Origin of the sequence: Serratia sp. NPDC078593, from assembly GCF_050268245.1 — a bacterium.
GTDB lineage: Bacteria > Pseudomonadota > Gammaproteobacteria > Enterobacterales > Enterobacteriaceae > JBNNGK01.
Window position 1 is genome coordinate 57,672 of the sequence record NZ_JBNNGK010000004.1, and the last position, 57,671, is coordinate 115,342.

The following is a 57,671-nucleotide window of genomic DNA, read 5'->3' on the forward strand; positions in this document are numbered from 1 at the left end:
TACGCTACAAAGCGTGGGTCAAAATAACACGTTTTTATTTGAGGGTGATTTTGGTCAAGATCAGGTGCTTAACTTCGGCAGCACCGATAAGCTGGTTTTCTTTACTCCTCAGGATCACGGCAGTGATTTCCATCAGTATGCGGTACAGCAGGATAATGACGTTGTTTTCACCTTCGGTGAGAATCAGGTCACGTTGGTGGGGGTATCACTGGATTATCTCAGCGATGCGCACATCGCTCTGGTGTAATAGCTGAAAATAAATAACGCGATACAGGCGTGATGGGTTTGGCTATCACGCCTTTTTACAGGCTTGTCCTACCGTTAACGCCCGGTTAACGGCCAGCCGCGCTGTTGCCACAGTGCGGGTAACTGCGCTAAATCGTCAAAGGCGGTGACTAAGGGGTGATCGATCGGCTTATTGTGCGGATCGGCACAAAAGTAAAATACCGGAATACCTGCGGCAATACCCGCCTGTGCGCCAGCGGCAGAATCATCGACTAAGATGCAGCGTTCGATAGGTACCTGCATTTTTTCGGCCGCGTGATAGAGAATAGCGGGATCGGGCTTCCAGCGCTGAATATCGTAACCGCTGAACAACCGATCATCAAAATAAGACAGCATCTCTGTCAGGCCCAGCGAATGCTGCATTTTGCTGACTGGCCCGTTGGAAACGGTACAGAAAGGGACGTTGATCTGCGCTAACAGCGCTTGCGCACCTGCAATGGGTTGCAATTGGCTGTCGAACAACCGCGCGACCTCTTGCCGATATTGCGGTTCTAACTGTTCTTTCGCCAAATTGACGCCATGCTCAGCATTAATCTGATCGATAATCTCGTACAGTTTTATGCCTTTATATTTTTTAAACACGTCATCCAGCGATAGCGTAATGCCGTGTTGTGCAAACATATGTACATACGCCATGCTACACAATACTTCGCTATCCACCAGCGTGCCGTCGCAATCAAATAAAATACATTCAATCTGGGTCATCAGAACCTTGTCCTCGGATTCGCTTAAGTGCATCCACTTTAACCTTCTGCGCCAGGAAAGCGAGAGTGCGATGTTTCGCTGCGGTTTATTCGCCATAAATCCAGCTGATTACCGATAAACACGCCGCTATAGGCGAAAAAAACCGATGTCCGGCGTCAAAAGCGGGAATTTTTGTTATAGGATAGCCAGCGGACTGTCCATTCCCCTTCTTCGGAATTCTGATAATGACCAAACAAGTCACTGGCCTTGACGCTGAGCAAGGCTTGCTTGGGCGCGTGTTTAAACTCAAGCAACATGGCACTACGGTGCGAACGGAAATGATTGCCGGTATCACCACCTTTTTGACCATGGTGTATATCGTCTTCGTTAACCCACAAATTCTGGGTGCAGCAGGTATGGATACCCAGGCTGTGTTTGTTACCACCTGCCTGATTGCCGCTTTTGGCAGTATTCTTATGGGGTTGTTGGCAAACTTGCCGGTGGCGCTGGCACCTGCGATGGGGCTGAATGCCTTCTTTGCTTTCGTCGTGGTTGGTGCGATGGGGATTTCATGGCAGGTAGGGATGGGCGCGATCTTCTGGGGCGCTGTCGGGTTACTCTTACTGACTATTTTCCGTATCCGTTACTGGATGATTGCCAATATTCCGCTGAGCCTGCGCGTTGGCATAACGAGTGGTATTGGCTTGTTTATTGCCATGATGGGGCTCAAAAATGCGGGCATTGTGGTGGCAAACCCGGATACCCTCGTCACCGTCGGCAATTTGACATCGCACAGCGTGCTATTAGGTGCATTGGGCTTCTTTATTATCGCCGTGCTGGCTTCACGCAATATTCATGCGGCCGTGTTGGTTTCGATCGTGGTCACTACCTTGATTGGCTGGCTGCTGGGGGATGTGGAATACGCTGGCGTATTCTCAATGCCGCCAAGTGTGAGCGCGGTGGTGGGGCAAGTGGATCTGGCGGGCGCGCTGAACGTTGGGCTAGCAGGGATTATTTTCTCGTTTATGTTGGTCAACCTGTTTGACTCTTCCGGCACGCTGATCGGCGTCACCGATAAGGCCGGGCTGAGCGACGATAAAGGCAAATTTCCACGCATGAAGCAGGCGCTATACGTGGACAGCATCAGTTCGGTCGCCGGTTCATTTATTGGTACTTCTTCCGTCACCGCTTACATCGAAAGCTCTTCCGGCGTTTCTGTCGGCGGCCGCACCGGTTTGACGGCGGTCATCACCGGTATTCTGTTCCTGCTGGTGATCTTCTTGTCACCTTTGGCAAGCATGGTGCCTGCTTATGCGGCTGCCGGCGCGCTGATTTACGTTGGCGTATTGATGACCTCCAGTCTGGCGCGCGTGAAATGGGACGATTTGACCGAAGCCGTACCGGCATTTGTTACCGCGGTCATGATGCCATTCAGTTTCTCGATCACCGAAGGCATTGCGCTTGGTTTTATCGCCTACTGCGTGATGAAATTAGGCACAGGTCGGTGGCGTGAGATCGGTCCTTGCGTCATGGTGGTTGCACTGCTGTTTATCTTGAAAATCGTGTTTGTCGACGGCCACTGATTTTGCCAATGCGATGATTAACGGGTCCATTTTATTGGACCCGTTTGGTTTTACTGGCCTGACTGCGGATCCGGTGCTTTGCCTAACACCCATTCCAGCGGGCGAGCAAAGCGATCCTGCCAACTTTCGGTTGCCCCCTCAGCCTGTTCAAAGTGCCGCACTTGCACCTGATTTTTCTCCCTGAATAGCGCGGAAAAATGCAGCGCCAAGACTTTATCGCTAAACTTCTGGCGGTCGTAATAGGCCAGCAATATCCGTTTGTTCTCGGCTAAGGTTTGCTTTGCGGTGCGGATATTGCCCTGCGGCGCAATAAGCATCGCGCCCGCGTAAAACTGCGGGTACTTCGCTAACAAGTTGGCCGCGTGTAAAGCCCCTTGCCCACGCGCTGACAGATACACCTGTTGCGGATTAATCGGTAACTGGGGCCTCAGCGTTGCCAGTGCATTTTGAATGGCGCTTTGGGTGCTTTCATCGCTGTAATTTGACCAACGGAAACTGTTTTCCGCCAGCATTTGTGTGCCATTCAGCTCAATATAAGCCACGCCAATCGTGCTAAATAGCAAGCGGTCTTCGGCACTGATGTCCGCTGCTTTACCGTAAGCATGCAGATAAACCACCGTTGGCCAACCGCCCGCGGGCGGTTCACCCTTAGGTTTTACATAGCTGGCTTTGCCTTCGAACTGGTGGGCGTGTTGCAGGTAGCGCGCTTTGGTTTGTGCGAGAATGGAACGGAAGGTATCACTGTGTTGAATGCTACTAAAGGAGTCGTCTTCCAGCAGATTGTAGTAATACCACAAACCGCGTTGGGCGCTCAGTTGCAGATAGCGTTCCGCTAACTCAGTTTGCCCCTTCTCGGCGGAAGACGCGGCTAATTGATACGGTGCCCAGACGTTGCGCTCATCCTCACGCATCAACGTCAAATACAGCGACATCGCTTCAATCTTTTTCTCTTCCTGATTTTGCGCTGCGCGTGGCAGTTTGGCGCTCAATAGGTTGTGTGCAGGCAAGGCCATTGGCTCTTCGCCAGCGGGATAGCGCATATTCTCTGCATATAATGGTCTGGTGGTTAAAGCCATTAATAAGGCTAAAATGAAAAAATACATAATTTAACGTCTTAATTTTTAATATATTGTAGGCGTGTCCATTCCAATATTGGCGTCTTCCTGTGTTTTTATGTAAAGACGCCATTAAGGAAGCCTTATTTAATGCGGCGGATGTAGTCGCTAAATGCAGACAACTGGCCGGCCAGGAAGTCGAGCGTACCTTGCTCTGTCAATTCTCCGGCTTGTTCGTCAACCTTATTTTGAATAACGCCTCCCATAAATTCAGGTTTGTTCAAGACCATTGCATCCAAAAATACCAGGATCTGACGCAGATGATATTGGCAGCGAGCGCCACCAATCGGCCCCATAGAACTGGTCTGAATCGCGACAGGTTTACCGGCCAACGGCTGATTGGGTAGCCTGGAAAGCCAATCGATGGCGTTCTTTAAGCCACCCGGTACCGAATAGTTATATTCGGGGGTAACGATGATCACACCATCGGCCTGACGGATTTTTTCGGCAATGGCTTCAACCGTGGCCGGGAAACCGTCTTCTTGCTGCCGATCTGCGTCGTAAATTGGGATATCGCGAATGGAAGGTAACGCTTCAATGGTAACGCCCTGTGGCGCCAATTTCGGTAAGGCGCGAGCAACCATGGCATTGTAAGAGCCTTTACGGAGACTGCCGAGCAGGGTAACGATTTTTAACGCGTGGTCTGACATGGTGATTCTCCCTTTCTAATGAACAGATCCAGCTTATACCCTAAATAATTTGAGTTGCAGGAAGGCGGCAAGGAAGTGAATCCCGATGAGCTTACATGGGTAAGTGATTCGGGTGAACGAGCGCAGCCAACACACATGCAACTTGAAGTATGACGGGTATAGAACCTCGTAAATAGTAGGGCAAATAGACGAGTGCGAATAGTTCGATTCTGAATATTTATCTGTATTTACAATCCGAACTAGAAAAAAATAGGTTAAAGAAAGCGTTATTTCGCTGAATTAACGGTAATTTATCGATTAACTCACTATTTTAACGATGATTTGCCAAACCTGAGAGTTTCATAAAATGCAGGGATGTTGCCGATGAATGGGGGGATATTTCACCGCTTCTCTCCAGTCCCCGTTGTGGTTCATAGTGCCAACAGATGAGCTGAGTCAGTGTTGACTCATGCGCGCAGGCCCAGCTTTGATATTCATCCGCATCACTCATCACCTGCACGTTAGGGCTGGCGCTGGAGCGCAATTGCGCAGAAAACGGCCGCAGACTTAGCGTTGACTGGCCGCTGTTACCCAAGCCGGAAACTTTCAACACGCTTTGGCGGATGCTCCACAGTTGGGTTTCGGCCTGAAGCCGATCGTCTTGCGCGCTAATCCAGGCAAGTTCCGCAGGGCTTTGGTACTGATATTGCAACGCTTGTTGATTATTACAGCGAGCGCGTACCACCTCGATGTCTAAGCCCACTTTACCTTTATGGCTAAGTAATACACCGACGGTATTTCCGGCGTAAGCCAGACTAAAATCAGGCAGGTGAGTATCGGCAAAGCAGGGGCGGCCACTGGGGGTAGTGGCGATAGGCGGTAACGTGACTAAGCCATAGAGATTAAACATCATTTCGGCAAGCAGGATGCGCCCTTGTAGAAAACGTCGGCGGCGTTTAGCGGAAAACGTCGCTGTGTTTGCTATCAGATCATTATGCAAACGTCGGGTATTTATTTGGGTCGGTGTCGCGTTCCATCGGGCAAAATGGCATGCCATTATTCACTCCATGACAGTGAGAACTTCATCGCTGGAGGAGTAGATTATGCATAACGTTAAGATTTTTCATTAAAAAACAGTATGCGGTTTATCCGATTTATTTGTTTTTTAGATGCTTATTGCCGATAGCGCGGATGTAATGTGGTGGGGGCGTATAAACGGAAGGGGGAGGATGTCTCAGCAGCACAGCTCCCTGAAGAGTAGGCTCATAGAATAAATAAAAACGGAATAGGATTTTATGTGTATCGAGAAGAAGAGATTCTCGCGACGAGTATTATTGTCTTTACGTGCATCGGTATAATCAACTCGAGCATCATCAAGATTATCTCGGGATAGTTAATACTCGTCATTGTGACCACCGTATTCTTCATTCCATCTCTGTATTTTTTACAGCGTGGTCATAGCATGTAAAAGAGGGTCGAAATAGTGGATCTGGGCAGCAGTATCCCGATGATTGTGATGGCCTTAATGGAGGAGGGCATAGTGCGCTAATCCAAAATCAGCGTATTGCCGGTGGCCGGTGCTGTTTCCCCCGGCAGCCACAGTCGCCCCCATGCACCAGTGCAATGGCAACCCATGATCTTTTCTGGTTGATGTTGTTGCAAAAACTGACGAACTCGACGGAGGGTAAATGGGGAAGCACAGCGCAGGTGAAAACCACCGATCAATGCATGGATCCGCTCGATTCCAGTTATTTTTTGGCAATGTCTCACAATATTGATAAGCCCACGATGGCCGCAGCCAGTCACGATTACCAAGCCGCGATCCGATTTGTAAATCAGTACTCCTTCATCGATGACGTAATCCGCTGCTGTGCTTTCCCCAGCAATCAGGCCATAAGCGCGCGGCGTGGGCACCGAGATCTCACCCGACCACATAAATCGCTCGCTGATAGACAGCGGTTCGCGGCTGTAGTGCATACGGTGGCGTGAGTAATCGATATCCAAAGAGAGCTTTTTTATTTTCTTGGCGTAACCGAGAAGCTTCACCGTCGCATAGCGCTCATCAGCGATCCGCGGATGGCAAATGATACGGCTGTTGTCGGGCAACCAAGTGACGCCACCGCAGTGGTCATAGTGGCCATGGGAGAGCACGGTAGCGGTAATGAGGGAAAGATTGACACCCATCAGTGCCGCGTTATGCAGGAAGCTACCATCGGGACCGGTATCGAACAATATGGTGGTCGTTTCGTCCTGAATCAACAGACTTAGCCCGGCCTTGGCTAGCAGTAATGGATTAGTGCCGACGGCGCGGCGGTTTTCTAGCAGCACCTTTAGGATTAATGCCATATTTGCTCTTTCCTGAGAGGAGTCCTTAACCTATCAGTATATCGTGTGCGGCTGTGGTGGTTTTGTGAGCTATGGCTCACAAACTGTGGTGGGGGCAAAGGGCCAGAGTAAAATTGGCCCTGGCCGTTAATACGGTCTGCCGAAGTAATGTGGTCGCTTATTTCCCAATACAGAAGCTGGAGAAAATCCGTCCCAGCAGATCGTCAGAGGTAAATTCGCCGGTAATTTCGCTCAGCGCCTGTTGTGCCAGGCGTAATTCTTCTGCGAGCAGCTCACCCGCGTAAGCGCTCACTAACTGTTCTTTGCCCTGAACTAGATGCTGAGCAGCCTGTTCCAGCGCCTGAAGGTGGCGGCGACGTGCCAAGAACCCGCCTTCCATATTGCTGGAGAAGCCCATGCTTTGCTTCAGATGGTCGCGCAGTACTTCAATGCCTTCACCGGTACGTGCCGATAGGCGAATAAGTGAGTGACCATTTACTTCTTTTATGCCCAGCGGTTCAGCGGTGATGTCGGCTTTGTTACGCACTACGGTGATCGGCAGCGTGGTCGGAAGACGGGCCATAAATTCGGGCCAAATCTCGGCCGGTTCGGTCGCACCGGTGGTGGTGCCATCGACCATGAACAAGACGCGATCGGCCTGTTCGATCTCATTCCACGCACGTTCGATACCGATGCGCTCAACTTCATCGCTGGCTTCACGCAGACCGGCGGTATCGATGATGTGCAGCGGCATACCATCGATATGAATATGTTCACGCAACACGTCGCGGGTGGTGCCTGCAATATCCGTCACAATCGCCGCTTCACGGCCGGCTAACGCATTCAGCAGGCTGGATTTACCGGCATTGGGGCGCCCGGCGATCACCACCTTCATGCCTTCACGCAGCAGGCTACCTTGGCGCGCTTCGGCACGGACACTGTCTAAATCGCTCATGACGCCGTTCAGTTGGGCTTCAATTTTACCGTCGGAAAGAAAGTCGATTTCTTCATCGGGAAAGTCAATCGCCGCTTCTACGTAGATTCGCAGGTGAGTGAGTGCTTCCACGAGCTGATGGATCCGGGTAGAAAATGCGCCTTGCAGCGAGTTCATTGCAGAGCGTGCAGCCTGTTCAGAGCTGGCATCGATCAGATCGGCAATGGCTTCGGCTTGTGCTAAATCGAGCTTATCGTTAAGAAACGCGCGTTCAGAGAACTCGCCAGGCCGCGCGATGCGAACATCGGGCAGTGCCAAAATACGTTTGAGTAGCAAATCGAGGATGACCGGCCCGCCGTGCCCCTGCAGCTCCAGCACATCTTCGCCGGTAAAGGAGTTTGGCCCCGGAAACCACAGGGCAATGCCCTGATCGAGGGTTGCGCCGTGGGCATCACGAAACGGCAGATAGTCGGCATAGCGTGGTTTTGGTAGCTTGCCAAGCAGCGCTTGCGCTACGTCTTTGGCACCACGGCCAGAAATGCGCAGAATGCCGACCCCGCCGCGCCCCGGTGGGGTGGCTTGGGCCACGATGGTATCGGTAGTGCTCATATACCCTGTATCCTTCACGTTGCAGCGTTACCCCACGCGGGTTCAATGACCGTCGACAGACAGGCTGCATGCCGAGGGGGAACGCGGTGTTCTCTGACGATTCAATATGCAAAAAGGCGGTCTAATGACCGCCTCTTGATGTTACTGCAAAGGGGCGGCATAGCGCCCCTCTACAATACGCTTAGGTTTTTTTCTTGTCGCGGCTGTGCAAGCCACGCTTTTCCAGGCCGCGATAAATCAGCTGCTGCTGGAGGATGGTGACCAAGTTACTGACGATGTAGTACAGCACCAGACCAGACGGGAACCACAGGAAGAACACTGTGAAGATCACCGGCATGAAGGTCATGATTTTCTGCTGCATCGGATCGGTAACGGTGGTTGGCGACATCTTCTGGATGAAGTACATCGTCACGCCCATCAGGATTGGCAGAATGTAGTACGGATCCTGCGCTGACAAATCGTGAATCCACAGGGCAAACGGCGCATGGCGCAATTCAACTGAGCCCATCAGCATGTAATAGAGCGCCAGGAAGATTGGCATCTGGATAATCAATGGCAGACAGCCACCCAGCGGGTTCACTTTTTCCGCTTTGTACAGCGCCATCATTTCCTGGCTCATACGCTGCTTGTCGTCACCAATCCGCTCACGCATCGCCTGCAGTTTAGGTTGCAGCATGCGCATTTTCGCCATCGAGGTGTACTGCGCTTTGGTCAGCGGGTACATGATGCCGCGCACGATGAAGGTAATGATGATGATCGAGAAGCCCCAGTTGCCGATAAAGCCGTGAATGAACTTCAGCAGTTTAAACAGCGGTTGGGAAATGAACCACAGCCAACCGTAATCCACGGTCAGATCCAAGTGTGGTGCCAGTTGCGCCATCTGATCTTGCAACTCTGGGCCAACCCACAACGTGGCGTTCAGCTGTTGTTGTGCACCCGGCTGAACCACAACCGGAGCGGCTTTAAAGCCGATGGTTGACAGATTATTGTCAGGTTTCGCGGTATAGAACGTGTTGGTGCCTGACGTGCCCGGTACCCACGCAGTAGCGAAGTACTGTTGCAGCATGGCAACCCAACCGCCTTGTGTCGAGACGTTCAGATTATCGTCTTTATCGAAGGCGTATTTTTCGTACTTGGTTTCGCTGGTGGAGTAGGCCGCACCACGGAACGTATGCAGAGCAAAGTTGCTGCTGCCGGTATCGCGGTGTTTAGGCAGTTCGGTACTCTGCTTCAACTGACCAAACAGCGTCAGCTCTAACGGCGTTGCCCCTTGGTTGTTAACGCTGTAATCAACGCCAACCGCGTAATGCTTGCGTTTAAGCACGAAAGTTTTGGTGTATTCGACGCCGTCACGGGTATAGGTCAGCGGAATGCGCAATTCGTCTTGGCCGTCAGCCAAGGTAAAGGTATCTTGCGCCGCTTGGAACAGTGGGCGTTCGCCGTTCGCTGGGTTATCCGGGCCATTTTTGCCGGTCAGGCCGCTTTGTGCCTGATAAACAAACGATGGTGTGGTTTCCAGCAGTTGGAAAGGTGTCGATGAACCCAGAGTATCCGGGTAGGCCAACAGTTTAGCCTGCTCGATGTCACCACCACGGGTGTTGATGGTCAGCGACAGCACGTCAGTGTTAACGGTAATCAGTTTACCCTGGCCACTGGCTGGCACCGCCTGGCTGGCAGCATCACCGGTTGCGGCGTTCGTGGTCTGTTGCGTGGTCTGTGCGGCTGGTTGCGGAGCGTTGTCCGTTTGCCAAGCCTGCCAGATCATGAAAGACACGAACAGCAGAGCGATGAGGAGAAGATTGCGTTGCGAATCCATCGTTAGTGTTCTCTGTTATCGTCGGTTTTCGGCGGCACGGGATCATCGCCACCTGGGTTCAAAGGGTGGCATTTTAATACGCGTTTCACTGTCAACCAACTGCCTTTTATCATGCCAAACCTGCTCAATGCCTCAATTGCGTAATGAGAGCATGTCGGCTGGAAGCGACAACGTGGCCCAAGCAGCGGGCTGATGGCGAGTTGATACACCCGCACCAGCCCGATCAGGATGCGGGAGCCTGGCGACAGTGGCGACGCCATAATTTTTCCAAAGCTTCCGTCAACGCGCGGTTATCCAAATCCGCTATCCCTTTTTTGGCTACCACCACAAAATCCATCGCCGGTAATTCGTGCTGATGCAAACGGAAGCTTTCGCGGGTAAGGCGTTTTATCCGGTTACGCTCATGCGCACGTTTGACGTGTTTTTTGGCGACGGTAAGACCGATGCGGGGATGCCCCAGCTGGTTCAGGCGGCCGAGGATGGTAATTTGCGGCGTGCCGGCCCGTTGTGGCTGCTGGAAGACGAAAGTGAAATGAGTGGGAGTTAACAAACGTAACTCCCTGGGAAAAGCGAGCTTAACCACTCAGCGGGTTAGCTTTTATTACTTAGAAACAGACAGACGAGCACGGCCTTTCGCACGACGGCGGGCCAGAACTTGACGACCATTTTTGGTTGCCATACGAGCACGGAAACCGTGGCTACGGTTGCGCTTCAATACGGACGGTTGGAAAGTGCGTTTCATGGCGATTTCTACCTAAACTTAAATTGATTACTGATCAGTAAACGCGTTTGGCTACTCGGCGTGAAGACGACCGACGCCTCAATCGCAATACATAAAGAGGCGGGATTGTAATAATTGTACAGTCCTGAGTCAATTCGCATCACACAAACCCGTCATCTTTCATCTCGCAACGAACTGACCCTTTTCGCGCCTCGCGATCATTTACCGCAGTAAATGCTTCAGGATTTGCTCAGTTTCAGCCTGCCTGCAACATGAAGTGTAGGGGGGTGTAGCCTACCTGGTTGCTTGCCAAAACAGCGTGAAATCCCGTTTTGGCCCGTGGTCACCGCAGAATCCTGTCTGGTCAATTAACGCACCATGAAGGAACCAGGTATCACACGTAGGGCGAAGATTATACGGACTCGGGGTTAAATCGCAAGGATCCCGGCGCGATCCTGCGCGATAAACGCAAAGATCTTGCGTGGATAACCGGGTATAACCTGTTCGTAGTGGCAAAATCGCCAATTGAAGAACCCGATCGCACGGGTTTTGTCAATCAAATGAGGAAAAAATCGCCCCCGATCGGCAGCTGTGGATAAAATGGATCTAATCTGTGATGAAGAGGAGGATCTCTTGCTCCGTTTGCGCTATGATCCGTCATTCCGATCGCGATCTCGCATGGCGGGATCGTGGAGGACATAAACCGTGAAAGGCGGTTCGCATGCCCCCAGGCGGTCAGCCGGTGCCGGGCGTGTGTCAAAAATCATGAGTTATAAAAAAGTAGCCTGATTCTTTTCTTTATTGATCTTGTTCGAGTGGAGTCCGCCGTGTCACTTTCGCTTTGGCAGCAGTGCCTTGCCCGATTGCAGGATGAGTTACCTGCCACAGAATTTAGTATGTGGATACGCCCCTTGCAGGCGGAACTGAGTGACAACACCTTGGCGCTCTATGCGCCCAATCGCTTTGTGCTGGACTGGGTCCGCGATAAATACTTAAACAATATCAATGGACTGCTGAACGATTTCTGCGGAACGGATGCGCCGTTGTTACGTTTTGAGGTCGGCAGTAAGCCGATCGCGCATACCATCAGTCAAACGGTCACGGAAAGCCGTAACGCCCCGGCTGCCCCGCAGCCGCGTGCGGTTGCGCCATCGCGGCCAAGCTGGGACAACGCGGCGCCACAGCCGGAGCTGTCTTACCGCTCTAACGTCAACCCCAAGCACACTTTCGATAACTTCGTTGAGGGTAAATCGAACCAACTGGCACGCGCTGCGGCACGTCAGGTGGCGGATAACCCCGGTGGCGCTTACAACCCGCTGTTCTTATATGGCGGTACTGGCTTGGGTAAAACGCACCTGTTGCACGCGGTGGGTAACGGTATCATGGCGCGCAAAGCCAACGCCAAAGTGGTCTATATGCACTCGGAGCGCTTTGTGCAGGACATGGTTAAGGCGTTGCAGAACAACGCGATTGAAGAATTTAAGCGCTATTATCGATCGGTTGACGCGTTGCTGATTGATGACATCCAATTCTTCGCCAACAAAGAGCGTTCGCAGGAAGAGTTTTTTCACACCTTCAATGCGTTGTTGGAAGGTAACCAACAGATCATCCTGACGTCGGATCGTTATCCGAAAGAGATTAACGGGGTGGAAGATCGCCTCAAGTCACGTTTTGGTTGGGGTCTGACGGTGGCGATTGAGCCGCCGGAGCTGGAAACCCGCGTGGCGATCCTGATGAAAAAGGCCGACGAGAACAATATCCGTCTGCCGGGCGAAGTGGCGTTCTTCATTGCCAAACGCCTGCGCTCCAACGTCCGCGAACTGGAAGGGGCGTTGAACCGGGTAATCGCTAACGCCAACTTTACCGGCCGTGCCATTACGATTGATTTCGTACGCGAAGCGCTGCGCGATCTGCTGGCATTGCAGGAGAAACTGGTCACCATCGACAATATTCAAAAGACGGTGGCGGAATACTATAAAATTAAAGTCGCGGATCTGCTGTCCAAACGGCGTTCGCGCTCTGTCGCCCGCCCGCGCCAAATGGCGATGGCATTGGCGAAAGAGCTCACCAACCACAGCCTGCCAGAAATCGGCGATGCGTTTGGTGGCCGCGACCATACCACGGTGTTGCACGCCTGCCGGAAGATCGAGCAGTTGCGTGAGGAAAGTCACGACATCAAAGAAGATTTCTCTAACTTAATCAGAACATTATCTTCATAGCGCTATGAAATTTATCGTTGAACGTGAGCATCTGCTAAAACCGCTGCAACAGGTGAGCAGCCCATTGGGTGGCCGCCCAACGCTGCCAATTCTGGGTAACCTGCTGCTGCAGGTGACGGAAGGCTCCCTGCTGTTGACCGGTACCGATCTGGAAATGGAGATGGTGGCGCGCGTTGCCCTGTCCCAACCTCATGAACCCGGCGCGACGACCGTCCCCGCGCGTAAATTCTTTGATATTTGCCGTGGTTTGCCGGAAGGCGCGGAGATCGCGGTAACGTTAGAGGGTGAACGCATGCTGGTTCGCTCTGGCCGCAGCCGCTTCTCGCTGTCTACGTTGCCCGCGGCGGACTTCCCGAATCTGGACGACTGGCAAAGCGAGGTTGAATTTACCTTGCCGCAGGCCACGTTGAAACGCCTGATTGAAGCCACTCAGTTTTCGATGGCCCATCAGGATGTGCGCTATTACTTAAACGGTATGCTGTTCGAAACCGAAGGGGAAGAACTGCGTACCGTCGCGACCGATGGGCACCGCCTGGCGGTATGCGCCATGCCGATTGGTCAGCAACTGCCATCACATTCGGTGATCGTACCGCGTAAAGGGGTGATGGAGCTGGTGCGCTTGTTGGACGGCGGGGAATCGCTGCTGCAATTGCAAATCGGCAGCAACAACATTCGTGCCCACGTCGGCGACTTCATCTTTACGTCCAAGCTGGTTGATGGCCGCTTCCCGGATTATCGCCGCGTATTGCCGAAAAACCCGGACAAAACCTTGGAAGCTGGTTGCGATCTGCTCAAGCAGGCGTTTGCCCGCGCCGCTATCCTGTCCAATGAAAAATTCCGTGGTGTGCGGCTGTATGTCAGCCATAACCAGCTGAAGATTACCGCCAACAACCCGGAGCAGGAAGAAGCGGAAGAGATTCTTGATGTTGCCTATGAAGGCACCGAGATGGAAATTGGCTTCAACGTCAGTTACGTACTCGACGTATTGAATGCGCTGAAGTGTGAAGAGGTGCGTCTGCTGCTGACCGATTCGGTGTCCAGCGTGCAGATCGAAGATGCTGCCAGCCAGGCGGCGGCCTATGTCGTCATGCCTATGCGGTTGTGATCGATGTCTGGGCTATCTTGCTTGCCATTTTTCGCTTGGGCGGTGCTCGCCATCCTCACGTACTTTGGGTACGCGCCGCTGGCTGTGCGCGGGCCGCAGGTAAACGGCCTGCGCCGCTAACGCCCCTATATTGAGCGTATCTTTCCCGGTAATGGAACTGGCATGGCATTAACGCGTTTACTGATTAAAGATTTTCGTAATATCGAATCGGCAGATTTGGCGTTGGCACCGGGGTTTAACTTTCTGGTTGGTGCCAATGGCAGCGGCAAGACCAGCGTACTTGAGGCGGTCTATACGCTGGGCCACGGTCGCGCTTTTCGCAGCCTGCAGGCGGGGCGCGTAATTCGCCACGACCAGCCGGAGTTTGTGCTGCATGGCCGGGTCGATGGCAGCACTGAACGTGAGCTATCGATAGGTTTAAGCAAGAGCCGTCAGGGCGACAGCAAGGTGCGTATTGATGGCAGCGATGGCCATAAAGTCGCGGAGCTTGCTCAATTATTGCCGATGCAATTGATAACCCCTGAAGGTTTCACTTTGCTAAATGGTGGGCCGAAGTTTCGGCGCGCTTTTCTGGACTGGGGATGTTTTCATAACGAACCCGGTTTTTTTACCGCCTGGAGCAACCTGAAACGGTTACTGAAGCAGCGTAATGCCGCGCTGCGCCAGGTAAGTCGCTATGCGCATATTCGTGCCTGGGATCAGGAACTGGTTCCATTAGCCGAGCGCATCAGCGAATGGCGGGCAGCCTACAGTGACGCCATTGCCGCAGATATTACCGCGACATGCGCACAGTTTTTGCCCGAATTTGCCCTGAGTTTCTCTTTCCAACGCGGTTGGGACAAAGAAAGCGATTATGGCGAGTTATTGGAACGCCAATTTGAACGCGACAGGGCACTGACCTATACCGCGGTGGGGCCGCATAAAGCGGATTTCCGCATTCGTGCCGATGGTACGCCGGTAGAGGATTTATTATCGCGCGGTCAGCTCAAGTTGCTGATGTGCGCGTTGCGCTTAGCGCAGGGTGAGTTTCTCACCCGGCAGAGCGGGCGGCGTTGCCTGTATCTGATTGATGATTTTGCCTCCGAGCTGGACACCGGCCGTCGCCGGTTGCTGGCCGATCGTCTGAAAGCCACCCAAGCCCAGGTTTTTGTCAGCGCCGTCAGCGCTGAACAAGTGACCGACATGGCGGGTGAAAAGGGCAAGATGTTCCGCGTGGAACAAGGTAAAATAGAGGTTCAACCACAGGACTAAAATGAGCGAGAAACGTTGATGTCGAATTCTTATGACTCCTCAAGTATCAAGGTATTAAAAGGGCTGGATGCGGTGCGTAAGCGCCCGGGCATGTATATCGGCGATACCGATGATGGCACCGGTCTGCACCACATGGTATTCGAGGTTGTGGACAACGCTATCGACGAAGCACTCGCTGGCCACTGTAGTGACATTCAAGTCACCATCCACGCAGATAACTCGGTGTCGGTGCAGGATGATGGCCGTGGTATTCCGACAGGGATCCACGAAGAGGAAGGCGTTTCAGCCGCGCAGGTCATTATGACCGTACTGCACGCCGGCGGTAAGTTCGACGATAACTCATATAAAGTTTCCGGCGGCCTGCACGGCGTGGGCGTCTCGGTGGTCAATGCCTTATCCGAGAAGCTGGAACTGGTGATCCGCCGTGACGGTAAAGTTCACCAGCAAACCTATCAACACGGTGAACCGCAATCCCCCTTGAATGTGGTGGGTGAAACCGAACAGACCGGTACCACGGTACGTTTCTGGCCGAGCTATCAAACCTTCACCAACCAAACTGAATTCCAGTATGACATTCTGGCGAAACGCCTGCGTGAACTGTCGTTCCTGAACTCTGGCGTGTCGATCCGTCTGAAAGACAAACGTGACGATAAAGAAGACCACTTCCACTACGAAGGCGGCATCAAAGCGTTTGTTGAATACTTGAACAAGAATAAAACGCCGATCCACCCGAACGTTTTCTATTTCTCTACCGTGAAAGATGACATCGGTGTGGAAGTGGCGCTGCAATGGAACGATGGTTTCCAAGAAAACATCTACTGCTTTACCAACAATATCCCGCAGCGCGATGGCGGTACTCACCTGGTCGGTTTCCGTACCGCGATGACGCGTACCCTGAACAGCTATATGGATAAAGAAGGGTACAGCAAGAAATCCAAAATCAGTGCGACCGGTGATGACGCGCGTGAAGGCTTGATTGCCGTGGTCTCGGTTAAAGTGCCGGATCCAAAGTTCTCTTCTCAGACCAAAGATAAACTGGTGTCTTCCGAGGTGAAAACCGCGGTTGAAACGCTGATGAATGAGAAGCTGGTCGATTATCTGATGGAAAACCCGGGCGATGCGAAAATCGTTGTGGGCAAAATTATCGATGCGGCGCGTGCCCGTGAAGCGGCACGTAAAGCGCGCGAAATGACCCGTCGTAAAGGCGCGCTGGATTTAGCCGGCCTGCCGGGCAAACTGGCGGATTGTCAGGAACGCGATCCGGCGTTGTCTGAACTGTACCTGGTGGAAGGGGACTCTGCGGGCGGCTCTGCCAAGCAGGGGCGTAACCGTAAGAATCAGGCGATTTTGCCGCTGAAAGGTAAAATCCTCAACGTCGAGAAAGCGCGCTTCGACAAAATGCTCTCTTCGCAGGAAGTCGCAACGCTGATCACCGCGTTGGGCTGTGGCATCGGGCGCGATGAATACAACCCGGATAAACTGCGTTATCACAGCATCATCATCATGACCGATGCCGACGTCGATGGTTCGCACATCCGTACGCTGTTGCTGACTTTCTTCTACCGTCAGATGCCGGAAGTGATCGAGCGTGGTCACGTGTTCATTGCGCAGCCACCGCTGTATAAAGTGAAGAAAGGTAAGCAAGAACAGTATATTAAAGATGACGAAGCGATGGATCAGTACCAAATAGCTATCGCGTTGGACGGTGCAACGCTGCATACCAATGCACATGCTCCGGCGCTGGCGGGCGCGGCACTCGAGAACCTGGTAGCCGAACACTACAGCGTACAGAAGATGATCGTGCGTATGGAGCGCCGCTATCCGCGTGCGTTGCTGAATAATTTGATCTATCAGCCAACGCTGGCGGAAGACGATCTCAGCGATCAGGCCAAGGTGGAAACGTGGATCGCATCGCTGGTCAACCTGCTGAACGAAAAAGAACAGCACGGTAGCAGCTACAGCTATGTCATCTTGGAAAACCGCGAACGTCAGATGTTTGAACCGGTGCTGCGTATTCGTACCCACGGCGTCGATACCGATTACCCGCTGGACTTCGATTTCATTCACGGTGGTGAGTACCGCAAAATTTGCCTGCTGGGTGAAAAACTGCGCGGCTTGATCGAGGAAGACGCATTCATCGAACGCGGTGAACGCCGTCAGCCGGTCGAAAGCTTCGAGCAGGCGCTGGAGTGGCTGGTGAAAGAATCCCGTCGTGGTTTGGCGGTACAGCGTTATAAAGGTCTGGGTGAAATGAACCCAGAGCAGCTGTGGGAAACCACCATGGATCCCGAAAGCCGCCGCATGCTGCGCGTAACGGTGAAAGATGCCATCGCTGCCGACCAACTGTTTACCACCCTGATGGGTGATGCGGTTGAGCCACGTCGCGCATTTATCGAAGAAAACGCCCTGAAAGCGGCGAACATCGATATCTAATCGCTGATGCCAATAAAAAACATCCGCGCCGGGCAACCCGCGCGGATTTTTTTTGCGCTGACAGCGTAGGCTGAAACGCGTTAGCATGGAAAAAAACACGGGAGACACACGCATGGCGATTGAACTGATTGCAATAGATATGGACGGCACGCTGCTGAACCCGCAGCATCAGATTACCCCAGCGGTGAAACAAGCAATTAGCGAGGCACGCCGCAAAGGGGTTCACGTGGTGCTGGCCACCGGGCGGCCTTACGTTGGCGTGCAAGATTATTTGCGCCAGTTAGATATTCAAGGCAGCAATGATTTTTGCATTACCTATAACGGCGCATTGGTATTGCAAGCCGCAACCGGTGCTTGCATTTTGCAGGAAACGTTAGGGTTTGAAGATTACCTGCACGTTGAAAAACTGGCGCGTGAGCTGGGCGTTCACTTCCAGGCATTTGATTTTGATACGCTGTACACGCCAAATAAAGACATTGGCAAATACACCATACACGAAGCGGAAATGACCGGCATTCCGCTAAAGTATCGCAGTGTGGAAGAGATGGACCGCAACCTACGCTTCCCTAAAGTCATGATGGTTGACGAGCCCGCCCTGCTGGACCGTGCGATTGCGCGCATCCCGGCGGCGACACAGGCGCGTTACACCATCCTGAAAAGTGCGCCTTATTACCTGGAAATATTGCACAAGAAGGTGGATAAGGGCGCGGGGGTGAAAATGCTGGCCGATCACCTTGGCATCCCACAAGAAAACATCATGACATTAGGCGATCAGGCGAATGACACGGCGATGATTGAGTATGCCGGTGTCGGCGTGGCGATGGGCAATGCGATCCCGGAATTGAAAAGCGTGGCGCAGTTTGTCACCCGCAGCAATACCGAAGACGGTGTGGCGCACGCTATCGAGAAATTTGTACTGAACGTTTAACCCATTGGCGGGCGCAGTCAAGCGCCCGTACCGCGTTATGCTATCCCGCCAGCCAAGCCCATTGTTACGTGTGCCAGGCATCCGTTGCCTACACCTAGCGTGATGTCACGGGAATATCACGCTAAGATGGCGGCTCAATGCCATTACGTGCCGGGAGCCGCCATGCGCCACCGTGAAACCCAGTTGACCTATGATCCACGCGGTCATCAATTAACCAATATCAACGTCTGGACGCCGTGCAGCCAGTGGCTGGCGTATGACGTTCGTCCAACTGGAGCCTCATTCACCGGCTTAACCATCGAACGGGTGAATGTTGTAAGCGGTGAGGTGCAGGTGGTGTACCGTGCCCAGCATGGGGCGCATGTGGGCGTGGTGAGCGTCAGTCCTGATGCCCCGGCACGCTATGTGTTCATTCATGGCCCGGAACATCCCGACAGCTATTGGCATTACGATTTTCACCACCGGCGCGGTGTGATCGTCAGTGAGCCCGATCGTGAATTGGCGATCACCCTCGATGCGCTGGACATCACCGCCCCTTATACGCCCGGCGCACTGCGTGGCGGTAGCCATGTGCACGTATTTAGCCCGGATGGCAGCCGTCTTAGCTTCACCTATAACGACCATGTTATGCATGAACGCGATCCCGCTTTGGATTTGCGCAACGTCGGCGTAGCGCTGCCGCTGCGTGGCGTGAATCCGCCGAAACAGCATCCGCGTGAATATGACGGTAGCCACTACTGCGTGTTGGTCAGCCACACCACGCCGCAGCCGCGGCCGGGCAGTGATGACATCAGCCGGGCGTATGAAGAAGGCTGGGTGGGGCATGAGGGGTATCTGAAGGCCGATGGTCATCGGCAACGATGGGCGCTGGCATTTATTGGCGATACGCGCGCTGAAAACGGCGACAAGCTGCCGGAAGTGTTTATTGTCGATCTGCCGGAAAATGAGAGCGATTATGCCAGAGCGGGCGCACAACCGCTGCAAGGGACGGAAACGACGCTGCCCGCGCCACCGCAGGGCGTACAACAGCGGCGGCTAACGCATACCGGCGACCGACGTTATCCGGGGGTGGCGACGACGCCACGGCATTGGCTACGCAGCTCGCCTGATGGCAGTGAGATTGCTTTTTTAATGAAAGACGATCGCGGTGTGGTGCAATTATGGTGTGTTTCACCGAACGGTGGCGCGTTGCGCCAGATTAGCCACGGCGAGCAGGCGATTCAATCCGCGTTCAGTTGGCACCCCGCCGGTGGCCAGATTGCGTTGGTGTGCGATAACAGCGTGATGCTGTGTGACGTCACCAGCGGCCAGATGCGACGTTTGACGCCACGAAGCGAACAACCGCCGAGTGGCGATGCGGTGGTGTTTTCACCCGATGGCACGCGCGTGGCGTTTATGCGGGAAGTCGCGGGCTACAACCAGATCTGTGTCGTTGAGGTAAACTGAAACGGGCCGTTCAGGCCCGCAGGGAACATCAATGCGCAACGCTGCTGGTCAAGCCTGGCGATCCGCTAGCGGCCAGCTTTTGTTGTTCTTCGTGCAGAATACGTTCTTTCGGTGAGTCGGCCGTTTTGTCACTGCCGGCACGGAGATAGTCATAAGGGAGTAACACGGTATCTACCACCGCTGAAAATGGTAAATCCAATGCAACTAACGGCTTCATTACCCAACCGGTTTGATCGTCTTTCAGCATCGTGATGCTGGTTCGCGTGCCGGGATAGTAGCCTTGATCGGGGCCGGTGTGGCTCATAATGCTGGAACAACCGCTGGTGGCTAACAGCAGGCAACTGGTTGTCATCAATTTTTTCATCATCATTATTCCATCCTGAAGGGTGCTGTTCCCCTGAATTTGCTGATTTATCACATCTCGCCGATGTATCAAAAGCGCAAAGCGCCGCTCTGTGGCGGTTATCTCACGCTTAATTGTATGTGATAAAAAAACTTTCACCGCCATCAATGGCAATTTTTTGATCTTGGTCGGTTGAAATCAGAAAAGCAAACCCCATTTTATCTACAAGGCCGAATTAAGAATTCGCCGTCAGGGAATTCTGGTCTTTGTGTCTGTCCATGATGGAAGACGTTATGTAAACCTCGCTAAAGTGCCTTAGGAGGCTCGTGTATGCGCAATTTCGATCTTTCTCCGTTATACCGTTCCGCTATTGGTTTCGACCGCCTGTTTAATGCGTTGGAAGCCAGCCAAAACCAAGGTAATGGTTACCCACCTTATAATGTCGAACTGGTCGACGAAAATCACTATCGTATTACTATCGCGGTAGCGGGCTTCGCCGAGCAAGAGTTGGAAATAACCTCCCATGATAATCTGTTAATTGTGCGCGGTGCACATCAGAACGGTCAGGAGAAAAAAACATTTTTGTATCAAGGCATTGCAGAGCGTAACTTCGAGCGCAAATTCCAGTTGGCCGAACACATTCAAATTAAAGGCGCTAAACTCGAGAATGGGCTGTTATATATCGATATGGAACGTATCGTGCCGGAAACATTAAAACCGCGCCGGATTGAAATTAAATAATTTTTATTAATTAGACATCAGCGGTAGTCCCGCGATGTTAATCGCCTGCCGACAGGGGGCGATATCAACATCATCTCGCTTCATTGAAGGAGTAAATATTATGCGTAACTACGATCTCTCGCCATTATTACGTCAGTGGATTGGCTTTGATAAATTAGCCAGTTCAATGGGTGGTCAAGAGCCTCAGGGCTTTCCACCGTACAATATTGAGAAAAGTGACGATAATCATTATCGCATTTCGTTGGCGCTGGCCGGGTTCCAGCAAAGTGAATTAGACATCGAAGTTGAAGGGCCGCGCCTGACCGTGCGAGGCAAGCCAACGCCAGCGGAAAAACCGGTGGAATATCTGCATCGGGGATGGGTGCGTGAAGCGTTCACCCTGAGCTTTACCCTGGCGGAACATCTGCACGTTACTGAAGCCCAATTTGAACATGGCCTGCTGCACATTGATTTGGTACGGCAGGTGCCAGAAGCGTTACAGCCGCAGCGCATCGCCATCGGCAGCACGCTGGGGTTAGACGAGAAATAACGCACTGAAACGGTGTCAATCTCACGGGGGAAGTCCAGATGGGCTTCCCCCGTTGCGTTCTGAGCGCTGTTACCGCACATTATTGCGCTTCGCGGTGTGCTCGTTCGATCTCTTCTGCCAGAATGGCTATCCCACGCTCAATCTGCTCTGGGTTCGGCACATAATTCATACGCATACATTGATGTGTATGCGGCCATTCATGCTCCAGCCCCGGGAAGAAATAGTGCCCTGGCACCATCAAAACGCCACGCTGTTTTAGACGTTGGTACAGCAGCTCGGTGCTGATCGGCAGATCTTTGAACCATAGCCAGAGGAAAATCGCCCCTTCCGGTTTGTGGATCAGACAGCGATCTTCCGGTAGGTAACGGCGAATAATGTTGATGGTTTGCTCAACGCGTTGCTTATAGAACGGACGAATAACGTCGTTCGACAAACGCAACAGGTCGCCACGCTCAATCATTTCGGTGGCGATGGCTGGGCCAATGCTGCCCGGCGACAGGCTGATGATGCCGTTCATATTGGTCAGGGCAGTAATAATCTTTTCATCAGCAATAACGATGCCGCAACGCGAACCGGGTAGGCCCAACTTTGACAGGCTCATACACAGAATGATGTTTGGGTTCCACAGCGGGGTGGCGTCGCTGAAGATGATGCCCGGGAATGGCACACCATAGGCGTTATCGATCACCAACGGAATGTCATGTTGCTGCGCCAGCACGTCCAGCTGCGCCAACTCATCGTCGGTAATCACATTGCCGGTTGGGTTGGTCGGGCGCGATACGCAGATCATGCCAATATCGTTGCCGATGGTTAAATGTTCAAAATCAACGTGATATTTAAACTGGCCTTCGGGCAATAGCTCAATATTGGGTTTGGCGGAGACAAACAGCCCTTCGTCTAACCCAGCGTCGGCATAGCCGATGTATTCCGGTGCCAGTGGGAACAGCACCCGGCGGCGGCTGCCGTCGGCATAGCGGCCAGCAAACAGGTTAAATAAGTAGAAAAACGCGCTTTGGCTGCCGTTGGTTAGTGCAATGTTCTGTGGTTCGACCTGCCAGCCAAGTTCATCACTCAGCATGCCAGAGAGTGCTTTCAGCAGGGCATCTTTACCTTGCGGCCCATCGTAGTTACACAGTGCTTCCGTCAGTTTGCCTTGATCGAGCATCTCCTGACATAACTGTTTAAAGTAGCTCTCCATTTCAGGAATTTGCGCCGGATTGCCGCCGCCAAGCATGATGGCACCGGGGGTGCGCAGACCGTCGTTCAGATCGTTCATTAAACGGGTAATGCCGGTATAACGGGTAAATTTGTCGCCGAAACGTGAAAAAGTCATAGGTGCACAGTCTTGTTTTTAGCAGGTGATCCCACCATACCGCCAGACAATTGCGGGTGCAATGTGGCTGATAAAACGCCCTCTGGGGTTAAACTTCAGCCAGAGGGCATTCTTTAGCATATTACGCTAAATTATGGTGAACGATCGCCTGCCCATACCACCATCACCCGGTCATCCTGATGGCGGCGGCTAAAGGCGTAATACGCCGCCGTTTGCTGGGATTGTTGCTGCCCGGCACCGATCGCCGGATGACGGGCACGAAACTCGCCCAGCCGTTGCCAGTGCGCCAATAGCGGCGCGTTTTCACCCTGTAGCGCCTGCCAGTTCATGGCCGAACGGGTGCCTTGTAACGGATCGGAACCGGTCGCGCCAAATGGACGGCCACTTTCATCGCCGTAGTAAATCTGCACCGCCCCCGGTGCCAGCAGGAGCAGATCTGCCGCGCGCTGCTGCCGCGTCAGGCTGCCTTTGGCGTCGCTGTGGAAGAACAAGCGGGTATCGTGGGAAGAGAGATAACTTAGCACGTTAAAGTTTTGCAGCTTATCGGCCATTTGCTGATAGGTTTCATCGATATCAGAGAAGCAATCCAACGCCTGTGCCGCCTGATCCTGGAAGTCGAAATTGATCATCGCGTCAAAGCCGTGCTGATAATAATCACTTTTTGTCACGCCATGCCCCCAGGCTTCACCGGTCATCCAGAAGGGCGCGTTATCCACGGCGTGTTGCGGATTTTCCGCTTTCCATTGCGCTAACGCTTCGGTGGCACGCTGTTTCAACAGCGCCAGCGTTGGTTTTTCAACGTGTTTGGCGGTGTCGACGCGGAAGCCGTCGATGCCATAATCCCGCACCCATTGACTGAGCCACAAGGTGAGGTAATCCCGCGTGCTGGCACCGGGGATTTCTTTGGCGGCGGTGTCCGGTTTATGGCGATAAAATAGCGGTAACCCACTGGCGTTGGGCGCTTCAGTTTTGATGTCCGGCAGAAATGCCAGCGACATCGTCAGATCGTTGTAACCCGGTGCGTCATAATCGCCAATGTCGGTGCGGATCCACGCCTTGCCCCACCAGTTTTCCCAGCCGCGTTTGTCGCTAAAATTGATGTAATCATTGAAGCTATGCCAGTTTTGCCCGGCGGCCGGTCGCCAGTCTCCCCAGCGTTGGCCAAGGGTTGACGCGATCTCACTGTCTTTCAGATACAGCGAGCCGAACTGGAAGGTTTGCATATCGGCTAAGGTGGCATAACCCACGTGATTCACCACCACGTCAAACAGTACACGAATACCGCGCTGGTGGGCTTGTTCAACCAAACGCCGCAAATCCTGCTCGCTCCCCATGTTGGCGTCGATCCGCGTCCAGTCCAGCGTGTAGTAGCCGTGATAGGCGTAATGCGGAAAATCCCCTTTGCTTCCGCCCCCGACCCAGCCGTGGATCTGTTCCAGCGGTGAGCTGATCCACAAGGCATTGACCCCCAACCGTTGCAGGTAATCCAGTTTTTGCGTTAGCCCGGCCAGATCGCCACCGTGAAAGGTGCCAATCTCCTGCATTCCATCGCTGCGTCGGCCATAGCTGTGATCGTTGCTGGGATCGCCATTGACGAAGCGATCGGTTAACACGAAGTAGACCGTGGCGTTGTGCCATGCAAACGGGGCGGCTTGGGCGGTGGCCGCCGCCTCGAGCAGCAATAGACCGCCGCTGTGCTCGGCGGGTTGCAGCGTAACCTTGCCCTGTCTGACGGTGGCCGTTTGGCCGGAGTAAAAATCGCGCACCGTTTCACCGTTGCTAAAGGTGCCGCTGACATCGACGCTCAGCGGTTTGCCATTCCAGCGCTGGCAGGTACGGTTTATTGTTGCGGCGGCGGCGGGCTGCTGCGGTTTGATGCTGATGTGCACGGTTGGCGTACCGCTGCGGGTATCAACACGTATCTGATACTCGCCATCGCGGTACCGATGCCAGTTGACGGCGGCTTGCTCGCTGCATGGCTGTAGCGATAAGGTTTGATTGAGTTTCACCGCACCGGCGGGTTGCCAGCACTGTTTATCCTGCATTAATTGCAAAGGTTGCTGGCCTTTAGGGAGTGAGGCCTGGCTGGTAAAGATGCCGCTGGTCAGCTCATTGAAAGCGGGGAAATGTGGTAGTGCCCAGTCGGCATAGGCAGACGGTGAAAGTAGCATTAACAGAGGCAGGGTCAGGCGTTTCATGGCTCTCCTTACGCGTGGCAGGAAGCGTCGTGTAGAGTAGGGATTATTCAGTGTGCCGCGGGGGTGAAAAATTGCCTCCTCCTGCGAGGGGGTTTTTAAGGGGGGAGGGCGCAGGGGGAGGGGGATACCGTTAGCAGGGCGGAATACCCACCCTGTACGACTTACTGGTTCAAAATTTGCGGATTCACGCAGTTTTCTTTGACCGTACCGGTCAGCGCGGCGATCAGATTGTCGACGGCGCAGGCCGCCATCGCCTCGCGGGTTTCATGGGTGGCGGAACCGATGTGCGGCACCGCCACCACGTTGGGCAGTGTTAACAGCGGCGACGTCACCGGCAGCGGTTCCGTTTCGAACACGTCTAATCCGGCGGCGTGAATCGTGCCGTTCTGCAAGGCGTCGATCAGCGCCTGCTCATCCACCACCGGTCCGCGCCCCGCGTTGATCAAAATGCCGCTTTTTTTCATCTTCGCCAACTGCTCGCGGCCAATCAGATGGAAGGTCTGATCGGTCAGCGGGAGCGTAATGCAGACAAAATCGGCCTCGCCCAGCAGCGTGTCCAGATCGCAATGGCGCGCAGCAAAGCGCGTTTCGGCCTCTTCATGCGGGCGGCGGGCGTGGTAAAGAATAGGCATACCGAAACCGCAATGGGCGCGTTGCGCCAGCGCCAGGCCGATGCGCCCCATGCCAATGATGCCCAGCGTTTTGTGATGCACATCGACGCCAAACCAGTCCGGTGGGATGCTGCCTTGCCATTCACCGGCTTTGACCTTTTCGGCCAGCTCGACCACCCGCCGCGCGCTGGTTAACACCAGCGTCATGATGGTGTCTGCGACGGTTTCGGTCAGCACGGTGGGGGTATGCATCAGCAGGACGTTATGCGCGTTCAGCGCTTCAACATCGAAGTTGTCGTAACCGACGGAAATGGTCGAGGCGGCGCGCAATTTGGGTGCCTGTTGCAACAAGGCTTCATCAACCTTGCCACCGGAACCGATAATCCCCTCGGCCTGCCGTAATGCCTGTCGCAACGGCTCGCCGTGCTCCGGCTTCAGGCCGTTAAAGGCGTGAACGGTGAAGTGCTGTTCCAGACGCGCGCGCAGCGTGTCCGAAAGGTTTTTGTACAACACGATAGAAGGCTTCATGACGCGCTCCAGCAATACCGCCCGTTGTTCAACCACGGGCGGGTAGATTCAACATAAAATAACGGGTAACGGCCTAGGCCAGTTGCGGTTGTGGCGCATTTTGCGCCGGTTTCACCACCAGCGTCAGTACCACCGCGACCACCAAGGCAATAGCCATAAACATATAGGAGGCGGCCGGGGTGCCGGTTGCACCGTTCAGGTAACCGACGAACCAAGAGCCGAAGAACGAACCCAGCGCCCCCATGCTGTTGATTAATGCCATCGCGCCGCCCGCCACGTTCTTCGGCAGCATTTCGGGGATAATGGCGAAGAAAGGGCCATAAGGTGCGTACATGGCAGCACCGGCTACCACCAGCAAGCCGTAAGAAACCCAGAAGTGGTCGGCACCCACCAGATAAGAACCGAGGAACGCCAGCGCGCCAACCAGCAGCAGCGGCCAGACGAACAGTTTGCGGTTTTGCATTTTGTCGGATGCCCAAGAAACCACGATCATCGCGATAGTGGCAGCCAGATAAGGCACCGCCGACAGCCAACCAGCTTCCACCATACCCATCTCCATGCCGCTGCGCAGAATCGAAGGCAGCCACAACACGAAGCCATACACGCCGATGCTCCAGGCAAAATACTGTACGCACAACAGGATCACATTGCGAGAACGAAAGGCTTCGCTGTAATTGCGTACGGCTTTAATGCCCTTTTGTTCTTCTTCCAACTGCGCTTGCAGCGCCTGTTTTTCTTCTTCACTCAACCAGCCGACCTGTGAAGGCTTGTCTTTCACCAGCACCCACCAGCAGAATGCCCAGATCACCGCCGGAATCCCTTCGATAATGAACATTTCGCGCCAGCCGTAGGCATGGATCAAATAGCCTGAGACCACCGACATCCACAGCACGGTGACCGGGTTGCCGAGGATCAGGAAGGTGTTGGCGCGTGAACGCTCGGACTTGGTGAACCAGTTACTGATGTAAATCAGCATGGCGGGCATTACGGCCGCTTCTACCACGCCGAGGATAAAACGAATCGCCGCCAGCATCGGGATGTTGCTCACCACGCCGGTCAGCGAGGCGCAACCGCCCCACAGGATCAGGCACCAAAAGATCAGTTTTTTGACGCTGCGGCGCTCAGCGTAAATCGCGCCGGGAATTTGGAAGAAGAAATACCCGAGGAAAAACAGCGCTCCGAGCAGTGAGGACATACCTTTGGTGATACCCAGATCGTCGTTGATGCCTGCGGCAGAGGCAAAACTGAAGTTGGCGCGGTCGAGATAGGCCAGGCTGTAGGTGATAAACACGATGGGCATGATGTACCACCAGCGTTTAGCTGCAACGGTTGCTTTATTCATGTTCAGATTCCTCAGTGGTGTCGCATACCCGCTGCTCTCAGACCATCGCCTGAAAGACAGGGGGCTCGGTCATCTCCCGCTGCGTAACCCTTATTCTGGGTTTACCTGGTTGTAGGGCCAGAAGTTGATGCAGCCTGAGACGGCATTAATGCTTAGCGATCCGCAACATTAGCGGCGCTTTATTCAACCAGCGCGGTACGGGTTGGTAGCCCTTCGCTGTCGCCGATGGCTTGGATCGCCAGCGAGCCGATTTTATTGCCGCGTTGTACCGCCTGTTTCAGCGTTTGGCCTTCCAGCAGGGCGCTCAGTGTGCCAACGGCAAAGCCATCACCGGCGCCGACGGTATCCACGACGTTATCGACTTTGATGGCGGGCACTGCCGCTTGGACACCCGCCGCGGTCTTAAACCAGGCTCCGTCTGGGCCGGTTTTGATGATCACCGCCTGTACGCCGTGCGCCAGATAGAAATCGGCGATGCCTTCCGGCGTGGTTTGTCCGGTCAAGATTTGCCCCTCTTTCAACCCCGGTAGCACCCAATCGGCGGCGAAAGCCAGTTGGTTCAGCTGTTCGATCATCACCTGCTGGCTGGGCCAGAGCACCGGGCGCAGGTTGGGATCGAACGAAATGGTTTTCCCCATGGCGCGCATTTCACGCGCGGCGAAATGACACAGCGCTAACGATTGTTCTGACAGCGCGGCGGCGACGCCGCTCAGGTGCAAATGACGCGCAGAGCCGAAGTAGTCGCGGTTGAAGTCAGTGGGGGAAAGGTGGCTGGCTGCCGAGCCTTGGCGAAAATACTCAACGATGGGATCGGTTCCATCGTTGGTTTTAGATTTGATCTGAAAACCGGTGCGGTAACGGCCATCCACCGTGACCTGTTGGAAGTTTACCCCTTCTTTTTTAAGCTGTTGCAGGGTAAAGCGGCCAAATGAATCATTGCCGACGCGGCTAACCCAGCCGACGTTCAACCCTAAGCGTGCCAGACCGATCGCCACGTTCAGCTCCGCCCCGGCAATGCGTTTGGTAAAGCTGTTGACCTCGGCCAGATCGCCGTTTTCAAGGGCGACAAACATCGCCATCGCTTCACCCAATGTGACCACGTCTAAGGCGGCGTGGCGTGCTGCTGTCTGTGTTGTCATCTCGGTGACTCCGCGCGTAAAAGGTTAACGTAGTGACGGGTGACGGCGACCAAATCTTCCCCTTGCAGCGGGAATTCAATACCGCACGGTGCCGCTTGCGGTAGGCGGGCTAACAGGGTGCGCCAGCTACCGTCGGTGTCATCCAGGGCAATCGCGCGCCAGCCACGTGCCCCGTGGGTAGCCGCTTTGACATGCACATAGCTGACGTGGCGCGCCAGCCGATCGGCGGCGGCGAACGCGTCTTGCTCAACCCAGTGCCAGTTGGCCATATCGAAGGTCATACTGACCGGCAGGCCGTTCTCCTCGGCGGCATGGAAGAACGCATTCAAGCGTGACAGGTTGCCGCCATCGGCGGTTTGATCGTTTTCCACCACCAGCTTGACCGGGTGGTGCTCCAGCGCCACCTTCAGTGCGGTAAAATCAAACCCCGGCGGATAATGGCCCAGGGAGAGCTTGAGCTGCCGCGCCTGAAGCTGCTGCGCTTCGGCCAACAGCGCCGGCAGGTTCGGGTTTAATTGCTGTGTGGGTGTGAAGAGCGCTTCGGGGGCAGAGTAAACGGCGAACAGCCGCTGTTGCGTGATGGCCTGCGCCAACTGCGGCAAACTGTCCAACTGTTGCCGGTTAAACAGTTCACGACGAATCTCCACGCCGTCAGCCCCTGCGGCGGCAACGATCGGCAGTAACGCGTCTTGGCCGCCAAGCCGTTGGATGGTCTCTGCCCCGTAGGCGCCGGTCACGATAATGATCTCTTTTTTCATCTTTACCCCTGAGGTGGTGTCATTTCCACCGCTGCTGTTAAAAACACGTTAAATGGAACCGGTTCCATGTGAAAGCGGCAGAATGTAAAAATATGATCGTAATCACGTCAGTCGGTAAAAACAGTCGGCAGGGGTAATTGGTCATGAGATGGGTTATCCAACTCATGCTATATCACTAATAGTGGTAACTATGGCCAAGATAATGAGTTTTATTGTGTTAACTAGATGTTGTAGTTTCTTGTTCAGGAAATCGCGTGAGCACTGTAGCTCACAACGTAAAGGTAGATGACTCTGGATGAAAACATATTTTAACAAGGCAGCACTGCTGTCACTTTCTTTGGCCTTTTCCACCCCTGTGCTTGCTACACCTTTGCAGTGTGCAAACAAAGATTTCACCCTACAGACACTGGGTTCCGGCGGCCCCATTACGGATGATCAGCGCGCGTCATCAGGAGAGATTATCTGGCTTAACGGCAAGTCTGCTTTGCTGATTGATGCTGGTGGCGGGGTTTTCCTGCGCTTTGGTCAGGCAGGCGCGCGGCTGGAAGATCTGAAGCTGATCGCCCTTTCTCATTTCCATACCGATCATGTTGCTGATTTGGCAGCGATTCTAAAAGGGGGATATTTCTTAAGAGAGAAGCAAGATATCGATATAGCCGGCCCAGAAAGCGGTGGTGCCTTCCCCTCGATGACTGAATATTTCTCCGATCTGTTCAAAAAGGAGCAGGGGGCTTATTCCTATCTGAACGGGCTGTATAACGCGACTGATGGCTTGAAAATTAACAGCAAGCTAAAAAATATCAGTTATACCTCGCCTGAGCCGCAATGGGTTTATCAAGATGACGAAATGAAAGTCACCGCTCTTGGTATTCCACATGGTGATGTACCTTGTCTGGCTTTTCGGATCGAAACGGCCAAAGGCACGATTGTTGTGTCTGCTGACCAGAATGGTAGCAACGAAGCTTTCGTTCCTTTTGCTAAAGGGGCAGATATTTTAGTGATGCCATTAGCGATTGATGAAAATGCCGATGCAACATCGAAGTTTATGCACGCAGCGCCAAGTGTGGTGGGTAAGATTGCGGCCGAAATTAATCCTAAGGTACTGGTGCTGAATCATTTCATGGGGAAAGGGCTGCGGATGAAGGAGCAATCGATCAAGACGGTGAAGCAGCACTACCACGGGCAGGTCTACAGTAGCCGCGATCTCTCCTGCTTCCCCATTTCATTAGCCAATGAGAAGAAATAACCCATGAAAAAAGACATTTTCCTTTCGATTATTGTGGGCTCAGCGATGGCCACAGCGATGATTGCACCGGCGAGTGCCGCCGATGTTGGCAGCAATGCGAGCAAGGTCGAGAATAAATCATCGACCAGCAGCGGCAAATGTGCGAGTGGCAAATGCGGCACCGAGAAGATCTATGGTCAGGCAGATTTGTCGCACGATCCGCAGGATCAGTTGGTTCGAGCCAGAGACGGTAAGTGTGGTCTGACGGGCCAAGGCATCAAGAATGATGAATCCCCTCAGCAGGTTAATGATGGGAAATGTGTTAGTGGCGTATGCGGACAATAGCGAAGGACGGTGCGGGGATCGGATTGCGCAGTGAACATATTACAACATTGTTGCAACAACCTAAGCGCCGGGATATCGATTTTCTTGAACTGGCCCCCGATAACTGGATGAATATTGGCGGTGCGAAAAAGGAATATTTAACGGACATTGCCAACCAATATCCCTTAATTGCGCACAGTCTGAGCCTGTCAATTGGCGATACGCTGCCATTGAATGAGGCCTATATTAACGATGTCCGCCGTTTTCTGGATGAGTATCACATCGATATTTATAGCGATCATTTGTGTTTTTCACGCGATCGGCAAGGCTATTTATATGACTTGTTACCGGTGCCTGGCTTTGCCGAAGCGTTACCTTACCTTGCTGAGCGTATCGATCGGGTACAGAACCTGCTAGGTCGGCAGCTCGTGCTAGAGAATGTCTCCTCCTATTATCGTTATCATGGTGAAATGCCGGAGGCTGAATTTTGGGGCGAATTGTTACATCTCAGCGGTTGCGGAATGCTATTGGATATCAACAACGTTTATGTGAATGCGTTTAATCATGGATTCGATGCGGTTGAATATATTCGCACTATTCCGACACGTTCTATCGTTTATTACCACATTGCCGGTCATTTGGAGTACGAGGAATTCATACTCGATACGCATGGTATGCCTGTGCTGGAGGATGTCGTGAAATTGGCAAAACAGACTTTCCAACTGCATGGCGCCAGGCCATTGCTGCTAGAGCGCGATAACAACGTTCCCCCGCTTGATGTGCTCTGCGCAGAATTAACGGAGATCAAAGCGTATATTAAATAACAAGGAGTTATTGTGGCCATATATCATTCCGTGCCTGCGTTACTGGCAACGGCGGAGGAGGCATTTTCTGCTCAGCTGCGGGCCAGAAATACGGTAGAGCGAGTATATTCACGTGGCATGGTGCTATACCGGAGAATAATTAGAGAAAATATTGTCGGTGTGCTGAGAAATGTGTTTCCTTTGTTCTGCCGTCGCCTGAATGATAAAGATATTGATGAACTGGTCGATGGATTTCTGGAACGCCATCAGGCGAGTCAACCAGAGTTTCATCAGATCGCGACGGAATTATTACTTTTTATACGTCAGAAGTCAGAGTTATCGCATCAGGCTTTATCCTTGGTCGAATATGAATGGCTGATATATGCCGTGGAAATTGATGAAAGCGAAGTTCCCCAGCCTCAGACATTGAGCCTGCAAGCGCAAAAAATTGACAATATTGATATAAAGAAAAACCCGACGTTGAAAATCATGGCTTTGCCTTTTGGTTTGAAGGAAGGTGAGCCCTATTTTGAAGACAGAGCCGGTTTACATTATTACGCGCTCTATCGAAAAAACAATAATGCACTCTATCAAAAGGAACTGGGACAGAGCGATTTACAACTTTTATTGGAAATGAACAATCATCGTGTGTCGGCAAGTTTGCTGAAAGAGAAGTACGCCCTATGTTTACTTACCATGCCATTTAACGTATGGCTGGAAAATAAGAGTAACGACGAGCTTTTTTCATTAATATTTAAGGAATAATGCTATGCTGGCAGGATTAATTTCCTGGTACAAATTAATTGTATCCAAAATCACGAAAGTGGATTTCATCGTACTGTTAGCTATCAGACTGTATCTACTTCCGGTTATTTACGAAGGGGCACACTCCAAAGTTTTGGGTTTCAACGGCTTGGTTACTTGGTTTTCGGCACCGGCGGCAGAGGGGGGGCTTGGGCTACCGTTTCCGCTATTATTAGCCTTTCTGGCCACGGCGACCGAAGTCTTAGGGCTGATCTGTATTGCACTGGGGTTATTTACCCGCCTTATTGCTATTCCGATGATGGTGGTGATGAGCGTGGCCAGTTTGCTTGTTCACTGGTCTCACGGTTGGCTCGCGATTGCCAGTAACGGTATGGAATCCAGCCAGAGAATGGCGGCGTTCTTGCAGTGGTTGATGCAGAATTTCCCCGGGCGTTACAATTACATTACGCAGTTGGGCGATCCGATTATTTTGAATAATGGTATTGAGTTTTCTGTCACTTATCTCATCATGCTGTTCGCTCTGTTGGTCTGGGGCGGTGGTAAATTTGTGAGTGCGGATTATTGGTTGAAAAAAATCACGCCGGCTTGGCGCAATCAATAAAGTTTTAGCGCTGCACGAGATTTGTTGGCTAACAGAAAATTGACAACGATGCTGTCTGGAAACAGGCAGCATACCGATACTTTAACGTAAACTGATTTTTCTCATTATTTTTCTCAAGCTTGCAGATAACCTTTCTCTAAAGGTAGCTCTACGGCTGCCTTGGTTATCGAAATACACTTTATTTCTCTTATCGAACGCTATTTACATCGCAAAATCTCGTTTTAGCGCTGCTCTCCCGTCTGCTCCAACCATTGAGTACAGAAAACGGAGGGGTTAACGGCGGGTGGAGCCACGGACGATTAGCTCGCCAGAAAACAGCTGTTCGCTGACAGGGGTATCAACCCCTTGAATTCGTTGCACCAATTGGTCAAGTGCGGCATGGCCGATCTGATAGGTCGGCTGTTTTAACGTGGTAATACCGACGCCGGCTAATTCTGCCCAGTCCAGTTCATCGAAACCAAGCAGGCCGATGTCGCTGCCCCAACGGATGCTAAGCCTGCGCATGGCGCGGGCGACTTGCAACGTCAGTGCGCCATTGGCTGACAACACCGCTTTACGCATACCGCGATGGCGTCTATTGAAGTTATCGATCACCTGTTCCAGTTGCTGCGCATCATTTAACGGTGTTTCGGCCTGTTCGGCGGTTAAATCAGCCTGTTGCGCCATAACCTGACGAAATGCGTGTAACCGTTCGAGGCGAGTATTGACCGAACCGAGCGGCTCGCTGAGGAATAAAATGGCTTCAAAGCCCTGCTGCAATAGGTGTTCGGTGGCGAGGATTGTGGCTTCGTGATTATTCAGTCCCACCACATCACAGGCAAAATCAGGGATCTTACGATCGATGAGCACCATCGGCAGCTGTGATTGTTGCAGCGTCGATAACGCGTCTTCACGCATCCCGACCGCGTTCACCACGATGCCTTCCACCCGATAGCTGCTCAGTAATTGCAGGTAATGCTGTTCTTGGTTGAGCTCATTGTTGGTGTTACACACCAGCAAGGTGAAGCCGTGTTGGCGGCAGGCCGCCTCAACGCCGCGCATCACGTCAACCGAGTAAGGATTGGTAATGTCGGCAATGATCAGGCCGATCAGCCGGGTTTGGCCGCCTTTCAAACTGCGCGCCATCTGGCTTGGGCGGTAATCGAGCTGCTGGATCGCGTGTTCGATGCGATGTTTGAGATCGTCAGAAAGCAGGTGTTGCTCGCCATTTAAGTAACGCGACACGCTGGTCTTGCCGGTTTTTGCCGCTTTGGCAACGTCACTGATGGTTGCGCGCCCAGAAGCGCGCGCGGCTTTCACACTGCTCACGGCCAATCTCCCTTGATATCAACTGCCAAGGAGACTAACACACTGGCGGTGCGGCGTGGCAAGTTTGGCAACCGGGGAGCAACAGGCTCCCCGGTTATCCCACGCTGCTGGCGCTGTTCTCTGGCGGCACGAGCGGGCTATTGGGTGCGCTGCCGAGAGAAAAAACGCTTGCCGCAACAGGGTATTACAACGGGCTAAGGGTGATCTCTACCCGGCGGTTCTGCGCTTTACCTGCGGCGGTGCTATTGGTGGCAATCGGATTATCCGGGCCTGCGCCAAGAGTACGGATGCGGTTAGCTGCGACGCCTTGGGTGATCAAGGCGCTGGCAACGCCGTCAGCACGGCGCTGGGAGAGCGTCATGTTGTAAGCACGTGCGCCGGTGTTGTCGGTGTAACCGACGACGTTTACCGCCGTTTTTTGATACTCTTTTAACACCATGGCCACGCCGGTCAGGGTGTTAGCACCGGCAGGTTTCAGCGTGCTGCTGTCGGTGTCGAAGGTCACGTTGTTGGGCATATTCAGTACGATGTTATCGCCCTGACGGGTGACGCTCACGCCGGTGCCGCGCATTTTGTCACGCAGTTTCGCTTCCTGCACATCCATATAATAGCCAGCACCGCCGCCGACGGCCGCGCCGGCTGCTGCGCCAATCAATGCGCCTTTGCCACGGTCTTTTTTAGAGGAAGAGAGCATACCGATACCGGCACCCAGCGCGGCGCCGACGCCAGCACCAATGCCGGATTTACCGGCTTCAGATTCCCCGGTGTAAGGGTTGGTGGTACAGGCCGACAGAGCCAAAGTCATGGCTACAGCGCCAGCAATAATCGTTACGCGTTTTTTCATGTTTTTTTCCTTTTTAACATCATAACTGTGCGCGTCATTCCATTACAGAAGCGCTAAAAATCGTCTTCGGGCTGACAAAAAGCGTCACAGCAGTTATTTCAAGCGCTCATTTGACGCCTTCTCTCGCCGGTAGTTCCGGAAAAGGGGGCAAAGCGCATGCTCCGCCTTCCCCTCGGCGCCAGTTATCCGGCAAACCGAAGGAGAAAGCTATGCAGCGGAGTCTGAAAACTGCCTCTTTTACCGAGTGCGCGTGCGATACCGCTCGAATAACTTAGTCATTCTGTGTGAGCTGTGGCGGGTGCGCTTCAACCGACCAGTTCATAATCTGCGTATAGGCGGCAGTTTCTGGGTTATACGTGCGTTCGACGCTATGAAAGCCGTGTTTCTGGTAGAAAGCGCAGGCGCGGAGGTTCTGCTGATACACCTCGAGGCTCAACCAGCGGTAACGCTGCTGAACGTGTGCCATCAGTGCATGGCCGACGCTGTTACCATAACAGCGCTGTTCGACAAACAGCGCACCAATATAGCGATCGTCCAGCACGCTGATAAAGCCGACGATACGGTTGGCCTGCTGATAAACCCAAGTTTGCGCCCGGGGTAAATAGTTATCTCGCACCAAGGGGAGACTTTGTTGCCAGTAATCTGCCGCGACAAAGGGATGCGCGAACGTGGTACTGGTCAGCCACAGCGACATCAGGCTTTCGAGATCGTCCGGCCGGCTGGGGCGGATGAAGCCTGTTGCGGCTTTGGGTAGCAACAACAACCGGTGAGATGATCGTTCACCAAGCCGCTGGCCTGCATAAAGGCATAGCAGATGGTGGAACCAATAAATTTAAAACCCCGTTTTTTTAATGCCTTGGACATCGCATCAGACTGTTCGGTCTTCGCGGGAACTTGGCTCAGTTGGTGCCATTGGTTGCGCTGCGGTTGGCCGTCAACAAAGCTCCAAATAAAGGTAACGAAGTCTTCACCCGCCTCCTGCATCGCTAAATAAGCCCGGGCATTGGTAATGATGGCTTCGATTTTGCCGCGATGGCGAATAATACCGGCATCTTGCAACAGCGTTGCGACATCGTGTTCGGTCATGGCCGCCACGCGCTGAGGATCAAACTGGTGAAAAGCGCGGCGGTAGTTTTCACGCTTTTTCAGCACGGTGATCCAGGAAAGCCCAGCCTGTTGCCCTTCCAGGCACAGCATTTCAAACAGCTCTTGGGCATCAGTGGTGGGCACTCCCCATTCGTCATCGTGATACGCCAAATACAGCGGATCGTTGGTTACCCAACCACAACGTTCGTTGGTCATCTTGCTTATCCTTATGCTGTGTATATTTACAGTAATCATTGCCGGAAACGTGACGTTTGGCAAGCCACTGATTATTTTATCTTCTCCTTACTTGACGTGGGGAAAATGCCGACAATATTTATTACATACTCATCCTATTTCCGCTGCCAATGCGTTGCCGCGCATTGGCGTCGGGTATCGCGCTGCTCAAACAGGGATTCATCATTATGGTGCGGCGGTGTTTATTGGTTGGCTCTTAGGTGTCGATTTATGCGTATAACAAAAAAGAGTGTTCGCCAACCGGTGGCGCTGGCGTTGGCAGTGGTTGGCGCCTTGGGGCTGGCTCTACCTGCCATGGCTAACGAGCGACTTTACGTATTTGGCGACAGCCTGAGTGATTCCGGTAATAACGGGCGTTTCACCTATGATGCTGACCAGCATCTGTTATACGACGAAGCGCTGGCGCAGCGTATCGGGCAGACATTGCAGGCATCGGATAACGGTGGGCATAACTTCGCTGCCGGTGGCGCGGTGGCGGTGCCAACGCTGAATCCGGCAGATAACACTCAAGACCAGGTGCAGCGCTATCTCGCTCAGGTCAATGGGCGGGCAGACAGCGACGGATTATATATTCATTGGATTGGCGGTAACGATTTGGCGGCAGCGGCGTTGAACCCGGCCACGGCGGCGGACATCAGCTATCACAGGGCAGCCGCGGCCGCGATGCAGGTGCAATCGTTACTCGACGCCGGAGCCGGTACGGTGATTGTGCCCACGGTGCCGAATATCGGCGCTACGCCACTATTGATGGAGTTAATCGTTCAGCAGGCGCTGGCACCGGTGCAGACGGCGGCGCTCCAGGCCGCCTACGCCACGCTTAACGCGCTCGCCACACCGGACAGTGCCGCGCGTAAACAGGCTATCCATCAGGCATTAACCGCCGCGGCGGCACAAGGCAGCGCCCAGCCACAGGTGCAGCAGGCGATTGCCGCTCAGTTGATTGCCGCCTATGACAGCCTGAGTGAACAGGCCAGCCAACTAACCGATTTTTATAACCGCAGTGAAGATCGGTTATTGGCGCAGAGTGGTGGCAACATTGTCCGCGTTGACGTCAATAAACTGTTTAGCGAAGCCATCGCTAACCCGCAGCAGTTTGGTTTTACCCAGACCGCTGGGATGGCGTGCCCGCCGGGCGTCTCGTCGGCGGTCTGCCATTCATCGATGCCGGGGTTCGATAGCACACAATCCTTCTTATTCGCCGATTATTTCCATCCCAGCCCGCAGGCACATTTGCTGATCGCCGATTATATTCAGGCGGTGTTAGATGGCCCGGCTCAGGTGGTGGCGCTGAACCAAGCGACGACCGCTATGGCGCGTGATAGCCGCGCAACGCTCGATAGCCGTTTGCAGCAATTGCGCAACGGTGGCAATCCGCAAGGCGCACTCGGCGTTTTCGGTGGCTATGCCGGGCAGCATTATGACTATGCCGCCAACAAAATGGCGGGCGACGGCCATGCCACGACGCATAATCTGACTGTGGGAGTGGATTATCAACTGACAGACGGTTGGCTGATGGGCGGGCTGATTTCCGCGTCGAGTGACGATCAGCAACCGTCCGGCCGTTATGAATATCAGGCGCGGGGTCTGCTGATTGCCGCGTTTACCGCGCTGGATGTGTTTGATCGGGGTTGGGTGAATGCCGATTTGCACTACGCGGCGTTGGATTACGATGCCATTCATCGCCGCGTGCAGTTGGGGGGGCTGACGCGCCGCGAAACCGGCTCAACCTCTGGCAAGCAGTGGGGAGCGCGCGTGACCGCAGGCTACGATTTTACGCTAACGCCTTACCTGACCACGGGGCCCATGGCGCAGTTCGCTTGGGATTACAGCAACGTGTCCGGTTATCAAGAAGATGGTGATGGCAGCACCGCGATGCGCTTTCACGATCAAACCTACCATTCCCAAATTGGTGCGCTGGGTTGGCGGTTAGACAGCCAGTTCGGCACCTTTAATCCGTATGCAGCAGTCAGTTATCAGCATCAGTTTGGTGATGATGTGTATCGTGCCAGCGGCGGCTTGAAGTCGACTCAAACCTCATTTAGCCGCGATACGGCCGGGCAAGATAAAAACTGGCTCGATGTTACCGTCGGTGCCAATCTGCCGCTGACCGATCGCGTGGCCGCCTTCGCCAGCGTTTCGCAAACCGGGGGGTTAAGCAGTGGCGAACAGGTGATGTACAACGTCGGTGTTAGCGCCCGTTTCTGATTTGCCATGCAGCTAAACCCGCGGCGATTCATGAAGATGAATAATGCGGTGGCTTGAAACATTCACAAAGGAGGGAAAAAAGGGCGGTCGGATGGGCAACTTCGCCAACGAGGTGGCGGAAAAGCCGCTTTTTGCACGTTGATTTACCCAGGATGCTGGATTCTGGCTGTATATCTTACACTCAACGGGTATACTGGCGCATTCCATTTAAATCCACTTGTATCGCGTGCGAATCTAACATGCAAAAGTTTGATACCAAGACCTTTCAGGGCCTGATCCTGACACTGCAGGACTATTGGGCGCGCCAAGGCTGCACCATTGTTCAACCATTGGACATGGAAGTCGGCGCGGGCACCTCACACCCGATGACCTGCCTGCGTGCGCTTGGCCCAGAGCCAATGGCGACCGCGTATGTGCAGCCGTCCCGTCGCCCAACCGACGGCCGTTACGGTGAAAACCCGAACCGCCTGCAACACTATTACCAATTCCAGGTGGTGATTAAGCCATCGCCAGAGAATATTCAGGAACTGTACCTGGGCTCGTTGAAAGAGCTGGGGCTGGATCCGACCATCCACGATATCCGTTTCGTTGAAGACAACTGGGAAAACCCGACGCTCGGCGCTTGGGGTCTCGGTTGGGAAGTGTGGTTGAACGGTATGGAAGTCACGCAGTTTACTTACTTCCAACAGGTGGGCGGCCTAGAGTGTAAACCGGTTACCGGTGAGATCACCTACGGTCTGGAACGTCTGGCGATGTACATTCAGGGCGTGGATAGCGTTTACGATCTGGTGTGGAGCAACGGGCCGCTGGGCGTGACCACGTATGGTGACGTGTTCCATCAAAACGAAGTGGAGCAGTCGACTTACAACTTCGAGTATGCCGATGTGGACTTCTTGTTCTCCTGCTTCGAGCAGTATGAGAAAGAAGCACAATCGCTGCTGGCGTTGGAAAAACCGCTGCCGCTGCCGGCTTACGAACGCATTCTCAAGGCGGGGCACACTTTTAACCTGTTGGATGCGCGTAAAGCGATCTCGGTGACTGAGCGCCAACGCTATATTCTGCGTATCCGCACGCTGACCAAAGCCGTTGCTGAAGCGTACTACGCTTCACGCGAAGCGCTGGGCTTCCCGATGTGTAAAAAGAACGAGAACTAAGAGGCAGCCATGACTCAACAGACTTTCCTGGTGGAAATCGGCACGGAAGAGCTGCCGCCGAAGGCTCTTCGTTCACTGGCGGAATCTTTTGCCGCTAACTTTACCGCCGAACTGGATAACGCCAATCTCGATCACGGCGACGTGAGCTGGTTTGCCGCGCCGCGCCGTCTGGCGTTGAAAGTGGCGAACCTGAGCGCGGCGCAGGCCGATCGCGAAGTTGAAAAACGCGGCCCGGCGATTGCACAGGCCTTCGATGCCGAAGGTAAACCGAGCAAAGCGGCCGAAGGCTGGGCGCGTGGCTGTGGTATCACCGTTGATCAGGCCGAACGTCTGAAAACTGACAAAGGTGAATGGCTGCTGTATCGCGCGCACGTCAAAGGCCAGCCAGCCCAGCAATTGCTGGCGGGTATGGTGAGCACTGCGCTGGCCAAATTGCCGATCCCAAAATTGATGCGTTGGGGCGATAAAGAGACGCAGTTTGTGCGCCCGGTTCACACCGTAACCATGCTGTTGGGTGCCGAGCTGATCCCAGGCACCGTTCTGGGCATCGATTCTGCGCGCACCGTGCGCGGCCACCGCTTTATGGGCGAGCCGGAATTCACCCTCGACAATGCCGATGACTATCCGCAGATCCTGCAAGAGCGTGGCAAAGTGGTGGCCGATTACGAAGCGCGTAAAGCCATTATTAAACGTGATGCCGAGCAGGCCGCCGAGAAGATTGGCGGCAAAGCCGATCTGAGCGAGAGCCTGCTGGAAGAAGTGGCCTCGCTGGTGGAATGGCCGGTGGTGTTGACCGCGAAGTTCGAAGAGAAATTCTTGGCGGTGCCTGCGGAAGCGCTGGTCTACACCATGAAGGGTGACCAGAAATACTTCCCGGTTTACGATGCCGCAGGCAAATTGCTGCCTAATTTCATCTTCGTCGCCAACATTGAATCGAAAGATCCGCAACAAATCATCTCCGGTAACGAGAAGGTGGTGCGTCCGCGTTTGGCCGATGCGGAGTTCTTCTTCAATACCGATCGCAAAAAACGGCTGGAAGATAATCTGCCGCGCCTTGAAACCGTGTTGTTCCAAAAGCAATTGGGCACGCTGCGTGACAAGACTGACCGTATTCAGGCGCTGTCGGGTTGGATCGCTGGCCAGATTGGTGCAGATGTCAATCACGCGACCCGCGCGGGTTTGTTGTCGAAGTGCGATCTGATGACCAATATGGTGTTCGAATTCACCGACACCCAGGGCGTTATGGGCATGCACTATGCGCGCCATGATGGCGAAGCGGAAGATGTTGCCGTTGCGTTGAATGAGCAGTATCAGCCACGCTTTGCCGGTGATGCGTTGCCAGAGTCGCCGGTGGCCTGTGCGTTGGCGATTGCCGATAAGATGGACACCTTAGCGGGTATCTTCGGCATTGGGCAGCATCCTAAAGGGGATAAAGACCCCTTTGCTTTGCGTCGTGCTGCGTTGGGCGTGCTGCGTATCATCGTTGAGAAGAACCTGCCGCTGGATCTGCAAACCTTGGCCGAAGAGGCCGTGCGTCTGTACGGCAGCAAGCTGACCAACGCTAATGTCGTGAATGATGTGGTGGACTTTATGCTGGGCCGTTTCCGCGCCTGGTATCAAGAAGAGGGCCATGCGGTCGATACCATTCAGGCCGTGCTGGCGCGTCGTCCGACGAAACCGGCAGATTTCGATGCGCGTGTGAAGGCGGTAACGCACTTCCGTACCTTGGATGAAGCGGCGGCGTTGGCGGCGGCGAACAAGCGTGTTTCCAACATTTTGGCTAAATCGACTGATACCCTGAACGATCAGGTTCAGGCTTCCGTGCTGAAAGAACCGGCCGAATTGAAGCTGGCGACACATTTGGTGGTGCTGCGCGATAAATTAGCACCATTGTTTGCCGAAGGCCGTTATCAAGATGCGCTGGTGGAGCTGGCTGCGCTGCGCGCCACGGTGGATGAGTTCTTCGAAAGCGTGATGGTAATGGCGGAAGACGACGCCGTGCGAGTCAATCGCCTGACGCTGCTGAATCAACTGCGTGAATTGTTCCTGCAAGTTGCGGATATTTCTGTTCTGCAATAAGCATGAGCAGTGGTCTGTTAGGCATCTGCGGGTGCCTAATAGATCACGCTACCTTCCCCAACTATCCAACTCCCCAATTCAACGTATTCGGTTTGCCCTTGCTCCAACCGCCAGCGCGGTTACTAATGACAACCACATTGCTGATTGCGTAGAGGGCAGGCATGCCTGCCCCCTGTTGAAGACAACATTGCCTGATGGCCCGAGATACCCGGGCTTAGCCTAACGTGGGGCGCTCCGGTGGCTAACGCCACTACGACCCCATCGTCACGCTCTCCCTAATAACGGGCTTTATCAGTCGTCTGGAGCAGGGTGTCTGATCGTCTGTTGAGCTTGGTGTATTCGGTTTGCCGCCAGCACGGTTACTAATGACATCCTCACTGCTGATTGCGTAGGGGGCAGGCATGCCTGCCCCCTGTTGAAGACAACATTGCCTGATGGCCCGAGATACCCGGGCCTAGCCTAACGTGGAGCGCTCCGACGACCCCATCGTCACGCTCTCCCTAATAACGGGCTTTATCAGTCGTCTGGAGCAAGGTGTCCGATCGTCTATTGCCGATTTCGTAGGGGGCAGGCATGCCTGCCCCGTTAGCGTCTTCAATGCATGCAGTATTCTTATTATCCGTTCTCCTTTTTCGCAGACACCTGCGCGCCTTTTTAGGTCGCTTACCGATTGAATTTAGCGAGAAAGCTGAATCGCGTATCGAATCACATTCAGTTGATCTATTCTTATAGCTGCAAGGAGTGCCGAGAAAGGCATGGAGCCGATGAAAAGCAGGTTTATAACAGGAGTTATGTCACATGGCGGTAGGGATCCAGAGCAGAAGCATTACGCGTTGGTTGGCACCGGTACTGGCATTGTTGGCGGTCATGCAATTGACGGCCTGCGGCGATAAAGAGCCGGAACAGCGCAAGGCGTTTATTGAATACTTACAGAATACCGTAATGCGCAGCGGCGTGAAGATACCGACGTTGAGCGAAGATCAGAAACAGAAGTTCGGTAACTATGCGGGTGATTACGCGATTTTAGTCGGCTTTTCACAACAGCTGAGCCGATCTGTCGATGCCAGCCTGATACCGGCGCTCGATCAGATTAATCAGATCCGCACCGCACAGGACTATATGAGCAAACGGGGTGGGTTGCAGCAATCGCTCGGCGCACTTAACCTGCTCGGCCAGCAAATTCAGGCGGCCAAATCGCAGGCGGATACCGCGCGCGCGGCGCTGAAACAGCCGGATAATCTAAAATCGGTGTATAACCAAGCGTATGACACGATTGTCACCCGGCCCGCCAACGTGCTGATGCCAGCTATTCCAACCACGGCCAACTTTGTGCAAGATTTGGTGCAGGTTGGGGATTTCCTGCAATCGCAGGGGAATCAGGTGAGCTTCAATAACGGTGGCGTACAGTTCCGCACTCAGCAGCAAGCGGCACAGTACAACACCATGATGTCGAATTTGGTCGCGAAACAGCAAGGCTTGCTGGAGGCGCAAAAAAACGTCTTCGACGTGATGCAGTAAGTGTGTGATGCGCTCTGCCTGATGGCAGAGCGCAGCCTATTTAGCTCACTCCCTTCGCCGTGGCTTTTATCGTGGCTTGCTGCGTCATTGACGGAGCGATTTCCGTGTAATAACGGCCATAAAAACTATCCAGTAAGATTTGTCGCAACTCGGTAATGAGTGGGTAACGCGGATTCGTGCAGGTGCATTGATCGTCAAATGCGTTCACGGCTAATTGGTCTAAAACCGCCAAGAATTGCGCTTCGTCAACGCCCGCTTCTTGCAGCGATGCCGGGATACCTAGCTCGGCTTTTAGCCCTTCCAACCACGTCAGCAAGTTATCAACTTTTTGCACGGTGTTGTCCTGCGCTGAGGTTAACCCCAGATGTTCAGCTATCTCGGCATAGCGGCAATAGGCTTGTGGACGATCGTATTGGCTAAAGGCCGCCTGTTTGGTGGGGCGATCGTTGGCGTTATAGCGGATAACGTTGGTCAGTAGCATGGCATTCGCCAAGCCGTGGGCAATCGGGAACTCTGCACCCAATTTGTGCGCCAGCGAGTGGCAAACGCCAAGAAATGCATTTGAAAATGCAATGCCCGCGATGGTTGCGGCATTGTGAACGCGCTCGCGGGCCCGTGGGTTTTTTGCCCCCACCTGATAACTCGACAGCAGGTTTTCTTTCAATAACCTCAGTGCTTGTAACGCTTGCCCATCGGAGAATTCATTAGCTTGTACTGAGACATACGCCTCAATTGCATGAGTAATGGCGTCCATGCCACCGAAAGCACACAGCTTTTTCGGCATGTCCATGACCAGATCGGCATCGACGATGGCCATATCGGGCGTGAGTGCATAATCGGCTAAGGGATACTTTTGCCCCGTGGCATCATCGGTAACCACGGCAAACGGGGAGACCTCGGAACCGGTGCCGGAGGTGGTGGGAATAGCGATCAGCCGGGCTTTCACACGGGTATTGGGATAGGTGTAGATGCGTTTGCGAATGTCGAGGAAACGCAATGCTAAATCATGGAACCGTGTCTCGGGTTGTTCATACATCACCCACATCACTTTAGCGGCATCCATGGGCGAGCCGCCGCCTAGCGCAATGATCACATCCGGTTTAAATGCCTGCATACGCTTGGTGCCCTCATAAACCATGCTGAGGGTAGGTTCCGCATCCACGTTAGAAAACACCTCAGTCTCAACCCCTTGCGCATGCAGTGCTTCCAATACCGGCTTGGCAAACCCTTGGCTGAACAAATAAGGTCCTGTCACGATAAAGGCGCGTTTGGTTGTACTCTGTTGAGCCACTTCTCTTAGCGCCGTTGGTAATGCGCCCCGGCGAAAATAGATGGCTTTTGGCAGTTTATGCCATAGCATGTTCTCCGCGCGTTTCGCGACGGTTTTACGGTTGAGTAAATGCTTGGGGCCAATATTCTCAGAGACGGAATTGCCCCCCCACGAGCCACAACCTAATGTCATTGAAGGCGGCAGTTTGAAGTTATATAAATCGCCAATGCCGCCCTGCGACGCAGGCGAATTGATGAGAATACGGGAGGTTTTTAATCGCTTGCCGAAATAGGACACGCGATCTTTTTGATTATCTTGATCGGTGTATAAACAGGAGGTATGCCCAGCACCGCCAAATGCTGCGAGGGCACTTGCTTGGTTAACCGCATCTTCAAAATCCCGCGCCCGATACATGCCCAACAGCGGGGAGAGTTTTTCATAGGCAAAAGGTTCGCTGTCATCGATTGCTGTGACTTCACCAATTAACACCTTGGTGCCGTCGGGAACGGTAATCCCGGCCATCTCTGCGATTTTAAGTGCTGATTGGCCGACAATATCTGGATTGATCCGCCCCTGTTGCAAAATGACATTCCGTACGGCCTGCAGTTGTGACTTGGGTAATAAATAGCCACCGTTAGCCGAAAAGCGTTCCCGCGCCGCATCATAAATGGCGTCGACAATAATGACCGATTGCTCTGAAGCGCAGATCATGCCGTTATCAAAGGTTTTGGACATCAAAATGGAGGCGACCATACGTTTTACGTCGGCCGTTTCGTCTACCACGACCGGTGTATTCCCTGCGCCAACCCCGATGGCGGGCTTACCCGAACTGTAGGAGGCTTTTACGCGGCCAGGGCCGCCGGTCGCGAGGATCAAATCTACGTCTGGATGCCGTATTAACTGATCCGCTAACTCGACCGTGGGGTTATCGAGCCAAGCGATAATGTCCGGTGGTGCGCCTGCGGCCACGGCCGCGTTTAAGACGATCTCCGCGGCTTTATTGGCGGCCTTACTGGCTCTTGGATGCGGTGAGAAGATGATGGCATTACGGGTTTTTAAGCTGATTAACGCTTTGAAGAGTGCCGTTGATGTGGGGTTGGTGGCGGGGACGATACCGCATATGACCCCGATAGGTTCGGCGATGGTGAGGGTGCCGAATGCTTCATTCTCGGCAACCACACCGCAGGTGATCTCATCTTTATAGGCGTTATAAATATATTCGGAAGCAAAGTGATTTTTTATTACTTTGTCTTCAACAATTCCCATGCCTGATTCTTCTACCGCCAATTGCGCTAACGGGATTCGCGCATCGGCTGCAGCCAGAGCCGCAGCACGAAAAATTTCATCGACCTGTTCCTGAGAGTAATCAGCATAGATATGCTGCGCTTTTTTGACGCGCATAACTAACTTATTTAATTGCGATTGTGTCATGGTAGGCATATCTAACTCCTGCTGAAGTATAAATGTATTAATGCATGTGTTACTTAGGTGGAAAATAAAACTATAGGCATTCTTATTGGTATTTATATTTTCCAAGTAAAAAAATTCCTAACGCAATAATAATAAAGGATAAATAATCTATTATTAAATATAAGTAAATGTTATGTATAGATATTAATTTTTTATTGATATTTGGTGGACTATTAACATGATCATTATTTTATAACTTAACCAATAAATGAGTGCGATATAGGCAGGGTGGGTTTAATGTAAAGTTATTTCGCGTGGAGAATTGATGTGCGTAATATAACCGCTTTAACCTTAGGGTTGGCATTTAAAATAGAGGGGGGGTAGATGAAGTCAATTCTGAACCATGTTAAATATATTCAAGTCGGTTAATTTATTTTATTTAACTTAATGATATTAATTCTCTGTAGGCTAGTCATATTATGCCTATTGCTTTTTATCCCTCTAATTAAACGTGGCAAACGTATTAATCAATGGGGGAATAAAATAAGCTTATTATCTTACTTACCCCAGCATACGTCATTAAAGTCTATACTTTACAAAAGGGTGTCTGTGCATGCGTTGTTTTCTTACAGGCATAAGGTGGGATTTTCATTCGTCAGATGGCTAATGGGGATCATCTCGAGCACTGAAAGCAGCGTTGGCGATTGATATGAAAATATCTTGTGATTCACGTCACAATTTAAAAACAAACTCACCACATAAAAAAGTGATCCCCATCACAAAAATATCGCGTTATTGGTCGATTTTATTGGTTTGTCCTTTTTTTACACGCTTAAAGTGTGACTGAAATCACCATAAACCCCTGTTAATGGGTATGCAGTATGTGATTTAAGTCACAAAAAATGCACGCAGTACGCACTTTAAAAAGGCCGTGATAGAGTCCGTGGCGCATACAGCATTAATGCGGCGGGCTCGGTAAGAGGCCCGTTGGCGACAAAAACAAACGCGCGCTCTTGCTCGTCAGCGCGTAATGCGATTACCGCTTCACTACAGGGGTGTGTTTTATGTTTTCACCAGATATTAAGGTTAAAGTGCAAAACTTTGGCCGTTTCCTTAGCAATATGGTGATGCCTAACATTGGCGCATTTATCGCCTGGGGTATCATTACCGCATTATTCATTCCTACCGGTTGGTTGCCGAACGAAACGTTGGGCAAGCTGGTCGGGCCGATGATCACTTACCTGCTGCCGCTGCTGATTGGTTATACCGGCGGTAAGTTAGTCGGCGGCGAGCGCGGTGGCGTGGTGGGTGCTATTACCACGATGGGGGTGATCGTCGGTGCCGATATGCCGATGTTCCTCGGCTCAATGATTGCCGGCCCGCTGGGTGGCTGGGCGATCAAGCATTTTGACCGTTGGGTCGACGGCAAAATCAAAAGCGGCTTCGAGATGTTGGTAAACAACTTCTCTGCCGGCATCATTGGCATGCTGCTGGCGTTGCTGTCGTTCCTCGCTATCGGGCCGTTAGTGGAGACATTGTCCAAGCTGCTCGCGACCGGCGTTAACCTGATGGTGGTGAATAACCTGCTGCCATTAACCTCGATCTTCGTTGAACCGGCGAAAATTCTATTCCTCAATAATGCCATTAACCACGGCATCTTCTCGCCGTTGGGCATTCAACAGGCGACGGAAGCCGGTAAGTCGATCTTCTTCTTGATTGAAGCCAACCCAGGCCCGGGCTTAGGGGTGCTGATGGCCTATATGTTCTTCGGGCGCGGTAACGCGAAGCAGTCTGCAGGTGGTGCGGCCATCATCCACTTCTTTGGCGGCATTCACGAAATCTATTTCCCTTATGTGCTGATGAATCCGCGCCTGCTGTTGGCGGTGATTTTAGGCGGCATGACCGGCGTATTCACCTTAACACTGCTGAACGGCGGGTTGGTTTCTCCTGCCTCCCCTGGCTCGATTTTGGCGGTGTTGGCGATGACGCCAAAAGGGGCTTATTTCGCTAACCTGGCCGCCATCTTTGCCGCTTTCCTGGTTTCTTTCGTTGTGGCGGCCTTCTTGCTGAAAACATCGAAAGTGAAAGAAGACGATCTGGAAGAAGCCACCCGCCGTATGCAAGACATGAAGTCGCAGTCTAAAGGTGGCCAGCCGGTGGCCAATGCTGCGGTAGAAGGCGATCTGAGCACCGTGCGTAAAATCATCGTTGCCTGCGATGCCGGTATGGGTTCCAGCGCCATGGGGGCGGGGGTACTGCGTAAGAAGGTGGCTGATGCCGGGTTGAAAAACATTTCCGTCACCAACAGCGCGATCAACAATCTGCCGGACGATGTCGATCTGGTGATCACTCACCGTGATTTGACCGAACGCGCGATGCGCCATGCACCACAGGCACAGCATATTTCTCTGACCAACTTCCTCGACAGCCAGTTATACAGCGATTTGACCGCCCGTCTGTTGGCCGCCAATAAGAGCAGCGACAATCAGCAGAAAGTGATTGGTGCCTTGGACGATAGCTTCGAAGCCTCTGAGCAGAATCTGTTTAAGCTGGGCGAAAACAACGTGTTCCTGGGCCTACAGGCCGCAGACAAGGAGCAAGCCATTCGCTTTGCCGGTGAACAATTGGTGAAGGGGGGCTATGTTGAGCCGGAGTATGTGTCGGCGATGCTGGAACGTGAAAAGCTGACCTCCACCTATCTTGGCGAGTCTATCGCCGTGCCGCACGGTACGATCGAAGCCAAAGATCGGGTACTGCGCACCGGCGTCGTGTTCTGCCAGTATCCGCAGGGCGTTCGTTTTGGTGAGGAAGAGGACGAGGTAGCGCGGTTGGTCATTGGTATCGCTGCCCGTAATAACGAACATATTCAAGTGATTACCAGCCTGACCAATGCGTTGGATGACGAGACGGTGATCGCACGGTTGGCAAGCACCACCAACGTGCAGGATGTGCTGGATCTGTTAAGCGGCAAAAAAGCATAAATCCCATAAGGGCGTAGCACAGGCTGCGCCCTTGTTATTTTTAAGAAGGTATCGTTATGAAAGCATTACATTTTGGCGCTGGGAATATCGGCCGTGGTTTTATCGGTAAACTGTTGGCCGATGCGCATGCCGAACTGACTTTTGCTGACGTCAACCAGACCGTGTTGGATCAACTTAACCAGCGTCGCGGCTATCAGGTTCACGTGGTGGGTGAGCAAGCGCGGGTTGAGCCGGTTAATAACGTTAAGGCGGTGAACAGCGGCAGCGACGAGGCCGTCGCGCTGATTGCCGAGGTGGATATTGTGACCACGGCGGTTGGCCCACAGATTCTGGCGAAAATCGCCGGTACGGTCGCCAAAGGGCTAATACTGCGCCATCAGCGTGGCAATCAGGCACCGCTGAACATCATCGCCTGTGAGAACATGGTGCGCGGTACCAGTCAATTGAAGCAGCATGTTTTCGCCGCATTATCGCCGGAAGAGCAGGTTTGGGTGGAGCAACACATCGGCTTTGTCGATTCTGCGGTAGACCGCATTGTGCCACCGGCAGAATCGAGCAGTCAGGATCCGTTAGAAGTGACGGTAGAAACTTTTAGCGAGTGGATTGTCGATCAGACGCAGTTCAAAGGAACGCCACCGGCGATTGCCGGTATGGAACTGACCGATAACCTGATGGCGTTCGTTGAGCGTAAGCTGTTCACATTAAATACCGGGCATGCCATCACCGCGTATCTGGGTCAGCAGGCTCACTTACTCACCATTCGTGAGGCGATCCTCGATCCGGCCATTCGTCGCGTGGTGAAAGGTGCGATGGAAGAAAGCGGTGCGGTGCTGATCAAGCGTTACGGTTTCGATCCGCAAAAACACGCGGCCTATATCGACAAAATTCTGACGCGTTTTGAGAACCCCTATCTGCACGACGACGTTGAGCGCGTGGGCCGCCAGCCATTACGGAAGCTGAGTGCGGGCGATCGTCTGATCAAGCCGCTGTCTGGTACGCTGGAGTATGCTCTGCCGCACGCTAATCTGATTCAGGGTATTGCCGCCGCCATGAGTTATCGCAGCGAGCAGGATCCACAGGCGCAGGAACTGGTAGAGCTGTTGAGTTCGCTTGGCCCAAAAGCCGCGTTGGTGCAAATTTCTGGCTTGGCGGCCGAAAGTGAGGTTGTGGAAGAAGCCGTAGCTGTGTATAACGCCATGCAACGCCACTAGCCTAACGTCGTTGCCATTATACGGTAGACAGTGCCTCAACGTCTCACGGAGCCACTGTCTGCCCCAATGGATGAATCAGTTAGGCCAAGAGGCATGCGCCGAAGGGCGATACCACAATGAGATGACTTTCCACGCCATGCGAAAAGCGACGATGATCGAGACTCAGGCATTTGAAAATCAGGTTCTGGAAAAGCTTAACGCGGGCAAGACGGTACGCAGCTTTCTGATCGCGGCCGTTGAGCTGTTGGCTGAAGCGCTAAACGTCTTGGTGGTGCAGGTGTTCCGCAAGGATGATTATGCGGTAAAGTATGCCGTCGAACCGCTGTTGTCCGGCGCAGGGCCGCTGGGTGAGCTGTCGGTGCGGCTAAAGCTAATGTATGGCTTGGGCGTGATTTCACGGCATGAATACGAAGATGCCGAATTGTTGATGGCCATGCGTGAGGAGTTGAACCACGATGGCGCAGAATACCGCTTTGTTGACGACGAAATTCTTGGCCCATTCGGCGAGCTGCACTGCGTGGCCGCATTGCCGCCGGTGCCGACGTTCCTGCAACCCGGTGAGGCGGAAGACACCTTGATTGCCATGCAGTACCAGCGCTATCAGCAAATGGTGCGCTCCACCATGGTATTGTCACTGACTGAGCTGATTGCGGGCATTGGTGCCAAGCAGGCGTCACGTCTTTCGCCGCTGGGTCACGCTTAACGCGACCATTTACTATGATCGCCGTGTGCGCCCGGCACTTCGGCGGCGCGCTGAATGCAAAGAAACGCATATACTATTTATATCATTTCATTACCGAGGCAGTAATTCGAGTATAGCGATGATGAGATGGTATTCTATTTTTTAAGTAAATGAATGTGATCATCCTTTCTGGCTTTTAGTCGGTTAAAATACCAGACTATTCATGGTGTAGTAATTTTAATTATTTTTTTATTGATTTGATCTGCTTTTTGGCTAAAGTTGCCGCGAGGTGAGCTTAGCGTTGCGGTGATTTATACATTTTCTGATGTGGTAAATGTTTAATTCTGGATCTGGATGTATGTTTTTACTTCGACAAGTATTTGAGTTTATTTGTTCAGGTGGGGATATGACGAGGTTTATTTGTCATGCTGGTGCTGCTCTAATTATTCAGGGTATATATTTATCTCTTCCAGTTTTTTTGATTCCAAATGAATAAGAGGTATCAACTGAGTCACTGTATCCTAAATAATTCGAGTTGTATGTAGGCGGTCACCCTTGGGAACTCACGCTGTGTCAGTGACGGGGGAAGAGGAAATCCCATACTCAAGCCATGTAAACAGAATGCTATAAGCCGAACGCTGCCGGGACAGGCAGTGCGGTGATATTTAGTAACCATGCCTACCAGCGAATGATGGAAATAACATAATAAAGAGGGATTATATGAGGGAGCTAACGGTACAGGAATTGAATGACGTGAGCGGCGCTGGCGTTGTTCAGGATATATTAGCGTGGGGAGGCGATACTGCCGGGAATTTCATTGGTAAAGCCATTGGTAGTGCAATATTAGGCGCGATGGGCCCAATTGGTATAAGTATCGGCAGTCTGATTGGCGGGCGTCTTGGTTCCGGCGTTGGGCGCGTTATTGGCAATATTGCCGGTTCAATGGTTGAGGGATTCATTAAATTACTCGGCCGTTAAATGATTGAACCGCGCGCGGCAATGATTATTATATTGCTGCGCGCTGGTTTTCTTCGCTGGATGAGGCGGCTATTGCAGTTGATTGATGATGTTTTCTCTTTTTTTAGCCCGATATTATTTTTATCCTGCGGATAGAGTTTATGGTGTAACGGGAGCGCATTTCGTAACGTCAAGCGTGGCGGCACTAAAATTTGAGTGGCGTAAAGGCAATAAACGCATAACGCATCGATTGGCGGTTGCGGGGGGAAGTTGTGGTGAGCGGAGGGGCTAACGCTTGTGGCACGTGTCGTTTTCCAACCGATATAGCGTGGGCGAGTAACTGCGCGTACATTTTGCTACAATGCACAAAACCCCTTTTTAACGTGCCGGTTGCGGCACTCCAGGCTAGACATCATGAAAGAAAAAGAGAAGGCAGAGATTAAGCGCCTTAGCGACCTGCTGGATGCGCTGAACCATAAAGACGCGGTCGTGATCCAACAGGGCAATGCGGATCTGATTGCGCAACATGTAAAAGAAAAAGAAAAATTGGCGACGGAAATCGAGCGTTTGAAAAACGTGCGCGTTGAAAAGCTGAGTGCGGAAGCGCAAAAGCTGCAACAGTTGCCGTTTAGCCGTGAAATCACCAAAAAAGAGCAGGCGGATATGGGCGCATTGAAGAAAAGCGCGCGCGGCTTGGTGGTGGTGCACCCAATGACGGCGCTGGGCCGTGAAATGGGGCTGAAAGTGGTTACCGGTTACGCGAAAAAAGCGTTCTGATTGCCGACGCATCGGAGCGCAAGCCTGCTCCGATGCATCATTTGCCGTTTAGCCGTGTTTGCTGGCGACAAACGCCTTGGTTTGATAGGGCACGATGACCGTTTCTTGCCCACCCAGCTCTTCTTCTTGCGCCACCAGTTGGCGAATCTGATCGATAACCTGTTCCTGCTGCGCCGACGGCATAGCGGCAATAAAGCTGGTGGAACGCACGCGGTTATAAATCACATCTTCTATCGCACCACGATGATTGAACATGAAATCTTGTTGCTGTAATGCCGTGAAGCCGTTGCTCGGAAACAGGTTACGCCATTCACCCGTATAAAAACGTGGCGCATCACCTTCGTGGCGATCGATGATCTGGTTCAGCCTACGAACCCAACTGACGCGCGCGTCACGCACGTTCCATACCAGCCCCAATTTACCGCCGGGTTTAAGAATACGCTGGATTTCCGCCAACGCCTGCGGGGTGGCAAACCAGTGGAATGATTGAGCGCAGACTACGGCATCGACCGACTCATCCGGCAGCGGAATTGCATCGGCGGTTGCCGTCAGCGTTTGCACCTGTGGCAATGCGGCTGACAGCTTTTCCACCATTTGTGCTATCGGCTCGACAGCAATCACCTGCGCACCGGTGTCCAACAGGCGCGGGGTGAATTTTCCGGTACCAGCACCTAAATCAACCACCGTTTTACCCGCGTGCAGGCCAAGATCGTTGCGCAACCAGTCGGTGAGTGCTGCTGGATAGTCTGGCCGACCTTTGACGTAGCGGTCAGCATTTGCCTGATAGCCTGTTGCGGCAGCATGATGAAGTGAGAGGGTCATAATGTCTCTTGCCTTATGTGTTAGCGGCCCAGCAGGCGGCGGTTAAAGTCTTCAATTTTGCCTTCACTGATACGCAACCACAGGGTTTTGCACCAACTGGCGGAAAGCCCGGCGGCCGACAGTAAACGGCGATACTGTTCTTCATCGAATGGCATATGCCAGGCGATACCGATGGCGTCCGCCACCGAAACATCGCTGTTGCGCGCGACGCGTTCCAGCGGACGATAGCCGTTGACCAAACCCGGCGAAATAACCCGGTACAGCCAGCCGCAGCGGCCGCTTTGCTGCATCAGTAGTGAGAGATCGTCAATGTTGAAATGATGATTGAGCTTGAAGCACGGTGAGCGCGGTTGCGTGACTTGAATCAGCGCCTCGCCCCAGCGGAAAATATCACCGATATTTACATGGTGTTCGGTGAGCCCGGCGGTTGAGATATTCTCGCCGAAGGCGGGTGAAGCAAACCGTTCTGCCAGTGCGGGAAACTGCGCACGCCAATGGGCGTAATGCTCGCGTGGATAGTGGCACAGTGCGCGGTCTGCGCCGCCGTGGTAGCTTTTTTCCGCTTGCTCATCGCCTGCCAAACCCAGCGCAGTTAACTTGACTGCGCCGTCCACTTGGCGTTTGGCAATGGCGCTTGGCCGCCCACCGGCGTAGGACTGGATCTGACCAAGGTAAACCTCAGGGTGATGCATAGCGCCTCCGTTCTTCTTTTCCTTGATATTAAAATACGTGCCCGTTTGCCGATCGCTCGATGATGGTGGCGCGAACAGGTTCGACCGTTACGCACTCAGCAACATGTTCATTTTCATCAGGCTTAGCCCCGACACCGCGGCCAGCCGTAGGGGCGAGGCATGCCGCGTTCGTTTGTCTATCGTACGATGATCGCGGAGCGAACAGGTTCGACCGTTACGCACTCAGCAACATGTTCATTTTCATCAGGCTCAGCCCCGACACCGCGGCCACCCGTAGGGGCGAGGCCTGCCTCGCCCGTTTGCCGATCGCTCGATGATGGTGGAGCGAACAGGTGTGACCGCTACGCACTCAGTAACATGTTCCTTTTCTTCAGGCTCAGCCCAGCACCGCAGCCCCCCGTAGGGGCGAGGCCGGCCTCGCCCCTTTGCTTCATTGTACGATGATCGTGCTGCGAACAAGGGCGACCGCTCCGCACTCAGCAAAATGCTCAGTTTCATCTGGCTCACCCCCAGCACCGCAGCCCCCCGTAGGGGCGAGGCATGCCTCGCCCGTTTGCCCATCGCACAATTATCGTACAGCGAACAGGTGCGACCGCTCCGCACTCAGCAAAATGCACATCTTCATCGGGCTCAACCCCAGCACCGCAGCCACCCGTAGGGGCGAGGCAGGCCTCGCCCATTTGCCCATCGTTCGATGAGCGATCACCGGGATGAAACGTTAAACGTCGTGGGGAAATGATCGAAAATCAGCATAGCCTGAGTTGTGGCCGGATGACAGCGGAAACCGCCCGAAACAGTCGGGCGGTAAGCAGTATTAGAAGGTGGTCCAGTTATCCTGCTCGGATGCGGCGGTTGCCTGTGGCGTTTTGACGTCCACTTTTTTATGCGCGGCCGTTGGGTTGACGGTAACGGCTTGATGATCGGCTAATTGGAAGACAGAAACGCTTTGCAGCAGCATATCCGCCTGTTCTTCCAGCGAGTCTGCGGCGGCGGCGGATTCTTCCACCAACGCGGCATTTTGCTGAGTGGTGTGATCCATTTCGACGATCGCCTGGCCAATCTGCGCAATGCCACGCGTTTGCTCATCAGATGCGGCGGCGATTTCTGCCATGATGTCGCGCACGTGCGTGACGTCGCGGACTATTTTCTCCATGGTATTGCCGGTGTCCTCAACCAGCGTGGTGCCGGTTTGCACCCGATTGACCGATTCGGCGATTAACCCCTCAATCTCTTTAGCCGCCTGCGCACTGCGTTGCGCCAGATTACGCACCTCGCTGGCGACGACGGAGAAACCGCGCCCTTGTTCACCCGCCCGCGCCGCTTCAACCGCTGCATTGAGCGCCAGGATATTGGTTTGGAAGGCAATGCCGTTGATTAAGGTGGTAATTTCGGCAATACGCTGCGAACTGCTGGAAATATCGCGCATTGTCGCGACCACGTTGTGGACCAGCTTGCCACCCTGCTGGGCGGTTTGCGACGCATCGGTGGCTAATTGGTTGGCATGATGTGCGTTATCGGCATTTTGTTTTACGGTGGCCGTTAACTGTTCCATGCTGGCGGCGGTTTCTTCTACCGCTGCGGCCTGTTGTTCGGTGCGTGAAGAGAGATCGGTATTACCGGCGGCAATCTCGCTGGCGGCGGTCGATACCTGATTGACGCCCAGCTGGATTTTCTCAATCATATCGCGCAGGTTTTGGCTCATCGCGGCGACAGCATTAAGCAGTTGGCCCAGCTCGTCCCGACGCGCGCTGGTTTTTGCCTGCCGTAAATCACCGGTGGCGATGCGTTGCGCCATGTCCAGCGTATCGTGCAGCGGCCGGGTGATTTGCAGCGTGATTCGCCATGCCACCAACAGGCCAACGAAAATGGCGATCAACGTTGTGATGCCCATTTGCAACTGTGCGGTGTCGATGTTGCGGTGGGTTTGCTGTAGCTCATCTTTCATGAACGCAGTGACCAGCTGACCGATTTCCCCAGCATGTTGGTCTAATCGTTTGCTGATGGCCTGCTCTTGCTGGTAAGCCGGCAGATAAGCGGCGATACGCGCTTTGTATGCATCCAGCGCCGTTAGCAGTGGCTGTAATAATGGTTTTTGCGCCTCTGGCAGGCGCTGATTAAGCGCAAGCGCTGTGCTGCGGGCATCATCAATGGCGGCAATCAGCGGAGTTTCTGCTTCATGAGTGAGGTTGAGCAGCAGGCCGCGCGCGCCATAACGAACCAGCGTCAGTTTCTGATTTAGCTGAATGAACGCTAATTGCAGCTCGCCATTGGTCAGTTGACGTTCCACCTGAGCCAGACTGGCTTGCACTTCCGACATATTCCAGCTCTGACGCACCGCATTTTTATCGGCTACCGCCTGGATGAATAGCGTTTGCTGGTGTTGGTACTCCCCGATCAGGCTCACTAAGCGTTTGAGATCTTTACGGCTTTGCGGATCCCAATCCAAATCCTGTCCGCGTTTAATCAGCTTCACGGCATTAGCGATATGGCTGCGGTTGTTGTTGAGGTATTCCGTTTGGTAGGTTTGGCTATACATCGCCCGGCTATATTTAGCCTGATTGATTTCGTTATGTAATTGATTACTGAAATCGATGCGATCGGAGCGTGACTCGATCATCGTGAGATAGTGAATACCGGTGCCGGCAATAATCGCCGCCAGCAATAACATGAGAAAAAACCCAAGTCCCAGTTTTTTACCCACGGTGAGATGAACGAATTTACCTGCCAGTGTTTGCAATGCCGCCATGCTTTGTCCCTTTTTTAAGCGATGTTATGGAGAAAACCATCGGCTTTTGCGGGATAAACTTTAGCGAAATTTTGCACAAAAAAATGCCCGCGTTGAGCGGGCATCAGATAAATGGGGCGAATTATTTCTTCGCAGCGAAGCGGGCTGCCGCTTCATCCCAGTTAACCACGTTCCAGAATGCTTTGATGTAGTCTGGGCGTTTGTTCTGATATTTCAGATAGTAAGCGTGTTCCCATACGTCCAGCCCGACGATCGGGAAGCCAGAAGCGCCCGCAACCGCTTCACCCATCAGTGGGCTGTCTTGGTTCGCGGTTGAAACCACTGCCAGCTTGTCGCCTTTCAGCACCAGCC

General features: G+C 53.2%; 50 protein-coding genes (2 of these 50 cut by a window edge). 24 read left to right on the top strand and 26 right to left on the bottom strand.

The genetic code is table 11. The features are described from left to right. Positions 1 to 247, top strand: partial view of a polyurethane esterase gene (locus tag ACQKDS_RS05945; RefSeq protein ID WP_399667248.1) — the 3' portion only. The gene continues 1,598 nt to the left of window position 1, outside the view; only the last 247 of its 1,845 coding nucleotides appear in the window; the start codon falls outside the window, past its left edge; the stop codon is at positions 245 to 247. A 74-nt stretch (positions 248 to 321) separates the two neighbouring features. On the opposite strand, the gene yieH is transcribed toward ACQKDS_RS05945, so the two are convergent. Then, on the bottom strand, positions 322 to 990 hold the full coding sequence (gene yieH / locus ACQKDS_RS05950) for a 6-phosphogluconate phosphatase (RefSeq protein ID WP_399667251.1): 669 nt from the start codon (positions 988 to 990) through the stop codon (positions 322 to 324). Positions 991 to 1,214: 224 nt separating this feature from the next. Between yieH and ACQKDS_RS05955 the strand changes: the two genes are divergently transcribed. Further along, positions 1,215 to 2,552 carry an NCS2 family permease gene (locus ACQKDS_RS05955; RefSeq protein ID WP_399667254.1) on the top strand — a complete coding sequence of 446 codons (1,338 nt, stop codon included), beginning with the start codon at positions 1,215 to 1,217 and terminating at the stop codon, positions 2,550 to 2,552. Positions 2,553 to 2,602: 50 nt separating this feature from the next. Here ACQKDS_RS05955 and ACQKDS_RS05960 read toward each other — a convergent pair whose 3' ends face one another. The 9 genes from ACQKDS_RS05960 to rpmH form a co-directional block, all read right to left on the bottom strand. Beyond that, the gene (locus ACQKDS_RS05960; protein WP_399667257.1) at positions 2,603 to 3,655 is read right to left on the bottom strand and encodes a hypothetical protein; all 1,053 of its coding nucleotides are present in this window, start codon (positions 3,653 to 3,655) and stop codon (positions 2,603 to 2,605) included. Between the two features lie 95 nt (positions 3,656 to 3,750). Next, a complete protein-coding gene (locus ACQKDS_RS05965; protein ID WP_399667259.1) occupies positions 3,751 to 4,317 on the bottom strand; it encodes an NADPH-dependent FMN reductase in 567 nt (188 codons plus the stop codon). A 310-nt stretch (positions 4,318 to 4,627) separates the two neighbouring features. Beyond that, entirely contained in the window at positions 4,628 to 5,353 is a 726-nt protein-coding gene (locus ACQKDS_RS05970) for a 4'-phosphopantetheinyl transferase family protein (RefSeq protein WP_399667262.1), read from the bottom strand. Between the two features lie 488 nt (positions 5,354 to 5,841). Beyond that, positions 5,842 to 6,642, bottom strand: coding sequence for an MBL fold metallo-hydrolase (locus tag ACQKDS_RS05975; RefSeq protein ID WP_399667265.1), 801 nt, complete (start codon positions 6,640 to 6,642; stop codon positions 5,842 to 5,844). A gap of 157 nt (positions 6,643 to 6,799) precedes the next feature. Then, complete coding sequence (mnmE, locus tag ACQKDS_RS05980; RefSeq protein WP_399667268.1) at positions 6,800 to 8,164, bottom strand: tRNA uridine-5-carboxymethylaminomethyl(34) synthesis GTPase MnmE; 1,365 nt, start codon at positions 8,162 to 8,164, stop codon at positions 6,800 to 6,802. 181 nt (positions 8,165 to 8,345) lie between these two features. Further along, positions 8,346 to 9,980: a membrane protein insertase YidC gene (gene yidC, locus ACQKDS_RS05985; protein ID WP_399667271.1), complete on the bottom strand. Its 1,635-nt coding sequence runs from the start codon at positions 9,978 to 9,980 to the stop codon at positions 8,346 to 8,348. A 2-nt stretch (positions 9,981 to 9,982) separates the two neighbouring features. Continuing rightward, complete coding sequence (gene yidD / locus ACQKDS_RS05990; protein WP_399667274.1) at positions 9,983 to 10,240, bottom strand: membrane protein insertion efficiency factor YidD; 258 nt, start codon at positions 10,238 to 10,240, stop codon at positions 9,983 to 9,985. Beyond that, a complete protein-coding gene (gene rnpA, locus ACQKDS_RS05995; protein ID WP_371078690.1) occupies positions 10,204 to 10,563 on the bottom strand; it encodes a ribonuclease P protein component in 360 nt (119 codons plus the stop codon). The genes yidD and rnpA overlap by 37 nt, the downstream gene beginning before the upstream one ends. A gap of 18 nt (positions 10,564 to 10,581) precedes the next feature. Then, positions 10,582 to 10,722: a 50S ribosomal protein L34 gene (gene rpmH / locus ACQKDS_RS06000; RefSeq protein ID WP_015842368.1), complete on the bottom strand. Its 141-nt coding sequence runs from the start codon at positions 10,720 to 10,722 to the stop codon at positions 10,582 to 10,584. Positions 10,723 to 11,528: 806 nt separating this feature from the next. Here rpmH and dnaA point away from each other — a divergent pair. The 6 genes from dnaA to ACQKDS_RS06030 all read left to right on the top strand — a co-directional run bounded on the left by dnaA (position 11,529) and on the right by ACQKDS_RS06030 (position 20,083). Then, complete coding sequence (gene dnaA / locus ACQKDS_RS06005) at positions 11,529 to 12,920, top strand: chromosomal replication initiator protein DnaA (protein ID WP_399667278.1); 1,392 nt, start codon at positions 11,529 to 11,531, stop codon at positions 12,918 to 12,920. Positions 12,921 to 12,924: 4 nt separating this feature from the next. After that, a complete protein-coding gene (gene dnaN, locus ACQKDS_RS06010; protein WP_399667281.1) occupies positions 12,925 to 14,025 on the top strand; it encodes a DNA polymerase III subunit beta in 1,101 nt (366 codons plus the stop codon). Positions 14,026 to 14,187: 162 nt separating this feature from the next. After that, the gene (gene recF / locus ACQKDS_RS06015; protein ID WP_399667285.1) at positions 14,188 to 15,276 is read left to right on the top strand and encodes a DNA replication/repair protein RecF; all 1,089 of its coding nucleotides are present in this window, start codon (positions 14,188 to 14,190) and stop codon (positions 15,274 to 15,276) included. 18 nt (positions 15,277 to 15,294) lie between these two features. Then, positions 15,295 to 17,709 (top strand): DNA topoisomerase (ATP-hydrolyzing) subunit B, encoded by a 2,415-nt coding sequence (gyrB, locus tag ACQKDS_RS06020; protein WP_399667288.1) that lies wholly within the window; start codon positions 15,295 to 15,297, stop codon positions 17,707 to 17,709. Between the two features lie 112 nt (positions 17,710 to 17,821). Continuing rightward, positions 17,822 to 18,637 (top strand): sugar-phosphatase, encoded by an 816-nt coding sequence (yidA, locus tag ACQKDS_RS06025; protein ID WP_399667291.1) that lies wholly within the window; start codon positions 17,822 to 17,824, stop codon positions 18,635 to 18,637. A 162-nt stretch (positions 18,638 to 18,799) separates the two neighbouring features. Then, positions 18,800 to 20,083, top strand: coding sequence for a DUF3748 domain-containing protein (locus ACQKDS_RS06030; RefSeq protein ID WP_399667294.1), 1,284 nt, complete (start codon positions 18,800 to 18,802; stop codon positions 20,081 to 20,083). A 28-nt stretch (positions 20,084 to 20,111) separates the two neighbouring features. Here ACQKDS_RS06030 and ACQKDS_RS06035 read toward each other — a convergent pair whose 3' ends face one another. Then, positions 20,112 to 20,453 carry a YceK/YidQ family lipoprotein gene (locus tag ACQKDS_RS06035; RefSeq protein WP_399667296.1) on the bottom strand — a complete coding sequence of 114 codons (342 nt, stop codon included), beginning with the start codon at positions 20,451 to 20,453 and terminating at the stop codon, positions 20,112 to 20,114. Positions 20,454 to 20,756: 303 nt separating this feature from the next. On the opposite strand from ACQKDS_RS06035, the gene ibpA reads away from it, so the two are divergent. Then, positions 20,757 to 21,167 carry a small heat shock chaperone IbpA gene (gene ibpA / locus ACQKDS_RS06040; protein ID WP_399667299.1) on the top strand — a complete coding sequence of 137 codons (411 nt, stop codon included), beginning with the start codon at positions 20,757 to 20,759 and terminating at the stop codon, positions 21,165 to 21,167. 100 nt (positions 21,168 to 21,267) lie between these two features. Then, positions 21,268 to 21,696 (top strand): small heat shock chaperone IbpB, encoded by a 429-nt coding sequence (ibpB, locus tag ACQKDS_RS06045; protein ID WP_399667302.1) that lies wholly within the window; start codon positions 21,268 to 21,270, stop codon positions 21,694 to 21,696. Positions 21,697 to 21,775: 79 nt separating this feature from the next. Here ibpB and ACQKDS_RS06050 read toward each other — a convergent pair whose 3' ends face one another. The 6 genes from ACQKDS_RS06050 to ACQKDS_RS06075 form a co-directional block, all read right to left on the bottom strand. Further along, positions 21,776 to 23,029, bottom strand: a complete 1,254-nt coding sequence (locus ACQKDS_RS06050; protein WP_399667305.1) for a valine--pyruvate transaminase — start codon at positions 23,027 to 23,029, stop codon at positions 21,776 to 21,778. Between the two features lie 131 nt (positions 23,030 to 23,160). Beyond that, positions 23,161 to 25,227 carry an alpha-amylase gene (locus tag ACQKDS_RS06055; protein WP_399667307.1) on the bottom strand — a complete coding sequence of 689 codons (2,067 nt, stop codon included), beginning with the start codon at positions 25,225 to 25,227 and terminating at the stop codon, positions 23,161 to 23,163. Between the two features lie 161 nt (positions 25,228 to 25,388). Further along, entirely contained in the window at positions 25,389 to 26,366 is a 978-nt protein-coding gene (ghrB, locus tag ACQKDS_RS06060) for a glyoxylate/hydroxypyruvate reductase GhrB (RefSeq protein WP_399667310.1), read from the bottom strand. 73 nt (positions 26,367 to 26,439) lie between these two features. Then, positions 26,440 to 27,708, bottom strand: a complete 1,269-nt coding sequence (locus ACQKDS_RS06065) for an MFS transporter (RefSeq protein ID WP_399667313.1) — start codon at positions 27,706 to 27,708, stop codon at positions 26,440 to 26,442. A 179-nt stretch (positions 27,709 to 27,887) separates the two neighbouring features. Continuing rightward, positions 27,888 to 28,847, bottom strand: a complete 960-nt coding sequence (locus ACQKDS_RS06070) for a sugar kinase (protein WP_399667316.1) — start codon at positions 28,845 to 28,847, stop codon at positions 27,888 to 27,890. Further along, positions 28,844 to 29,605, bottom strand: coding sequence for a sugar phosphate isomerase/epimerase family protein (locus ACQKDS_RS06075; RefSeq protein WP_399667319.1), 762 nt, complete (start codon positions 29,603 to 29,605; stop codon positions 28,844 to 28,846). The genes ACQKDS_RS06070 and ACQKDS_RS06075 overlap by 4 nt, the downstream gene beginning before the upstream one ends. Positions 29,606 to 29,900: 295 nt before the next feature. Between ACQKDS_RS06075 and ACQKDS_RS06080 the strand changes: the two genes are divergently transcribed. The 5 genes from ACQKDS_RS06080 to ACQKDS_RS06100 are packed head-to-tail and all read left to right on the top strand — an operon-like array spanning position 29,901 to position 33,323. Continuing rightward, on the top strand, positions 29,901 to 30,851 hold the full coding sequence (locus tag ACQKDS_RS06080) for an MBL fold metallo-hydrolase (RefSeq protein WP_399667321.1): 951 nt from the start codon (positions 29,901 to 29,903) through the stop codon (positions 30,849 to 30,851). A gap of 3 nt (positions 30,852 to 30,854) precedes the next feature. Beyond that, the gene (locus ACQKDS_RS06085) at positions 30,855 to 31,175 is read left to right on the top strand and encodes a hypothetical protein (RefSeq protein ID WP_399667324.1); all 321 of its coding nucleotides are present in this window, start codon (positions 30,855 to 30,857) and stop codon (positions 31,173 to 31,175) included. Beyond that, positions 31,163 to 31,978 (top strand): DUF692 domain-containing protein, encoded by an 816-nt coding sequence (locus tag ACQKDS_RS06090; protein WP_399667327.1) that lies wholly within the window; start codon positions 31,163 to 31,165, stop codon positions 31,976 to 31,978. The genes ACQKDS_RS06085 and ACQKDS_RS06090 overlap by 13 nt, the downstream gene beginning before the upstream one ends. Positions 31,979 to 31,990: 12 nt before the next feature. Continuing rightward, positions 31,991 to 32,722 (top strand): HvfC/BufC family peptide modification chaperone, encoded by a 732-nt coding sequence (locus tag ACQKDS_RS06095; protein WP_399667330.1) that lies wholly within the window; start codon positions 31,991 to 31,993, stop codon positions 32,720 to 32,722. 4 nt (positions 32,723 to 32,726) lie between these two features. Continuing rightward, positions 32,727 to 33,323 (top strand): HvfX family Cu-binding RiPP maturation protein, encoded by a 597-nt coding sequence (locus tag ACQKDS_RS06100; protein WP_399667333.1) that lies wholly within the window; start codon positions 32,727 to 32,729, stop codon positions 33,321 to 33,323. Positions 33,324 to 33,596: 273 nt separating this feature from the next. On the opposite strand, the gene ACQKDS_RS06105 is transcribed toward ACQKDS_RS06100, so the two are convergent. The 4 genes from ACQKDS_RS06105 to ACQKDS_RS06120 all read right to left on the bottom strand — a co-directional run bounded on the left by ACQKDS_RS06105 (position 33,597) and on the right by ACQKDS_RS06120 (position 36,777). After that, complete coding sequence (locus ACQKDS_RS06105) at positions 33,597 to 34,631, bottom strand: LacI family DNA-binding transcriptional regulator (RefSeq protein ID WP_399667336.1); 1,035 nt, start codon at positions 34,629 to 34,631, stop codon at positions 33,597 to 33,599. A gap of 184 nt (positions 34,632 to 34,815) precedes the next feature. Beyond that, on the bottom strand, positions 34,816 to 35,475 hold the full coding sequence (locus ACQKDS_RS06110) for an OmpA family lipoprotein (RefSeq protein ID WP_399667339.1): 660 nt from the start codon (positions 35,473 to 35,475) through the stop codon (positions 34,816 to 34,818). A gap of 271 nt (positions 35,476 to 35,746) precedes the next feature. Continuing rightward, on the bottom strand, positions 35,747 to 36,169 hold the full coding sequence (locus ACQKDS_RS06115) for an N-acetyltransferase (protein WP_399667342.1): 423 nt from the start codon (positions 36,167 to 36,169) through the stop codon (positions 35,747 to 35,749). After that, positions 36,169 to 36,777, bottom strand: coding sequence for a DNA-3-methyladenine glycosylase I (locus tag ACQKDS_RS06120; RefSeq protein ID WP_399667345.1), 609 nt, complete (start codon positions 36,775 to 36,777; stop codon positions 36,169 to 36,171). Before ACQKDS_RS06120 ends, ACQKDS_RS06115 begins: the two co-directional genes overlap by 1 nt. Before the next feature lie 255 nt (positions 36,778 to 37,032). Here ACQKDS_RS06120 and ACQKDS_RS06125 point away from each other — a divergent pair, with 255 nt between their 5' ends. From ACQKDS_RS06125 to ACQKDS_RS06140, 4 genes are all read left to right on the top strand, one after another. Then, a complete protein-coding gene (locus ACQKDS_RS06125) occupies positions 37,033 to 39,021 on the top strand; it encodes an autotransporter outer membrane beta-barrel domain-containing protein (protein ID WP_399667957.1) in 1,989 nt (662 codons plus the stop codon). A 239-nt stretch (positions 39,022 to 39,260) separates the two neighbouring features. Next, positions 39,261 to 40,175 (top strand): glycine--tRNA ligase subunit alpha, encoded by a 915-nt coding sequence (gene glyQ / locus ACQKDS_RS06130; protein ID WP_399667348.1) that lies wholly within the window; start codon positions 39,261 to 39,263, stop codon positions 40,173 to 40,175. Between the two features lie 9 nt (positions 40,176 to 40,184). Next, complete coding sequence (gene glyS / locus ACQKDS_RS06135) at positions 40,185 to 42,254, top strand: glycine--tRNA ligase subunit beta (protein WP_399667351.1); 2,070 nt, start codon at positions 40,185 to 40,187, stop codon at positions 42,252 to 42,254. A 798-nt stretch (positions 42,255 to 43,052) separates the two neighbouring features. Continuing rightward, positions 43,053 to 43,772, top strand: coding sequence for a DUF3053 domain-containing protein (locus tag ACQKDS_RS06140; protein ID WP_399667354.1), 720 nt, complete (start codon positions 43,053 to 43,055; stop codon positions 43,770 to 43,772). A 40-nt stretch (positions 43,773 to 43,812) separates the two neighbouring features. On the opposite strand, the gene adhE is transcribed toward ACQKDS_RS06140, so the two are convergent. Then, positions 43,813 to 46,482, bottom strand: coding sequence for a bifunctional acetaldehyde-CoA/alcohol dehydrogenase (adhE, locus tag ACQKDS_RS06145; protein ID WP_399667357.1), 2,670 nt, complete (start codon positions 46,480 to 46,482; stop codon positions 43,813 to 43,815). Between the two features lie 1,034 nt (positions 46,483 to 47,516). Here adhE and ACQKDS_RS06150 point away from each other — a divergent pair. The 5 genes from ACQKDS_RS06150 to ACQKDS_RS06170 all read left to right on the top strand — a co-directional run bounded on the left by ACQKDS_RS06150 (position 47,517) and on the right by ACQKDS_RS06170 (position 53,060). Beyond that, positions 47,517 to 49,433, top strand: coding sequence for a PTS mannitol transporter subunit IICBA (locus ACQKDS_RS06150; RefSeq protein WP_399667360.1), 1,917 nt, complete (start codon positions 47,517 to 47,519; stop codon positions 49,431 to 49,433). A 56-nt stretch (positions 49,434 to 49,489) separates the two neighbouring features. After that, complete coding sequence (locus ACQKDS_RS06155; protein ID WP_399667363.1) at positions 49,490 to 50,644, top strand: mannitol-1-phosphate 5-dehydrogenase; 1,155 nt, start codon at positions 49,490 to 49,492, stop codon at positions 50,642 to 50,644. A 151-nt stretch (positions 50,645 to 50,795) separates the two neighbouring features. Further along, complete coding sequence (locus ACQKDS_RS06160; protein WP_399667960.1) at positions 50,796 to 51,347, top strand: MltR family transcriptional regulator; 552 nt, start codon at positions 50,796 to 50,798, stop codon at positions 51,345 to 51,347. A 699-nt stretch (positions 51,348 to 52,046) separates the two neighbouring features. Beyond that, positions 52,047 to 52,304, top strand: coding sequence for a hypothetical protein (locus ACQKDS_RS06165; RefSeq protein ID WP_399667366.1), 258 nt, complete (start codon positions 52,047 to 52,049; stop codon positions 52,302 to 52,304). 393 nt (positions 52,305 to 52,697) lie between these two features. Next, complete coding sequence (locus ACQKDS_RS06170; protein ID WP_399667369.1) at positions 52,698 to 53,060, top strand: YibL family ribosome-associated protein; 363 nt, start codon at positions 52,698 to 52,700, stop codon at positions 53,058 to 53,060. A gap of 48 nt (positions 53,061 to 53,108) precedes the next feature. Here the strand turns inward: ACQKDS_RS06170 and ACQKDS_RS06175 are convergent, their stop codons facing one another. The 4 genes from ACQKDS_RS06175 to sodA all read right to left on the bottom strand — a co-directional run. Then, complete coding sequence (locus ACQKDS_RS06175; RefSeq protein ID WP_399667371.1) at positions 53,109 to 53,882, bottom strand: methyltransferase domain-containing protein; 774 nt, start codon at positions 53,880 to 53,882, stop codon at positions 53,109 to 53,111. 20 nt (positions 53,883 to 53,902) lie between these two features. Then, the gene (yiiM, locus tag ACQKDS_RS06180) at positions 53,903 to 54,574 is read right to left on the bottom strand and encodes a 6-hydroxyaminopurine reductase (RefSeq protein WP_399667374.1); all 672 of its coding nucleotides are present in this window, start codon (positions 54,572 to 54,574) and stop codon (positions 53,903 to 53,905) included. A gap of 814 nt (positions 54,575 to 55,388) precedes the next feature. Then, on the bottom strand, positions 55,389 to 57,320 hold the full coding sequence (locus tag ACQKDS_RS06185; RefSeq protein WP_399667377.1) for a methyl-accepting chemotaxis protein: 1,932 nt from the start codon (positions 57,318 to 57,320) through the stop codon (positions 55,389 to 55,391). Positions 57,321 to 57,441: 121 nt separating this feature from the next. Next, positions 57,442 to 57,671: the 3' portion of a superoxide dismutase [Mn] gene (gene sodA / locus ACQKDS_RS06190; RefSeq protein WP_399667380.1), read on the bottom strand. It continues 391 nt past the right edge of the window; 230 of the gene's 621 nt are visible here — the last part of the coding sequence; its start codon lies off the right edge, out of view; its stop codon occupies positions 57,442 to 57,444.

What these genes read in the sequence shown, in the direction of transcription:
- glyQ (WP_399667348.1), top strand. Translation starts at nt 39,261, where the DNA reads ATGCAAAAGTTTGATACCAAGACCTTTCAGGGCCTGATCCTGACACTG.
- ACQKDS_RS06050 (WP_399667305.1), bottom strand. Translation starts at nt 23,029, where the DNA reads ATGACTTTTTCACGTTTCGGCGACAAATTTACCCGTTATACCGGCATT.
- ACQKDS_RS05960 (WP_399667257.1), bottom strand. Translation starts at nt 3,655, where the DNA reads ATGTATTTTTTCATTTTAGCCTTATTAATGGCTTTAACCACCAGACCA.
- ACQKDS_RS06185 (WP_399667377.1), bottom strand. Translation starts at nt 57,320, where the DNA reads ATGGCGGCATTGCAAACACTGGCAGGTAAATTCGTTCATCTCACCGTG.
- ACQKDS_RS06170 (WP_399667369.1), top strand. Translation starts at nt 52,698, where the DNA reads ATGAAAGAAAAAGAGAAGGCAGAGATTAAGCGCCTTAGCGACCTGCTG.
- ACQKDS_RS06070 (WP_399667316.1), bottom strand. Translation starts at nt 28,847, where the DNA reads ATGACAACACAGACAGCAGCACGCCACGCCGCCTTAGACGTGGTCACA.
- yidD (WP_399667274.1), bottom strand. Translation starts at nt 10,240, where the DNA reads ATGGCGTCGCCACTGTCGCCAGGCTCCCGCATCCTGATCGGGCTGGTG.
- ACQKDS_RS06175 (WP_399667371.1), bottom strand. Translation starts at nt 53,882, where the DNA reads ATGACCCTCTCACTTCATCATGCTGCCGCAACAGGCTATCAGGCAAAT.
- ACQKDS_RS06080 (WP_399667321.1), top strand. Translation starts at nt 29,901, where the DNA reads ATGAAAACATATTTTAACAAGGCAGCACTGCTGTCACTTTCTTTGGCC.
- yieH (WP_399667251.1), bottom strand. Translation starts at nt 990, where the DNA reads ATGACCCAGATTGAATGTATTTTATTTGATTGCGACGGCACGCTGGTG.
- gyrB (WP_399667288.1), top strand. Translation starts at nt 15,295, where the DNA reads ATGTCGAATTCTTATGACTCCTCAAGTATCAAGGTATTAAAAGGGCTG.
- recF (WP_399667285.1), top strand. Translation starts at nt 14,188, where the DNA reads ATGGCATTAACGCGTTTACTGATTAAAGATTTTCGTAATATCGAATCG.
- ACQKDS_RS06155 (WP_399667363.1), top strand. Translation starts at nt 49,490, where the DNA reads ATGAAAGCATTACATTTTGGCGCTGGGAATATCGGCCGTGGTTTTATC.
- ibpA (WP_399667299.1), top strand. Translation starts at nt 20,757, where the DNA reads ATGCGCAATTTCGATCTTTCTCCGTTATACCGTTCCGCTATTGGTTTC.
- ibpB (WP_399667302.1), top strand. Translation starts at nt 21,268, where the DNA reads ATGCGTAACTACGATCTCTCGCCATTATTACGTCAGTGGATTGGCTTT.
- ACQKDS_RS06115 (WP_399667342.1), bottom strand. Translation starts at nt 36,169, where the DNA reads ATGTCGCTGTGGCTGACCAGTACCACGTTCGCGCATCCCTTTGTCGCG.
- ACQKDS_RS06165 (WP_399667366.1), top strand. Translation starts at nt 52,047, where the DNA reads ATGAGGGAGCTAACGGTACAGGAATTGAATGACGTGAGCGGCGCTGGC.
- ACQKDS_RS06100 (WP_399667333.1), top strand. Translation starts at nt 32,727, where the DNA reads ATGCTGGCAGGATTAATTTCCTGGTACAAATTAATTGTATCCAAAATC.
- ACQKDS_RS06110 (WP_399667339.1), bottom strand. Translation starts at nt 35,475, where the DNA reads ATGAAAAAACGCGTAACGATTATTGCTGGCGCTGTAGCCATGACTTTG.
- ACQKDS_RS06090 (WP_399667327.1), top strand. Translation starts at nt 31,163, where the DNA reads ATGCGGACAATAGCGAAGGACGGTGCGGGGATCGGATTGCGCAGTGAA.
- yidC (WP_399667271.1), bottom strand. Translation starts at nt 9,980, where the DNA reads ATGGATTCGCAACGCAATCTTCTCCTCATCGCTCTGCTGTTCGTGTCT.
- ACQKDS_RS06055 (WP_399667307.1), bottom strand. Translation starts at nt 25,227, where the DNA reads ATGAAACGCCTGACCCTGCCTCTGTTAATGCTACTTTCACCGTCTGCC.
- glyS (WP_399667351.1), top strand. Translation starts at nt 40,185, where the DNA reads ATGACTCAACAGACTTTCCTGGTGGAAATCGGCACGGAAGAGCTGCCG.
- ACQKDS_RS05955 (WP_399667254.1), top strand. Translation starts at nt 1,215, where the DNA reads ATGACCAAACAAGTCACTGGCCTTGACGCTGAGCAAGGCTTGCTTGGG.
- yiiM (WP_399667374.1), bottom strand. Translation starts at nt 54,574, where the DNA reads ATGCATCACCCTGAGGTTTACCTTGGTCAGATCCAGTCCTACGCCGGT.
- dnaN (WP_399667281.1), top strand. Translation starts at nt 12,925, where the DNA reads ATGAAATTTATCGTTGAACGTGAGCATCTGCTAAAACCGCTGCAACAG.
- ACQKDS_RS05965 (WP_399667259.1), bottom strand. Translation starts at nt 4,317, where the DNA reads ATGTCAGACCACGCGTTAAAAATCGTTACCCTGCTCGGCAGTCTCCGT.
- adhE (WP_399667357.1), bottom strand. Translation starts at nt 46,482, where the DNA reads ATGCCTACCATGACACAATCGCAATTAAATAAGTTAGTTATGCGCGTC.
- ACQKDS_RS06085 (WP_399667324.1), top strand. Translation starts at nt 30,855, where the DNA reads ATGAAAAAAGACATTTTCCTTTCGATTATTGTGGGCTCAGCGATGGCC.
- ACQKDS_RS06160 (WP_399667960.1), top strand. Translation starts at nt 50,796, where the DNA reads ATGATCGAGACTCAGGCATTTGAAAATCAGGTTCTGGAAAAGCTTAAC.
- rpmH (WP_015842368.1), bottom strand. Translation starts at nt 10,722, where the DNA reads ATGAAACGCACTTTCCAACCGTCCGTATTGAAGCGCAACCGTAGCCAC.
- ACQKDS_RS06065 (WP_399667313.1), bottom strand. Translation starts at nt 27,708, where the DNA reads ATGAATAAAGCAACCGTTGCAGCTAAACGCTGGTGGTACATCATGCCC.
- ghrB (WP_399667310.1), bottom strand. Translation starts at nt 26,366, where the DNA reads ATGAAGCCTTCTATCGTGTTGTACAAAAACCTTTCGGACACGCTGCGC.
- ACQKDS_RS05975 (WP_399667265.1), bottom strand. Translation starts at nt 6,642, where the DNA reads ATGGCATTAATCCTAAAGGTGCTGCTAGAAAACCGCCGCGCCGTCGGC.
- ACQKDS_RS06120 (WP_399667345.1), bottom strand. Translation starts at nt 36,777, where the DNA reads ATGACCAACGAACGTTGTGGTTGGGTAACCAACGATCCGCTGTATTTG.
- ACQKDS_RS06075 (WP_399667319.1), bottom strand. Translation starts at nt 29,605, where the DNA reads ATGAAAAAAGAGATCATTATCGTGACCGGCGCCTACGGGGCAGAGACC.
- ACQKDS_RS06150 (WP_399667360.1), top strand. Translation starts at nt 47,517, where the DNA reads ATGTTTTCACCAGATATTAAGGTTAAAGTGCAAAACTTTGGCCGTTTC.
- ACQKDS_RS06140 (WP_399667354.1), top strand. Translation starts at nt 43,053, where the DNA reads ATGGCGGTAGGGATCCAGAGCAGAAGCATTACGCGTTGGTTGGCACCG.
- ACQKDS_RS05970 (WP_399667262.1), bottom strand. Translation starts at nt 5,353, where the DNA reads ATGGCATGCCATTTTGCCCGATGGAACGCGACACCGACCCAAATAAAT.
- ACQKDS_RS06035 (WP_399667296.1), bottom strand. Translation starts at nt 20,453, where the DNA reads ATGATGATGAAAAAATTGATGACAACCAGTTGCCTGCTGTTAGCCACC.
- mnmE (WP_399667268.1), bottom strand. Translation starts at nt 8,164, where the DNA reads ATGAGCACTACCGATACCATCGTGGCCCAAGCCACCCCACCGGGGCGC.
- ACQKDS_RS06030 (WP_399667294.1), top strand. Translation starts at nt 18,800, where the DNA reads ATGCGCCACCGTGAAACCCAGTTGACCTATGATCCACGCGGTCATCAA.
- yidA (WP_399667291.1), top strand. Translation starts at nt 17,822, where the DNA reads ATGGCGATTGAACTGATTGCAATAGATATGGACGGCACGCTGCTGAAC.